38 protein-coding genes and 1 pseudogene (1 of these 39 running past the window's edge) are annotated in these 57,671 nt (G+C 45.9%); 9 read left to right on the forward strand and 30 right to left on the reverse strand.

What is annotated here, in order from left to right; all coding sequences use genetic code 11:
• Nucleotides 1-79: 79 nt before the first annotated feature.
• The 8 genes from P3T48_RS07215 to P3T48_RS07250 form a co-directional block, all read right to left on the reverse strand.
• Nucleotides 80-1,105 (reverse strand): leucine-rich repeat domain-containing protein, encoded by a 1,026-nt coding sequence (locus P3T48_RS07215; protein WP_276506199.1) that lies wholly within the window; start codon nt 1,103-1,105, stop codon nt 80-82.
• A 471-nt stretch (nt 1,106-1,576) separates the two neighbouring features.
• Nucleotides 1,577-3,877 (reverse strand): DUF5121 domain-containing protein, encoded by a 2,301-nt coding sequence (locus P3T48_RS07220; RefSeq protein WP_276506200.1) that lies wholly within the window; start codon nt 3,875-3,877, stop codon nt 1,577-1,579.
• Nucleotides 3,878-3,972: 95 nt separating this feature from the next.
• The gene (locus P3T48_RS07225; protein ID WP_276506201.1) at nt 3,973-5,826 is read right to left on the reverse strand and encodes a glycoside hydrolase family 64 protein; all 1,854 of its coding nucleotides are present in this window, start codon (nt 5,824-5,826) and stop codon (nt 3,973-3,975) included.
• A gap of 265 nt (nt 5,827-6,091) precedes the next feature.
• Nucleotides 6,092-8,926, reverse strand: a complete 2,835-nt coding sequence (locus P3T48_RS07230) for a C10 family peptidase (RefSeq protein ID WP_346429598.1) — start codon at nt 8,924-8,926, stop codon at nt 6,092-6,094.
• Nucleotides 8,927-8,973: 47 nt separating this feature from the next.
• Nucleotides 8,974-11,511 carry an RICIN domain-containing protein gene (locus P3T48_RS07235; RefSeq protein ID WP_276506203.1) on the reverse strand — a complete coding sequence of 846 codons (2,538 nt, stop codon included), beginning with the start codon at nt 11,509-11,511 and terminating at the stop codon, nt 8,974-8,976.
• 36 nt (nt 11,512-11,547) lie between these two features.
• On the reverse strand, nt 11,548-11,739 hold the full coding sequence (locus P3T48_RS07240; RefSeq protein ID WP_276506204.1) for a hypothetical protein: 192 nt from the start codon (nt 11,737-11,739) through the stop codon (nt 11,548-11,550).
• A 12-nt stretch (nt 11,740-11,751) separates the two neighbouring features.
• Nucleotides 11,752-14,172, reverse strand: a complete 2,421-nt coding sequence (locus P3T48_RS07245; protein WP_276506205.1) for a leucine-rich repeat domain-containing protein — start codon at nt 14,170-14,172, stop codon at nt 11,752-11,754.
• 1,022 nt (nt 14,173-15,194) lie between these two features.
• Nucleotides 15,195-17,576: a glycoside hydrolase family 16 protein gene (locus P3T48_RS07250; protein ID WP_276506206.1), complete on the reverse strand. Its 2,382-nt coding sequence runs from the start codon at nt 17,574-17,576 to the stop codon at nt 15,195-15,197.
• Nucleotides 17,577-18,095: 519 nt separating this feature from the next.
• Between P3T48_RS07250 and P3T48_RS07255 the strand changes: the two genes are divergently transcribed.
• The 5 genes from P3T48_RS07255 to susR all read left to right on the forward strand — a co-directional run bounded on the left by P3T48_RS07255 (nt 18,096) and on the right by susR (nt 27,840).
• A complete protein-coding gene (locus P3T48_RS07255; protein WP_276506207.1) occupies nt 18,096-21,227 on the forward strand; it encodes a SusC/RagA family TonB-linked outer membrane protein in 3,132 nt (1,043 codons plus the stop codon).
• A 21-nt stretch (nt 21,228-21,248) separates the two neighbouring features.
• Nucleotides 21,249-22,784 (forward strand): RagB/SusD family nutrient uptake outer membrane protein, encoded by a 1,536-nt coding sequence (locus tag P3T48_RS07260; protein WP_276506208.1) that lies wholly within the window; start codon nt 21,249-21,251, stop codon nt 22,782-22,784.
• 19 nt (nt 22,785-22,803) lie between these two features.
• On the forward strand, nt 22,804-24,687 hold the full coding sequence (locus P3T48_RS07265) for a hypothetical protein (protein ID WP_276506209.1): 1,884 nt from the start codon (nt 22,804-22,806) through the stop codon (nt 24,685-24,687).
• A 90-nt stretch (nt 24,688-24,777) separates the two neighbouring features.
• Nucleotides 24,778-25,842, forward strand: a complete 1,065-nt coding sequence (locus P3T48_RS07270; RefSeq protein ID WP_276506210.1) for a family 16 glycosylhydrolase — start codon at nt 24,778-24,780, stop codon at nt 25,840-25,842.
• A gap of 303 nt (nt 25,843-26,145) precedes the next feature.
• Nucleotides 26,146-27,840 carry a SusR family glycan utilization regulator gene (gene susR / locus P3T48_RS07275; RefSeq protein ID WP_276506211.1) on the forward strand — a complete coding sequence of 565 codons (1,695 nt, stop codon included), beginning with the start codon at nt 26,146-26,148 and terminating at the stop codon, nt 27,838-27,840.
• Between the two features lie 202 nt (nt 27,841-28,042).
• Here susR and bglX read toward each other — a convergent pair whose 3' ends face one another.
• On the reverse strand, nt 28,043-30,448 hold the full coding sequence (gene bglX, locus P3T48_RS07280; protein WP_276506212.1) for a beta-glucosidase BglX: 2,406 nt from the start codon (nt 30,446-30,448) through the stop codon (nt 28,043-28,045).
• Nucleotides 30,449-30,519: 71 nt separating this feature from the next.
• On the reverse strand, nt 30,520-32,772 hold the full coding sequence (locus P3T48_RS07285) for a beta-glucosidase (RefSeq protein ID WP_276506213.1): 2,253 nt from the start codon (nt 32,770-32,772) through the stop codon (nt 30,520-30,522).
• A gap of 347 nt (nt 32,773-33,119) precedes the next feature.
• On the opposite strand from P3T48_RS07285, the pseudogene P3T48_RS07290 reads away from it, so the two are divergent.
• Nucleotides 33,120-33,275 (forward strand): annotated as a pseudogene (locus tag P3T48_RS07290) (tRNA dihydrouridine synthase DusB); the annotation flags it as partial.
• Nucleotides 33,276-33,330: 55 nt separating this feature from the next.
• Here P3T48_RS07290 and P3T48_RS07295 read toward each other — a convergent pair.
• The 7 genes from P3T48_RS07295 to ruvB form a co-directional block, all read right to left on the reverse strand.
• Nucleotides 33,331-33,723, reverse strand: a complete 393-nt coding sequence (locus P3T48_RS07295; protein ID WP_276506214.1) for a hypothetical protein — start codon at nt 33,721-33,723, stop codon at nt 33,331-33,333.
• Nucleotides 33,723-34,175, reverse strand: a complete 453-nt coding sequence (locus P3T48_RS07300; RefSeq protein ID WP_276506215.1) for a hypothetical protein — start codon at nt 34,173-34,175, stop codon at nt 33,723-33,725. Before P3T48_RS07300 ends, P3T48_RS07295 begins: the two co-directional genes overlap by 1 nt.
• 30 nt (nt 34,176-34,205) lie before the next feature.
• Nucleotides 34,206-34,802 (reverse strand): GNAT family N-acetyltransferase, encoded by a 597-nt coding sequence (locus P3T48_RS07305; protein ID WP_276506216.1) that lies wholly within the window; start codon nt 34,800-34,802, stop codon nt 34,206-34,208.
• A gap of 12 nt (nt 34,803-34,814) precedes the next feature.
• Entirely contained in the window at nt 34,815-34,982 is a 168-nt protein-coding gene (locus P3T48_RS07310) for a hypothetical protein (RefSeq protein WP_022253280.1), read from the reverse strand.
• Nucleotides 34,983-35,048: 66 nt separating this feature from the next.
• A complete protein-coding gene (ybeY, locus tag P3T48_RS07315; RefSeq protein ID WP_276506217.1) occupies nt 35,049-35,483 on the reverse strand; it encodes an rRNA maturation RNase YbeY in 435 nt (144 codons plus the stop codon).
• Between the two features lie 137 nt (nt 35,484-35,620).
• A complete protein-coding gene (coaD, locus tag P3T48_RS07320; protein ID WP_276506218.1) occupies nt 35,621-36,103 on the reverse strand; it encodes a pantetheine-phosphate adenylyltransferase in 483 nt (160 codons plus the stop codon).
• A 27-nt stretch (nt 36,104-36,130) separates the two neighbouring features.
• The gene (gene ruvB / locus P3T48_RS07325; RefSeq protein ID WP_022253277.1) at nt 36,131-37,165 is read right to left on the reverse strand and encodes a Holliday junction branch migration DNA helicase RuvB; all 1,035 of its coding nucleotides are present in this window, start codon (nt 37,163-37,165) and stop codon (nt 36,131-36,133) included.
• Between the two features lie 176 nt (nt 37,166-37,341).
• On the opposite strand from ruvB, the gene P3T48_RS07330 reads away from it, so the two are divergent.
• Entirely contained in the window at nt 37,342-38,313 is a 972-nt protein-coding gene (locus P3T48_RS07330) for a bile acid:sodium symporter family protein (protein WP_276506219.1), read from the forward strand.
• Between the two features lie 82 nt (nt 38,314-38,395).
• Here the strand turns inward: P3T48_RS07330 and P3T48_RS07335 are convergent, their stop codons facing one another.
• The 13 genes from P3T48_RS07335 to P3T48_RS07395 all read right to left on the reverse strand — a co-directional run bounded on the left by P3T48_RS07335 (nt 38,396) and on the right by P3T48_RS07395 (nt 55,013).
• Complete coding sequence (locus P3T48_RS07335) at nt 38,396-39,979, reverse strand: S41 family peptidase (protein ID WP_276506220.1); 1,584 nt, start codon at nt 39,977-39,979, stop codon at nt 38,396-38,398.
• Nucleotides 39,980-40,105: 126 nt separating this feature from the next.
• Nucleotides 40,106-42,058 carry a DNA topoisomerase IV subunit B gene (locus P3T48_RS07340; RefSeq protein WP_276506221.1) on the reverse strand — a complete coding sequence of 651 codons (1,953 nt, stop codon included), beginning with the start codon at nt 42,056-42,058 and terminating at the stop codon, nt 40,106-40,108.
• A gap of 120 nt (nt 42,059-42,178) precedes the next feature.
• Nucleotides 42,179-43,330, reverse strand: coding sequence for an N-acetyltransferase (locus P3T48_RS07345; RefSeq protein ID WP_276506222.1), 1,152 nt, complete (start codon nt 43,328-43,330; stop codon nt 42,179-42,181).
• Nucleotides 43,331-43,552: 222 nt separating this feature from the next.
• Nucleotides 43,553-44,842, reverse strand: a complete 1,290-nt coding sequence (locus P3T48_RS07350; RefSeq protein WP_276506292.1) for an acetylxylan esterase — start codon at nt 44,840-44,842, stop codon at nt 43,553-43,555.
• 181 nt (nt 44,843-45,023) lie between these two features.
• The gene (locus P3T48_RS07355; protein WP_276506224.1) at nt 45,024-46,448 is read right to left on the reverse strand and encodes a class I SAM-dependent methyltransferase; all 1,425 of its coding nucleotides are present in this window, start codon (nt 46,446-46,448) and stop codon (nt 45,024-45,026) included.
• A 29-nt stretch (nt 46,449-46,477) separates the two neighbouring features.
• Nucleotides 46,478-46,789: a helix-turn-helix transcriptional regulator gene (locus P3T48_RS07360; RefSeq protein ID WP_276506225.1), complete on the reverse strand. Its 312-nt coding sequence runs from the start codon at nt 46,787-46,789 to the stop codon at nt 46,478-46,480.
• Between the two features lie 776 nt (nt 46,790-47,565).
• Nucleotides 47,566-49,230 (reverse strand): Ig-like domain-containing protein, encoded by a 1,665-nt coding sequence (locus tag P3T48_RS07365; protein WP_276506226.1) that lies wholly within the window; start codon nt 49,228-49,230, stop codon nt 47,566-47,568.
• A 17-nt stretch (nt 49,231-49,247) separates the two neighbouring features.
• Entirely contained in the window at nt 49,248-50,039 is a 792-nt protein-coding gene (locus P3T48_RS07370; RefSeq protein ID WP_276506227.1) for a hypothetical protein, read from the reverse strand.
• Between the two features lie 590 nt (nt 50,040-50,629).
• Nucleotides 50,630-51,037 carry a DUF2442 domain-containing protein gene (locus P3T48_RS07375; protein WP_276506228.1) on the reverse strand — a complete coding sequence of 136 codons (408 nt, stop codon included), beginning with the start codon at nt 51,035-51,037 and terminating at the stop codon, nt 50,630-50,632.
• Nucleotides 51,027-51,296 carry a DUF4160 domain-containing protein gene (locus P3T48_RS07380; RefSeq protein WP_276506229.1) on the reverse strand — a complete coding sequence of 90 codons (270 nt, stop codon included), beginning with the start codon at nt 51,294-51,296 and terminating at the stop codon, nt 51,027-51,029. The genes P3T48_RS07375 and P3T48_RS07380 overlap by 11 nt, the downstream gene beginning before the upstream one ends.
• Before the next feature lie 238 nt (nt 51,297-51,534).
• The gene (locus P3T48_RS07385) at nt 51,535-52,293 is read right to left on the reverse strand and encodes a succinate dehydrogenase/fumarate reductase iron-sulfur subunit (RefSeq protein WP_022120108.1); all 759 of its coding nucleotides are present in this window, start codon (nt 52,291-52,293) and stop codon (nt 51,535-51,537) included.
• Nucleotides 52,294-52,308: 15 nt separating this feature from the next.
• A complete protein-coding gene (locus P3T48_RS07390) occupies nt 52,309-54,291 on the reverse strand; it encodes a fumarate reductase/succinate dehydrogenase flavoprotein subunit (protein WP_276506230.1) in 1,983 nt (660 codons plus the stop codon).
• A 32-nt stretch (nt 54,292-54,323) separates the two neighbouring features.
• The gene (locus P3T48_RS07395) at nt 54,324-55,013 is read right to left on the reverse strand and encodes a succinate dehydrogenase/fumarate reductase cytochrome b subunit (RefSeq protein ID WP_235391465.1); all 690 of its coding nucleotides are present in this window, start codon (nt 55,011-55,013) and stop codon (nt 54,324-54,326) included.
• A gap of 224 nt (nt 55,014-55,237) precedes the next feature.
• Between P3T48_RS07395 and mnmG the strand changes: the two genes are divergently transcribed.
• Both mnmG and P3T48_RS07405 read left to right on the forward strand, forming a co-directional pair.
• Nucleotides 55,238-57,109, forward strand: coding sequence for a tRNA uridine-5-carboxymethylaminomethyl(34) synthesis enzyme MnmG (mnmG, locus tag P3T48_RS07400; protein WP_276506231.1), 1,872 nt, complete (start codon nt 55,238-55,240; stop codon nt 57,107-57,109).
• A gap of 228 nt (nt 57,110-57,337) precedes the next feature.
• On the forward strand, nt 57,338-57,671 hold the 5' portion of the coding sequence (locus tag P3T48_RS07405) for an adenine phosphoribosyltransferase (protein ID WP_276506232.1). It continues 197 nt past the right edge of the window; 334 of the gene's 531 nt are visible here — the first part of the coding sequence; it begins with the start codon at nt 57,338-57,340; its stop codon lies off the right edge, out of view.

Below are 57,671 nucleotides of genomic sequence, written 5' to 3' on the forward strand. Positions count from 1 at the left end.
ATTCTTTACAAAGATACAAAATATTTTTGGTATAAGCAAATATAAATAGTTAATATTCAATAAGATACAACATTAATATCTATATGTTAAAAGGTAAAAAGTTTGATGCGTTTGCCCTGCCCTCACCTATGGTTTTCAAGTTGTTAAAGTTCTTGCCTGCAAAGACTCCTGTCAGATTCTGGTTGTTGGCGAATGCGCACATCTGTATCTCTGTTATCTTGGTAGCATCGGCAAAAGTGACGTTCTGCAGGTTGCAGTCCTGAAACACCACCTCGTTGATTACCGTCACGTTGGCAGGAATGGTGAGGTCGGTAAGTTTGCGACAGCCGAAGAAGACACCGTAGCCTAAAGCTCCCATATTATCAGTCTGCACACCGTTGAACTCGAGCTTGCGGCTGACTCCAGTCAGTTTGTCGTTCTGAGGCAGGGTGAGCTTGGTGATTCCACATTCCTGAAAGGTTCTGGCCGCTATGCTGATGATGCGTGAGGGCAAGACTCCATTGTTAGCGAGATCCATGTTGCCGCAACCAAAGAAAGCCTCCGTCTCGAGCACCAGTTCCTTTTCTGGAGTGCCTGCCACGAACTCCAAGGTCTTCAAGGCACTACAATACCTAAAAGCATGTGCACAGATTTTAGTGACAGAGGCAGGGATAGAAATATCGGTAAGAGCGCTGTTTTCGAACGCCCCCTTTCCTATCTCGGTCATGTTGCTGAGGTCTACATGCTGCAGATTCTTACAGTTCTGGAAGATGCTTTCGGGCACTATCTTGCCTGTCTCCGTAAAAGTGGCTTCAGAAAGATTGAGCGATATCAGACTGCCTGGTACATTACTGTCTGTTCCCTCACTGTATCCCGCCATCTTCTGCAGCAGACGGATGTCTGCATCATTAAGATAGCCTTTCACGCTAAGTTGCGTAACTTTCAGGGCTTTGTCTTCGTCTCCAAGAAGTGTGGCAAGATTGCCTTCAGTACTGACTCCAGAAGTGACGGTTTCTGTGGCGTCACCAATCTGATAGATTACTTGCAGCGTATTGGCAGCATGCACAAAAACAGAAAGCATGCTAACCATACAGAAAAGTAACAATTTGTAAATTCTCCTATTCATAAGCATAGTTCTTTTAATTACACAATTAAGTTTTCGCTTGCAAATTTACTCTTTTTATCGTTACGTTTTTCGGCTGTGAGAAAAAAAGGGGATTCATGAAGCAACAGAAAGAGCACAAGTAACTGATTATCTATTGTTTACCGATTTTCTTCGTTTTGAAAAATATAAAGACAACAGGGGCATTCCATCTTGATGAAACGCCCCCTTGTACCAGATTTATTGAACTTTCTCAGTGCGGAAGTTAGAGAAGTTATCTTAACTTCCCCATTTGAGAAAGTTGTTTTTACTTTTTTACCCTTTTACTTTTTTACCTTTAAATATTACTTTTTTACCTTAAAGTTTCCCTTGTTGGTTCGTACGATGTAAATGCCACCAGCATTCATATCACTGTGTGTAGGATTTTTGAGAAATTATCATTTCTGAAAAATCAGTTACCATAAACATTAAATGAACTATTCAGTTCTCAGATATTTATAAGATCCTGATTTTTTTCCCATTACATAAATAAACACCAGCTTTATGTGGCCGTTCGATCTTTATACCTGAAAGTGTGAACCACTCGTGGGAAAGACCATCAGCAGATACTTCAGGATGTTTTATGCCCGTAGATATATCATCAACAGACATTACTGGCTGCGAGGGAACCGACATGTCAACGATAAAACGAAAGGTTCTTCCTTCTTGTAGCGTCACACCGTCAGCCACATACACATTGCCATCACTATGCCCATTCACTGCCTTATGCCCTATGAGAAACACATCACTCCTGGAAGAGATGCGGTATTCACCTGTAGGATTCAATTCAACACCCCATCCTGCCTGTCCGAAAAATTTAAAGTCAACATTATTTACATTCAGTTGACGACCTGCAGTAAGTGTCAGTTGGTATCTCTTGTTGCCCACGGGTGCCATACATGTAGCATGGTCGGTATCAGTCCACCAGCTCTGATTGCTTATGATACTATAATACGGTTTATGCAATCCATCACTGCCAATAGCCCATAAGGCACCGGTGCCATCTGCATTAAGACTCAATGGATTCCCATTCTCATGAGAGGCGTATATACGAAAACTCTTCGTTGCGGGGACAAACTTGATGTTATAATAACCACTGAGAGCCGTAAACTTGAAACGACCATTTCCTAACTTAATGAAAAAATCAGGATCTTCATAGAAGTCAGGTGAACTGAAGGCATCATCGCCTACAGCAGTGTATGTTTTGCCCTTTTCAAGATAGGTATTGATAGAAAAACTATTTCGGTTATCTGACGGAATCATCTCCATACCACCAAAGGTCACGGCATTTTGTTCTGTATCTCCCAAAAGGACAGAAACAACACTTTTGGCAGGTATATCTACGTTCACATATTCGCTATTCGAAGCAAGGTTGATATGCTTTTCGACCGATGTCTTATTACTAATGACAAAAGCTGTGGTGCCATCCGAGTTTCTTAGTGCGACATAATTGAAGTTCCAGTCATCTCTTGGTACACCATTCTCTATATAGTCACATCTTACCGCACCAGGTCGGATGACAGAAGAAAGATGACAAATGATATAATAATCGCGATTGTAGCGTACCGTAGAGAGCGCATAACTACTTGCATCTATTTCCATATTGCCATACACAGTACTATTAGATAAGGTGGTAGGATGACCATTATAGTCGAGAAGCAGGTTCCATGCTATAAATGCACTACTCTGGTTTTGCAACGCACGCAAACCCGACCAGTTGAATTCTCCGCATAGCTTGCCATTTAGATTACGTCCATCGTTCCACGAGCCTATACTTGACTCAGTATAGATTGACTTCAGACCCGTGTTATTATAAAACGTAGCCATGGCTGTAGGGTCACCCCCATAGTTATGAAAAGCGGCACCTTCCACAAGATCGTCACCAAGAAACGATGATGACCGCAAGGACTTTGCTACCTGTTCGGCATATTGTTCGTTATTAAAATTGTGGTCAAAAAGATATATCTTGGTACTCAGTCCTGCATTGTGAAAGGCTGTGGCAAGAACCTTAACAAAAGCTATTTCCTCTTCAACATCCATGAGCATAGCTCCTCCTTCGTTGTTTCCGTTTCCAGGTTCATTTTGTGGAGTCACCGCATGGATTGTTATTCCGTTGTTTTTCATCGCTTTCAGAAACCTTACGAAATAGTCCGCATAGTCCGAATAACAAGTTTTATTCAGATGTCCGCCTACATAGTTATCATACGGAACATCCCCATTTTTCTGACTCACCTTCATCCATTTAGGAGCAGTCCATGGTGCGGCAATGATTTTCAGCTTGGGGTTGATGGCTTGCACTTCTTTTAGAATGGGAATCACATACGCAATTTCTTCACTTTGAAGGGCAAAATTTTCTATGCCTTTTACATCGCAAAGAGTATAGCGTGAAAGAGAAAAGTCACTACATCCTATGCTTATGCGCACATAACTCGCACCATAACCCTGGCGCTCTGAAAATATTTTCTTAAGAAGTGCATCACGTTCTCCTACACTCATTCGCATAAGATTGTAACACGTCCCTCCGGTAAGAGCGAAGCCAAAACCATCTACCGTCTGATATTGACGGTCTGTATTGATACGCACATAGTTGGATGCAGGTCTACCTTTTGTGGTTTTCAGTATTGTCTCTGACAAGAGTTTACTGTTGTTTTCCGTAGTGATCATCACACGGGCTTTTTGCGCTATGACTTGTAAAGAAGTTAATAGCAATAAACCTACAAGGAAAAAGTTTTTTGCAAAAAGAATTCGTCTCTTCATATTTTTAATTATTTGACCACATACTGGACTCATGTCACTGATCTGGTTATCACTCATGCGGAAGAATCTTCCGCATGAGTTTTTATTATTTTATGTTATTTCACAAAAATCTTCTTTCCGTTATGTATGTACACTCCCTTTGGCAATGAGCCTGCACCATCGTTCATACGCTGACCTTGCAAGTTGTACCACGCATGATTATCCTGTGTGTGGGTCTCTATGCTACTTATTCCGCTAGAAGAACCATTCTTGTAGAAATACAGATTGTCGAGATAGAAGGTCTCTCCTTTACCGTTATCAAACTTGAACTGGAAGATCCTGGAAGCGTTGAGTCCAACAAAATCACTCATAGGGATATCTATGCTATTCCATTGATTAGCTATGAGATTAATAGGTTTTTTCAATTGGTCGTTGACACTCCCATCGTTGTTACGACATATTGGGTATACATTGATCGTAAAAGAAGATAGAGGATAGATATCCAAATGGAGATATTCCATATCTGTTGCGTCTATCTCAGGACCGCCAAACTCAATTCCGACATAATTAAAGTTGGAACACTTGAGTGTATTGTTGCCGTCAAGGCTGACACTCTGTGTAGCTGTCTTTTGTTGCCAAGAGCCAATAAACATATGCGGAACAAGCGAAGTGTAAGTATCACTATAAACCGATTTCACATTGTCAGTTGTGTGATGAGGGATAGGAGCAGCAGTAACTTCTGGTATAGGATGATCTGTCCCAGACTGTCCTTTAAATCCACCAATAGTTACCACGGCACGTTCTGGATGATTGGTGGCACATGTTGAACTTTGGTCAAATGTGTCATCGTATGCGAAGGCATAGGTATAACCGTCGTAACTGATGTCTTTCTGATGGAAGAATTTCACATAAGGGTTATATACATCGGTGTTGAAGAAGCTTCCTGTATCTCCCCAATCCTGCAGTTCGCCATTTGCAAGATTTGTTTTTATCACTCCACGATTCATCGCTCCACAGAACATGGCTTGTACTGGAAGATCTGCACTGTTGCCATTGAATTTTGCAAACTCTCCTGCACCTTCTATCACATCAATGGAGGTAGGCTTGCCTACAATGGCCGTCTGCCCTTGACGAGGTCCTGACTCACTTTTTAAGACGAAGTTGTTGCCATTCACACGTCCACGCCAAACACCTAATTGGTTGCCCATGTTTACGTGTATGTCTTTATTGCGAAACTCGCTCCAGATACGGTTGATGTAGCCATCGAAATATCCAGTATTCTTCACCTCTGCCACTTTAGATGGTTGCATAATAATACCTCCCAAATGATCCTGAGTTATATTGTTCTTCAGACAGTTAGAGAAGATATTACCTTCGTTTTGTGTCTTCCAGCGATTGATAATCTCCTCATAGGTATTCACCTCTCCACGCTTGGTGTATGGATTATTGGCACCTGCCGAAGCATTTCCATATAGTTCCAATCCCATGGGATATTGGAATGCATCAACACGTGAGGTATTGATAAACATCACACCATACCTATCATAAGTAAATTCAATAAGTTCCCATCGCAGATCGATATTCGGGTCGGAAGGGTTTTGCATGTCAGCTCCTGCATACCCACCATTATTATCGTTTACGTGTAGGTAAAGCGGTGAATTGAAACCAAAAAACATACGGCAAGCATGGGTTTTATCTACGTAAATGGTTTTGTTTTTTATCTGATTCAGCGGCGTAAACACATTGGCATAACCTCTATCTCCGTTGAACTTATGCAGAGTGTTTGTATTGACAGTAAGGGTCCTGAGTGCAGCATCACTTGCATTGTTGGCTATGAGGTCATAATAAATAGGAGCATCATCACTCACTTTCTTACCAATGATAGCCACATATACCTTGTCGTCAGGAAAAACAGAATTGTTCACTATCTCAATAGGAATTTTTTGTGCATGGACTTTCAGAATTGCCACGCAGAATAACGTTAAAAACAATAAAATACGATTTTTTTTCATAATAGTTAATTTTGAATTATTAGTACTCAACTTTCACAAATGGAGAAGTTAAAGAATTTAAAGAAGTTAGAGAAGTTAAAGCCAAATGCTTTACAGCTAAATTTTCAACCAAAAAGGCTGTTGGCTATAACTTCTAACGACCGAAGGGAGTGATAACTTCTTTAAATTCTTTAACTTCCGAACTTGCTAAAGTTCAATTATTAGATTATAGAATATAGCAATGTTACAGCTCGACCCGTATCTTTTTAGCAATGGAATCTATTTTCATGATGTAGATACCTGCCTTCATTTTATCCAAAGACATGGAATATTTGGCAGAATCTATTGTCTCGCAACGTATCAGTCTTCCGCTTACATCATAGATAGTCAATTCTTTGCCTTTTGCACCTGTCACGATGATGGTATTGCCCTCTTTTCTGAGGTTCATCCCAGAGAGACTTTCGGTGTTTGCGATGCCAGAATAGACTGACGGACTAACGAATTTCCACTGTTGCGTATTGGTGCCATTGTTGTCATATAGCTTTATCCACTCGCCATTGTCCTTGCTCGAGCTCGGTATCTCTATCACTTTACCACTAAGACGTGAAACAAATTGATAATAACCATCACCCTTTTCGACAACGATGAACTGTTGATTCCTGTTGCCGATATATTCATAGAGTTGCACCTGGGCGCCATTGTCTTTCGACCAATCGGCTACATCCATACCTTGCCTTTTGTTGACTGAAGTACATATAGAATAAACACCTTTTTCACCACCAATCTCTGTCAATGTCCATATCTGCGTTGCATCTATGTACTCATCATCATATTGAACGATGGCTGTTTTATTGTCTGTGTTGTTGTTGTCCAAATCAAGAAACTTACCACTGTTGCGGTTTTGCAACTTATAGTCACCTGACAGTCCACTCTTTCCGTATGCCTCAACCTTCAACGAAGACATCTTATCATTCCATTCTTCACCAACGAAACTCTCAGAGGCTGTGTATGACTTACTTTTGCCATTGAAATTGTCATCCTCATAGATTGTAACCTTGAAACCAGGAGTGACCTTCAAAGAACTCATATCATTGTCCTTCAGATTGTAAAGCCCCATTCGACTGAGGTTATATTGGCCTTCAGAAAGGGTCACAGCTTTACCCTTATAGCTTGCATCGGTATACAATGTAACTGCAGAAGCCTCGTCGTATCGGTTCTCAACCACGGCCCACTGTTGTGTGTGGGAGCCATTGTTGTCGTAGATTTTTATCCATTCACCATTTCCTTTGCTTGATTGTGGAATCTCTACCACTTTACCACTGTTACGAGCTACAAGTTGATAATAGCCTTCACCACAGTCGTAGAGAATAAACTGTTGATGAGGATTACCCAAATAGTCGTATAGTTGCACCTGAGCTCCGTTTTCCTTAGAAAAATCAGCGACATCCATACCTCGGTTCTTATTACCATAGGAGCAGATGGAGTAGACACCCTTACCATTCATCACCTCTGTAAATGTCCACGTCTGAGAGGCATCTACACCCTCGTCATCAAACTGGACGATTGCGGTATTGTTATCAGTCTTGTTATTATCCAAGTCAAGATACTTACCACTGTTGCGGTTCATGATTTTGAAGTTACCCGATAGACCGCTCTTACCATTTGGTTCGATCTTTATTGATGATACTTGCTTGTTCCACTCAGAACCCATATTAGCAGTAGAAGCTGTGTAAGATTTGCTCTTCCCGCCGAATCCATCATTCTCATAGACAACGACTTTGAAACCACTCTTCACCTTCAACGACGATATATCATCGTTTGTTATCCCATATGACTGTAATGAGGACAGCAAAAACTCTCCTTCTGGTAAGTCCACAGCCTTACCTTTGTAGTCGATATCAGAATAAAATGTTGCCACAGGATTATCGGCGTGTTTCGATGGAGGTTGTATCCCAATGAGCACATCTTGATTCATGGAATAGCCGTCTTTTGAACTACTTGCACCCATGCCACTATTGTCGTTAGGGTTCAAAACGGATAGTTTGAAGTAGCCGTTGCACATTCCTCCCCATCCCCAATTGATATGAAAAAGACCGTTTCCATCATATCCATCACATACAAATGCATGTGCTCCACCACTTGATGTGCCTGCATAGAGGACCGGCCGGCGCTCTGCCAATTCTCGATATATCAAACTTTCCCATGCTTCGTTACTATAATTGTTACGAAAAAGATGTTGAATATTTCCATCGTAACCGAAGTTGTTCTTTAAGGCATTCTCCACTTCTGTAAAACTTGATCCAGTTCCATCAGGTCCATAGCCAGACTTAATGGCCTGCCCTACATATTGCATGAGTACAGCGACAGCAGTTGCCGAATGATCTGATTGACCATCACGATAACTGTTATTCATGCTTTTCCAATCGAAGACAACAGGTGTTAGTTCGTTTTCCGTGTATCTCCTATTATTATATGTAAACGAATGCTCTGAAATATTAGTGGTAGCAGATTTAGGCCATTGATGATAATACATCACTTGTGCAGCAGCTGTACATACGCAACCTGTGTAGCATCTGCGCCCTTCAACTAACGGACAGCGATCATAATAAGGACTACCTTGATTCCAGGTGCAAGATAGAAGGGGAGAGATAGCGCTATTGGCTTCACGTAGTCCATTATCATATAATGTGGTACTTGACGCTTTGACAGACGATGTGGATTCCAACGTACCTATCACATGGGCATAATAACGAAGCCATGCGCGCATATTATCTGGTATTTCATCTGCATTAAAACGACCTTTATCCGAGTAAGCAAGGATCTCCGCTGTTCGGTCATCTCCCGAAACAATAACAAAACCGTTATCATCATTGGTATTAAATACATAATACGGCATTGCTTGTGCTTTAGTCTTGCCTCTCACTTTAAAAAGGTTTTTTACATCTTCAGCTATAGTCTTACCATGCTTACTTGCAAAGTTTACTGCTTTCTTTCGCGCAGTACTCTGTGTTATAGGCTCAGCCCAAAGCAATGTAGCAACGAAGAGTAATAAAATGGTTAATAAGTTTTTAAATCTCATAAGTCTTTAGTTTTTGTATTAAACAATTATAAGTGTCTTTATTAGCATCAAAATCTAATTTTGAATATTTCTTGAGCTACCTTTATCACATAAATTCCTGAAGGTTGGCCATAGATGGATATTGAGTCTACGTTCGATAGAACCCTCTCGCAACGTATCAGTCTTCCGCTTACATCATAGATAGTCAATTCTTTGCCTTTTGCACCTGTCACGATGATGGTATTGCCCTCTTTTCTGAGGTTCATCCCAGAGAGACTTTCGGTGTTTACGATGCCAGAATAGACTGACGGACTAACGAATTTCCACTGTTGCGTATTGGTGCCATTGTTGTCATATAGCTTTATCCACTCGCCATTGTCCTTGCTCGAGTTCGGTATCTCTATCACTTTACCACTAAGACGTGAAACAAATTGATAATAACCATCACCCTTTTCGACAACGATGAACTGTTGATTCCTGTGGCCGCTATATTCATAGAGTTGCACCTGGGCGCCATCGTTTTTCGACCAATCGGCTACATCCATACCTTGCCTTTTGTTGACTGAAGTACAAATAGAATAAACACCTTTTTCACCACCAATCTCTGTCAATGTCCATATCTGCGTTGCATCTATGTACTCATCATCATATTGAACGATGGCTGTTTTATTGTCTGTGGTGTTGTTGTCCAAATCAAGAAACTTACCACTGTTGCGGTTTTGCAACTTATAGTCACCTGACAGTCCACTCTTTCCGTATGCCTCAACCTTCAACGAAGACATCTTATCATTCCATTCTTCACCAACGAAACTCTCAGAGGCTGTGTATGACTTACTTTTGCCATTGAAATTGTCATCCTCATAGATTGTAACCTTGAAACCAGAAGTGACCTTCAAAGAACTCATATCATTGTCCTTCAGATTGTAAAGCCCCATTCGACTGAGGTTATATTGGCCTTCAGAAAGGGTCACAGCTTTACCCTTATAGTCTGCATCGGTATACAATGTAACTGCAGAAGCCTCGTCGTATCGGTTCTCAACCACGGCCCACTGTTGTGTGTGGGAGCCATTGTTGTCGTAGATTTTTATCCATTCACCATTTCCTTTGCTTGATTGTGGAATCTCTACCACTTTACCACTGTTACGAGCTACAAGTTGATAATAGCCTTCACCACAGTCGTAGAGAATAAACTGTTGATGAGGATTACCCAAATAGTCGTATAGTTGCACCTGAGCTCCGTTATCCTTAGAAAAATCAACGACATCCATACCTCGGTTCTTATTACCATAGGAGCAGATGGAGTAGACACCCTTACCTTTCATCACCTCTGTAAATGTCCACGTCTGAGAGGCATCTACACCCTCGTCATCAAACTGGACGATTGCGGTATTGTTATCAGTCTTGTTATTATCCAAGTCAAGATACTTACCACTGTTGCGGTTCATGATTTTGAAGTTACCCGACAGACCGCTCTTGCCATTTGGTTCGATTCGCACCGAACAAGCCTTATCGTTCCAATCCCCACCAACAAAAGAAGCGTCTGTTGTCCAACTCTTTGAATTACCAGTGAAATCAGCATTCTCATAGAGTGTAATCTTGAAGCCTTTTGTGACCTTCAACGATGATATATCCTTAGCACTAATGCCATACATGGCGAGATCTGCCTGAGTGTAGCTACCCTCGCCCAATGATTTTGAATAACCACGATAGTCGGAATCTGCATAAAGAATTGCTATATTGTCATCGCACTTTTTTGTACCAAACACACGTAGCATCCTCGTTGCCCACTGATTAAGATTCCATGTTTCATCGTTATAAAGCCAAATAAAACCTCCGCTCACTCCATTATTTTTCTTCCATGACTCCATCTGAGCTACGCATGCATCTACACCACCTCCTTGGTAATTCATTCTTCCTGCATGGACAGCTCTGTTACCTAAATGCCAGTCGGATGGATTGTTTCCTGCTCCGCCATCATAACACTGTATAAGTACCCTATCACATCTATCGCCCAACTGAGAAACAAGATTTTCCCAAAAACTACGGTTCGTATATGGCGCGATAGTTGTTTTATACCCCAATTCATACATCATCTGGTGGAATTTAACAGCCGTTGCGACATCGTAGCAATGCTCATCATCGTTGTTTACAGCATCAATCTCTGGAATGGCATTTTTAAGCGCTTTAAAATTCTTATACAAGATGGTACCACTTCCTACACCATGTCTATTAATAAGTTCCTTGATGCGACGAAAAGACTCGTTACCCCAACCACCTATACATATTTCTATTCTACTTATGGTTGTTGGTGCCTGTTTTAGTTTTTTTATGTCAGAGACATAGTTGGGTTGCGTGTTACCAAACACATACTTTCCATCTTTGCATACCGTCTCGCCATCTGTAGTCAGTGTACCATCGGGCTCAACGTTGATATTGAAGAGAATGATGTATGTGAAACCAGAATTGCGTAATTTCTCGATGGTACCGGGACGTTCACGTCGGATATGTCCACCTACATACACGCCAGTGGATTGGGCAATAGTTTTGCTCACTCCCGAAAATACGAGAATGAGCAATAAAAAAAGAGTTTGTTTAAATGTATTCATGCTTTGTACTTTTTGGAAAAACGTGAAATAAAGTTGTTAGTCATTCCAAATGAATCCACCTTCGCCGGTGTCCGGTTCGCCACCTTCGCCACCTTCGCCACCTTCGCCGGCAATATTTTCAATAGGCTTGTCATTGCCGATATCATAAAGCGATACTGTTTGTAATAAAGCATCATCATTACATGTTTTTATAATAATGATTTTCGGTTTTATATATTCCTTTTTCATTGTTGCTTTTTTTTATTTGACTACATATTTTTTTCCATTCACGACATAAATGCCCTTTGGCAGATTATTCAGATCGGCGGCATTGTTTTTCATAAGCACTCCGCTGATGCTATAAACTTTGCCAGAAGTGTCTCTATTCAAGTCATCTACCTTTACTGTTTCTATAGGAGTGGTACAACTATCATCAAACAAACTTAAAGAAAGTTCATGAGCATTCGAGTTACTATTATTACGATGAAACCACCCACTGAACCCACGGATACCGTATGTTTTACCAGCTGGATAGGGATAGAGTTTCATCGTGCCGTTTTGGGACTGCTGAAAGAAATAATCATCGGTTGTTATTCCAACTTTTGAATCCCCCACAGTGCCCGTGCACTGAACAAGAGAACCTCTAAGCACATAATCAACATAGGTTGCCTTACCTGCAAATGGTTTCTCAGCAGTATTCACTTCACCATTAAAATCCTTTACCTGACCTAACATTTCCTCAGCAGAATATGTTTTTACAAGCGTCCAATTCCCATCATTTCCACTTTCTCCATCTGCAGACCAGCGGTAGTTCAAATCAACATTTCTAAACGTATAAATACCATCTTCTGCAATATCTTGTTTTCTCATCTTAACAAGGAATGTCTCACCTAAATCAAGCGGATAAGCATCAAAATCGGTGTAATGGAGAAACATGAAAGTCTTACCATCTCGCCAATAGCCGCGGTATACACCCATTTTGAAATTATTACCATTAGCCTTGCTATCATTATTGGTAAGCCCATTCACTATGATGCGTGCATTGTGAGCCTGTTTGGTTTTATAAGCTTCACCCCACAAACTACCATATCTGTTATTCACTCCAAAAGGCAGACAAATGGTGTTCCAACCCTCCTTAAGTGTTCTGTGCAATTTTACTATCGCATGTTGCTGCGGCACATTCTTATATTCTGTATGATCACTATATAGGTCTTTTGTGAGAAGACGCTGAAACTCAGACCCATCATTCATATAGGTCAAAAAACCAGTTGTCTCAGTTTCCTCCCAGTTTTGTGCTTTATCAGCAAAGATTACAGTTGTCATATTTGGATCCAGCCCTGCAAACACGCTTTTATTTTTAATATTTGCATATTCGTCCGTTTCCCCTTGTAGGCACGTAGGAGCCTTCTCACTGTTCACTGTGATAGTTTTCAACTTTATTTTAGCATCACCAGTAGAAGCAAATGCACCATCTCCTATTTCAGTAAACTGTGCAGGAATATTCAAATCGGTAAAAGAACAAACATTTTTATTCTTATCCGGATCCAATCCATCATGTCCATCTTGTCCGTTGCAGCCAAAAAACAGATAAGCAGGAATCTTCTTTCCCCCATTGGCTGCATAATTCGTTAACACACCATTAACAAATTCGTTGGTCATGGATCGACAGTCACCAAATACACCAGTTCCAAGATAGGTTATCTTAGCATTATCCAAGTTTAAGGTATGCAACTGTTCGCAGCGTCTGAATGCTTGAGAACCAATCTCCAAGCTGCCACCATTTCCGTGAATAATCAGTCCGGTAACTTTCACTCGATTATAAAAAGCCTGACTTCCTATTTTCGTTACTGAGCTGGGTATCTCAATAGCCATATTATGGCCTGCTACTTTGTCAGAGAAATAACCACGATGTTCGTCATTTGCGTAAAAAGCATTGTCTTTTATCTCTGTAACATTCTTTATCAAACGGTTTATATATTTGGTACTCAAGCTACAACAATTGGAAAACATAAATTTTCCAACTCTATTCAGCAAGGGTTTATCCGTTACCGCATCATCTGTTATATCTACGGCGATACCCTTCTTATCACATATAGTTATTTTTTTCAGATTCCCAGCATTAGCGAAATACATAATACCATCATTATCCTCACTTCCTACATTCATACCATCTTTAGGCAATTCCAACTCTTCAACATTATCCATATACATGAAATAGCTATTATCATTATATGAATCACGTATATAATCGCGCAATCTGAGATATTTGATGCGCCCACGTATCTCCTTCCACGCTTCATATTCATCTCCCTCCATTATGTTTTGTTGTGTACTATTACCTTTTCCTTTCCCATTGACAAATGCAATACCATAAATTCTATCCAGATTTACCTCATTATTGCCATTTTTGGGCAATGTATAGGTTTTCTCTTGATTTTCATTATCCTCTACAGTTACAGTCCCTCCATTAAGAAGTGTTCTCAGTCCGTTAGGATATTTATATTTCGTTTTACCATTGTCGTCTGTCCCATCTGCAACAGCATCTACCTTAATATAATTAGACCATGCTCCCGGCGTACCATCCGCATTGGAAAGCTGGATTTTGAAGTAATAAGTGTCCGCTGAAGCCTGTATCAAGCACAAAGCGAGCAAGATCATTGATAAAAGTAATTTTTTTTTCATATCCATAATTCCGCAACACTATTATTAATTAAACTTTTAAAAGACCTTAGCAACAAAAAATTGCCCAGGATTATGTCATGTCAGAAGTTTCACTTATCTTAGTGTTGCATTTAAAAAACAAATAAAACTCTGAATGACATTGCAAAAATTCAAATAAAATCTGAGAAACTCACTCCTTTCTTTTTAGTTATTATTTATTGAAGTTTCGCAAGTTTTGCCCCACACGCCCTGAAGGGGCAGAAGCTCTTAGCCCAGGGCAGCGCCCTGGGTTATTTTGGACGCAAACCTGTCGCCCTGTAAGGGCAAAAGCTTTAAAACTCCAGGCAATTTACAAAGCTTTTGCCCTTACAGGGCGCCTTGCCGATTGCCATTATACCCAGGGCGCTGCCCTGGGCTAAGAGCTTCTGCCCTTTCAGGGCGTGCTGCTTCTGGAGCTTTTGGGCCTTCAGCCCGTACTTAAACCACTTGCGAAACTTGAGTTATTTAAATTTGTACGCAAAGTTATAATGCTTGTATGTGTTGTTATTCCTAATCTGTGCCAACGATGTTCTGAAAGAACTAAAAGCTACGATATATTTTTACGCGTTCATCTTTTATAACGACGGCCATAGACGTCAGCACTGTATTTTTGCGTCCGATGCGGTTCATCATCAGGCCAAAAGAAAGGTAACAATTTGTAAATTCTCCTATTCATAAGCATAGTTCTTTAATTATACAATTAAGTTATTAAGTTTTCGCTTGCAAAATTACACTTTTTATCGTTTCGCTATTCGGCTGTGGGTAAAAAAGTGGCTTCACGAAGCAACAAAAAGAGCACAAGTAACTGATTATCTATTGTTTATCTTTTTCTTCGTTTTGAAAAATATTAAGATAAAAGGGGGTATTTCATCTTGAAGAAACGCCCCCTTGTACCTGATTTATTGAACTTTCTCATGTGCGGAAGTTAGAGAAGTTATCTTAACTTCCCCATTTGAGAAAGTTGTTTTTACTTTTTTACCCTTTTACTTTTTTACCTTTAAATATTACTTTTTCACCTTAAAGTTTCCTTGGTTGGTTCGTACGATGTAAATGCCACCAGCATTCATATCACTGACACGGCGGCCAGTGAGGTCGTAGATGCCGAGCACCTTGGCTTGCTGTTGCTTGTCGGCAGTAGAAGCCTGGATACCAGTAGTAATCTTCTTGTAGAAGAAGACACCGTCGAGATTCACCTCTACACCGTTGGTTCCGCCAGCAAGGACACTCAGGATGTTATTTTTGTAAGAACTGTTACCCCAGAAGGCAGGAGTGCCATATTTCTTGATTTCTGTCATTGGGATGTCGAAGCTGTACCATTCGCCATTGCGATAGAAATCGCCAAGAATTGCATATTTCTGACCTCCAGCTTCGAAAGGAGCAGCGCCAATGGTGAAGTGAGCATTCTCGCCAATGACGATGGCATAAGGAGCGCTCTTGCTGATCTCATTGGTTGTCTTCATTGAGAAGTGGAGCCAGTAACTGTCGTCTATCATGCTCATATCGGTGGCTGCTGCAGGAGCATAGCCGGCGCCCGACCATCCTTTTCCGCCAACAACCTTCACGCAGGAGTATTCCTCGTTGTAGCCGAAGCTGTTGGTGCCTGTGGGTGTAGCGCCTGTCATGGTGCCATCCCAGAGGTTGAAGTTATAGCGACTATTGTCGACATTGTAGTCGGCCTTTACCTTGCCTGCGTCCTTTACTTGATTGGCAAAGGTGCTGCCAGTGGCGATGAGCACGTAGTCGGAACCCGATGCAATGTCGAAAGTCGACTGGTTTTCGGCGTTGAGCGACTTGGATCCAAATTCTCCGAGCGTAGCGTCGACATCAGGAGTCTCGCTGCCACCCTGCTTCTTATAGAAGAACACATTGTCGAAGGTAAGTTTTGTGCCAGCATTTCCACCACTGAGCGCGCTGATAGCATTCTCTCTATAGGCAGCAGCACCACCGTCCTTGTCGGGGAACACAGTTCCTGCCATCTTCTTGAGCTTGCTGAAAGGAATGTCGAAACTGTACCATTCGCCATCGCGTTTGTAGTCGCCCAAAATCATGCCCTCCACAGGGTTGTTGCCAATAGTGAAGCTGGCCTCACCTACACGAATCGCATGAGAAGCATGCAAGAGAGCATCGTCGCCCTTCATCGAGAAATGGAGATAGTAGCTGTCGTCGAGCATGGAGAGGTCTTTCAATCCGTGAAAGCCCAATCCTGACCATCCTTTTTGGGTAACGGTAAAAACAGAGTAATCCTCGTTGAGTCCGAAGGAATTGACACCTGTTCCAATGCTTGGCGCATAGGTGTTCTCCCAGATATAGAGGTGCTGCTTGGTGTTGTCTACCGAATAGTCGGCTTTGATTTTCTCACCCATCTGCTGCATTACACCGGTGGAAGCACTGATAATGACGTAGTCTGAACCTTTAGAGAAGTCGAAAACCGACTTACCTGTAGCATCGAGCGACTTGTAGCCATATTCTCCTAACTTGGTGGTTGTGTCCTCGAAATGTGTGTCTTCGTTCATATTATCGACGGTTTTTCCGTTGACGGTGTAGCACTCCTGTCCCTCCTTCTGGTAAAGGCGAATATAGTCTACATACATCTTCTTCTCGCCAGAATTGAGGGCTGTAACGGCTGCTCTATCGTGCACGCCTGTGAAGTTGCCGCCTATCGCCAAGTTGACGAGCAGATAGAACTGCTTGTTGAAATAGTTGCCTGGCGATGTATTCTGACTTCTGTCGCTGATGTCCATGCTATAATAAGGTTTAGCAGCGTCGTCGAGATACATGTTGATGACATCGGGCGTCCACTCCAATACAAACTTGTGGAACTTGCCGTCCTGCAGGCTCGTAGGCGAGGTACTGAACTTGACATAGTTGGGATAGCCTCCATTCTGATAAACACCCCAGTGGCAGGCGCCGCTATAGTATTTCTCCTGAGTGCCGTTCTTGATTCCGTCAGCATGTCCCATCTCCAAAACGTCGATTTCACCGCACGAAGGCCATGTTCCCGTGTTGCCAAGCAGCCAGAAGGCTGGCCACAAACCATTGGCAGTCTTAGGGATCATGATGCGTGTTTCCAACTTACCATATTTGAACGACACCTTGTCCTTGGTGAAGAGTCGTGCCGAAGTAAGATCAGGCTTAGCAGAGATGATGAGTGCCTTGGTGGTTCCGTCGGGTGCGAGACCTACGGTGGCGTTGGCCTTCGAATAGTTTTCCAACTCCCAGTTGCCAAATCCCTGGTTATAGTTTCCAGTCTCAAAGTTCCAGGTTCTTTCGTCTACTGAACCTACGTTGTTGAACTCGTCCGCCCATACCTGTTTATAGCCCTGACCATAAGCAGGCGCCACGAACATCATGGAAGATGCAAACAGAAGTATATTCAAATGTTTCATACGCGTTTAAGTTTTTAAAGTTATTAAAAAAATCAGATTGTTGCCGCAAAATTAAGCAAAAAATCCACCCATTTTTCGGCATAAAATGGAAAAGTGGAACAACAGAAGCGCCATAAGATTCACAAGCCACTAATAATCAACTGTTTAAAAGACAATCAAAGATAAGAAGAAAGTGGACAACATACGAACAGAAGCAAAATCGCACAAAAACACAATTCTACTTTTTGTCAACACACAAGAAGGATGAAAGCGCCCTTTTCTCGAAGTTCAGCTTTATAAAGCGTCCACTGATTTCGATTTTCAAGTTTCTCGCACAGTACTGATAATCAGAAACATAAGAAAAACTTTCTACTTTACAAATCCACTTTTATTTATCACTGGGTTGTTACCGACTATTTTTTTTAGTACATTTGCAAGCGGAAAAACGAATGCTTCGGTAGAAGACGAAAAAGTCGTCCACCTACATCATACCTAATAATAACGAGACACAATAATAATAAAAATCTAAACATTAAGCTTATGAAACCAACAAGGTTATTAATGGTGATGCTGACATTGTTTGTGGCAACCATCATGCAGGCGCAACAGATTACCTGTAAGGGTAACATCGCCGACGTGAGTGGCGAACCCATCATCGGTGCATCAGTAGTAGTAAAAGGTACCTCGCAAGGTACAGTTTCCGACTTGGACGGTAACTTCACGATTCAAGCCAACCCCAACACAACATTGGTCGTATCTTATATAGGATATGTGACTCAAGAGGTGAAGGCTTCCGACAAGCTGAAAATCACGCTGAAGGAAGACTCACGCACCCTCGAAGACGTAGTGGTAGTGGGTTATGGTGTTCAGAAGAAGAGCGTCGTAACAGCCTCTATCGCCAAGGTGAGCGCCGACGACCTCGACGGCAAGGCGGCAGTACGTGTCGACAACGCACTGAAGGGTTTGGCCTCAGGTGTTACCGTCACTTCCTCATCAGGTCAGCCTGGTGCAGCCTCTCAGGTTCGTATCCGTGGTATCGGAACCATCAACAACAGCAACCCTCTCTACATCGTTGACGGAATGCCTATCGAGGGCGGTATCGACTATCTGAACCCCAGCGACATCGAGAGCATCGAGGTGCTGAAGGACGCTGCCTCTGGCGCCATCTACGGTACACGTGCTGCCAACGGTGTCATCCTCGTCACCACCAAGGGCGGCGAGAAGGGCAGAGTACACGTGAACTACAACTTCTCTTACGGCTGGCAGAACCCATGGAAGCACCGCGATGTGCTTAACGCCACCGAGTATGCAGTGATGATGAACGAAGGTCTTGTCAACGCAGGACAGGCTCCTATCTATGCCGATCCTTATCAGTACGGCAAGGGCACCGACTGGCAGGACGAGGTGTTCAACGACAACGCCGGTGTTGTCAACCATGAGGTGAACGTCAGCGGCGCTTCCGACAAGATCAATTATTACCTCTCTATGGGTTACTATCATCAGGACGGTATCGTAGGCGGCAACTACGACCGAAGCAACTACAGCCGTCTGTCGCTTCGCAGCAATACCAGCTACACGCTCTTCGACGACACCAAGGACCGCGACTGGCTCAACAAACTGCAGATCAGCGCCAACATCTCTTACTCTCGTGTCAAGAGCAAGGCCATCGACGCCAACTCTCAGTATGGTTCTCCATTGGGTTCGGCCCTCTACCTCTCTCCTATCCTCACTCCTACCGTGAGCGGTGCAGCAGCCGAAGCTCAGAGCAATCTCTATGGCGAGAAGTACATGCTCTACGATGGAGCCGGACGTATGTACACAGTTCCTGGAAGCAGCTATCAGGAAATGAACAACCCATTGGCCATGCTCTCGCTGCCTGGCGACTTGGGCTGGAGCCATAAGTTTGTAGCCAACTTCTCTGCCGACCTCAACATCGGTTACGGCGTGAAATACCGCATCTCTTACGGAGCCGACCTCTCATTCTGGGGAAGCGACGGCTACACACCTCTCTATTATCTCTCAGGAAACAATAAGGCCACTATCACCAACGCCCACCAGTCGAGCAACCGCGGCACTGTATGGCAGTTGGAGAACGTGCTGACTTGGGACAAGACCTTCAACAAGCACACCATCAACCTGGTGGCAGGTCAGAGTGCGATGCAGAATACAGGCATGAACCTCTATGGTGCATTGCAGAACCTCAAGGACATAAACAAGCCTTTCATGAACAATACGAGTGCCGACCAGAGCCGTGGCGAGATGTCTGCCAGTGGAGGACCTGCTTACGAACACACACTGAGTTCTTACTTCTTCCGTGCCAGCTACAACTACGACGAGCGCTACATGGCACAGTTTACTGTACGTCGCGACGGTAGCTCACGCTTCGGTGCCAACAACCGCTACGCCACCTTCCCTTCCTTCTCTTTGGGATGGAACGTCATCAACGAGCCTTACTTCCATGCTCCTGACTGGTTGAGCAACTTGAAGATTCGCGGTAGCTGGGGTAAGAACGGTAACGACAACATCGGCGACTTCACCTATGCAGCCTGGACAGCTTCGCCTTATAACACCATCCTGGGCAAGGGCGAGACCGTTGTCAATGGTGTACAGGCAGGCTCACTTGCCAACCCCGACCTGAAGTGGGAGGAGAGCGAGCAGACCGACTTAGGTATCGACTTGGGATTCTTTAAGAACGCCCTGACATTCAGCCTCGATTATTACATCAAGAAGACCAACGGCATGATCATCAGTATGCCTATTCCTAACTACGTGGGTGCCGGCGCACCTCTTGGCAACGTGGGCGACATGGAGAACAGAGGTTTGGAAATGGAAGCCAGCTACAAGTGGAACATCGGTAAGGCTAAATTCCATGCCAAGGCTAACGCCTCTTATCTGAAGAACAAACTGAAGAACCTCGGCAACACCTCAGGCTTCTTGGAACTCGGTTCTATGCAGAACACCGGAACCATCACCCGCGGTTCTAACAACGAACCATTCCCATACTTCTACGGCTACAAGACAGCCGGTATCTTCCAGACCATGGACGAGGTGAAGGCATGGGTCAACAAGGACGGCGAGTTGCTGCAGCCTAAGGCTGTGCCTGGCGACGTGCGTTTCGTCGATGTTGACGGCAACGGAGCCATCGATGCTGCCGACCGCACCAAGATAGGTAAGGGAATGCCCGACTGGACCTTCGGTTTCACCCTCAATGCCGAGTACAAGGGCTTCGACTTCATGATGATGTGGCAGGGCACTGCCGGCAACGACATCTTCGATGCCACACGCCGTACCGACGTGCAACCCGCCAACCTTCCTTCTTATCTGCTCAACCGCTGGACAGGTCCAGGCACTTCCAACAAGTACCCACGCTTCGTCATCAACGACGGAACCAACTGGCAGAGCAGCGACCTCTACATCACCGACGGTTCTTACATCAGACTCAAGAACATCCAGCTGGGCTACACCCTGCCACAGTTCATCACCAAGAAGTTCTTCGTCAACAAGCTGCGCCTCTTCGTAGCAGCCGAGAACCTCCTCACCCTTACCAAGTATGCAGGCTTCGACCCCGAAATCTCATCGGGCAACAGCACAGGAGCCACTTCGCTGGGTGTCGACTATGGTGTCTATCCTCAGAGCCGCACCATCACCGTGGGCTTCAACCTTGGATTCTAAACCTCTAAAAAACTTATCATTATGAAAACAAAGAAAATATATAAATATGTATTGATGGCAGCGCTCATCGCTCCCCTTACATTGACCAGCTGCTCGGACGACTTCTTGGACGTAACCCCTCCCGACAAGGCCACCCTGCAGGAATATTACAGCAACAAGGAGCACATCATGGAAGCTGTGGCTTCCACCTACAACCCCATGCGCCAGTACGACTGGAACAACGTGCAGTATGCTCCGCTACAGCTCTGCAGCGACATCATGGCAGACGATGTGTGGGTAGGCGGCGGAACCAGTTCCGACAACCTCTTCCTACAGAAGATGTCCAACTATGCCAGCACCCAGAACCCAGGCGATGCCCTCACAGGCATCTGGGATCAGAGCTATAAGGGCATACGCAATGCCAACGACGTGCTCACCTATATAGAGTGGGCCAAGGCTGCCCTCACACAGGCAGACTACAACACCTTCATGGCTGAAGCCAAGGTGCTGCGCGCCTTCTACTACATGCAGGTATGGAAGTTCTATGGCAACATACCTTTCTATTTCGAAAACCTCAAGTCGCCTTACATCGGTGAGCAGAAGAGCGCCGACGAGGTGTACGAGGCTGTCATCAGCGACCTCGAGAGCGCCATCGGCCTCAACGCCCTGCCTATGAAGTGGGACGACAAGAACCTGGGACGCATGAGCCAGGCTGCCGCCTACATGATTTATGCCGAGATGGTGATGTACCAGAACGACGAGAGCCGCTATGCCAAGGCATTAGGCTATATGCAAGAGATTATCAAAGACAAGCAGAACTATGACCTCAACCCCGACTACGCCAATATCTTCCTCGAGAGTGGCGAGTGGACCAAAGAGAGTATCTTCGAGATAGGCTACATGGACGACGGAGCCGTGCGTGCCTGGGGCGGTGGAGTCATCAATGCGGGCGGAACCGTCTATCCACGCTTCATCTCTCCACGCGACTACAAGGAGAGCGACGGAGTGGACAATGGATGGGGATTTGAGCCTGTAAGACTCGAGACCTTAGACCTCTTCGACGAGGGCGACGTACGCAAGGACGCCACCATCTTCGACGGACGTGGCAAGAACTGCGACACCAAGAGTTGGCAATACACCGGACTCTGGCTCAAGAAGTATATCGCTTATAAAGAAAATAACAAGGATCAGAAAGCCGACGGTGACCTCAACTTCAACAACAACCTGCGCATCTACCGCTTCGCCGAGACCCTGCTCAATGCAGCCGAGCTCATCGTGCGCACAGGCGGCAACATGGCAGATGCCGAGGAATACCTCAACAAGGTACACCACCGTGCCGGACTCACCGACAACAAGGCTGCCACCATCGACAACATCATCGACGAGCGCCACAAGGAGTTTGTAGGCGAGGGCAAACGCTACTGGGACCTCATCCGTACAGGAAAGGCTGCCACCACACTCGTACCCGATGCCTACGGCTACCGCACCAACACATGGACAGAGAAGAAGAAATATCTTCCTATTCCTTTGAGTGAAATTGACGCATCTCACGGCACACTGACACAAAACGACTATTAATATAAAGACTCAAGCAATTATGAAACATAACATATTCAGCAAGGCACTCCTCATCGCTGCCACAGCAGGGTTGGCACTCAGCGCGTGCAGCCCAGAGGACTTCGACGGCGTATCAGAGGCAGGACTGCCACTGGCAGAGAACGCAAAAGTGACTGCCAGCGTCGACGACGAGACCAACACAGTAACCTTCAATATGGAGGGCGACGGCATCTACCCCATGTGGTACATTCCTGTTGACGGCAAGGAAGTAACCAAGAACCCCGTCTACTCCACCGTCAACCCACTGCAGAAGATATGGGTCAATTCGGGCGACTATAAGGTTTACTACCGTGTGGGCAACCGCAACGGTATGTCGCAGGGCATGGGCGAGACCACATTCCACGTCACCAACACCCTCGTCGACTTCAGCGAGATCGTAGGCAAGCTGTCGGGCAAGGAGTGGCGCATCGCTGCCACCGAACCCGCCCACTTAGCGTGCGGACCTTCAGGAACCGACGGCACTGAGTGGTGGAAGGCAGGAGCCAACGAGAAGGCAGAATTCGGTGTGTACGACGACCGACTCACCTTTGGCTCCGACTACAGCTATACCTACAACCCAGGCGCTGGCGGAACCATGTATGTCAACACCGGCTGCTCTATCTTCCCCGACTATCATCAGGACACCGACTACATGGTGCCTGTCAGCGAACAGCACAGCTCTTACCAGCTCAGTGCCGAGGGCGACGACCTCTACCTCGTCATGCCTGCCAACACCTGCTTCCCCTACATCCCAGCCGACGCAGCCTATAACGGCGAGCTCCGTCTGCGTGTAGAGAGCATTACCGGCAGCACCATGGTGCTCGTATGGGACGATGGCAACATAGCATGGCACTACATCCTCACCTGCGCCAGCGAAGGCTTCCAGGGCTTCAACTCCAACAGCGACTGCAACATGTGGAAGAACTGCCAGTTCACCAACGAGTTCTACTATGCACCGGGATGGACACCGATAGACAATCCAACCGTCACCGAGAAGAACGGTGCCTACACCATTGAGCTGCCTACAGCAACCACCGAACAGTGGCAGGCACAGGTCAAGTTCCTCACCGACATGACCACTAACGCGGTTACCAAGTACGACTTCTCTTGCAAGCTCGTTTCTACCACCGATCATCCGGGTGTAACACTCAAACTGGTGAAAACGGGCGACGACAACAGCTTCTACTTTGCAGAGCGCATCGACTTGAAGGCCAACCAGGAAGTTCTCTTCTACCGTAGCGACATGGATGGCATCGACATGGACAACATCACCTTAGTCGTCGACGGCGGAGGCAATGCCGACAACACCAAGCTCACCATCAGCAACATCGACTTGCAGGAACACAAGTGCGACGGTGTGGAAGCACCTGCCGAGGAAGAAGATAAGACCGTGTACAACTACAACAGCGCTTCCAATATCTGGAAGAGCCATGTAGACGACAAGGGCGACGCAGGCTTCACCACCTTCTTCTTCTACGCTCCAGGATGGACCGAGATAGACGCTCCCGATTTCACTGCCGACAAGGGCCATTACACCGTACAGCTGCCTACAGCGACCTTCGCACAGTGGCAGGCACAGGTTCACCTCATCACCGACATTCCTGGCGAGGCTGACACGCCTTACGACTTCTCGTGCAAGTTCTTGGCTAAGAAAGACATCAAGGGCGTAACCGTGAAGATAACAGACACGAGCAGCGATGAAAACTTCTTCTTCATGAACACCTACGACCTCAAGGCAGGCGAGGAATATCAGGTTAAGGTTCCTGCCACCGTCCTCAAGGTCGGTGCGGCCGATGCCCTCAAGCTGGTATTCGACTTTGGAGGAAATCCAGAAGGCGAGAAGGTAGAAATCTACGATATCATCTTCCAGAAAACTGCTCAGTAATTTCATCAAAACTCAAGTTTCTCAGGTGAGGAATTCATGGGAATTCCCCCTGAAAACTTGAACAATAAACATACTAACATGAAAAAGATAATGATTTTTAGCGCAATATTCGCTGTTGCTATAAGCCTCAGCGCTTGCAGCAACAACGAAACCGACATCAGCTACGCTTCGGCCGAGACCATTACCCTCTCTTCCACCACGCTGAACTTCGAGAAGGAAGGAGGAACACAGACCGCCGAGGTGGAGAGCACACACGAGTTTGCCGCCTATTCCAACGACAGTTGGATCAAGGTGACACCCACCAATCCCGTAGGCAAGAAAGCCACCATCACCGTCACCGTGGGCGAGAACCTGGGCGCTGAGCGCACTGGCAACATCACCATCTGGTCGGGTGGCTCACGCCAGAACATCACCGTCACCCAGGCCAAGGGCGGACAGAACATCACTTGCCCTATCGAGGGCTACAACCTCGTATGGAACGACGAGTTCAGCGACAACGAATTGGGACCAGACTGGACTTACGAGATCAAGCCAGCCGGATGGGTGAACAACGAGTTGCAGAACTACGTGCGCGAGGACAAGGTGGCACAGGTTTCCAACGGAACACTGAAGATCAACCTCCTCGACGATGGCGGCACCATCAAGAGCGCTCGTCTCTACGCTCGTGAGTCCACAGGTTGGAAGTACGGATACATCGAGGCAAGCATCAAGCTCCCTAAGGGCAAGGGCACATGGCCCGCATTCTGGATGATGCCTGTCAATTGGCAGAACTGGCCTGGTGATGGCGAGATCGACATCATGGAGTCTGTGGGCTACGACCCCGACGTGGTTGTTTCCACCATCCACTGCACTAAGTACAACAACGGTGGCACTGCCATCGAGTCTGCACGCCGCAAGATCAGCAACTCACAGACCGAGTTCCACACCTACGGTATGGAGTGGACTGCAGAATACATGACCTTCTATGTGGATGGCGAGGAACTCCTCACCTATCGCAACGACGGCAGCGGCAAGGAGGCATGGCCTTTCGATGCAGCCTTCTACCCCATCCTCAACCTCGCCTGGGGCGGTGCCTGGGGCGGCGGCCAGGGCTTAGACCCATCTTGCTTACCTGCCACCATGGAGGTGGACTACGTTCGCGTATTCCAGAAGTAATTTTCCCCTGCATCTCATTAAGGAGTTAAGGAGTTAAAGAAGTTAAGGAGTTAAGACATATGCTTTGTTGTTTAAAAACAACGCCAAAATACGGTTGTCTTAACTCCTTTAATTAAACCCTCAAGACATTTGTCTTAACTCCTTTAACTCCTTAACTCCTTTAACTCCTGAAAAACCCCTTAACTCCTTTAACTCCTCAAGAAACTCCTGAAAAACACCTCAACTATCATTATTTTTTGCTTTGTTCTTGCGTATTTTAAAAAAAATTCATATTTTTGCAGGCTAACAGCAAAATACCTGAAAATGAAGAAAGCCAAACAAAGCCTAAAAATCATCCTTACTACGCAACTTTTCCTTGCGCTGTCAGTTCTCATAGGTCATGCACAGACCCCAAAGAGTGTCGACTCTCTGCTCCACTGCATCGACGAGACAATAGACAACTCTGCCCAATACGTCAGCCGCAAAGAGCAGCGCATCCGACAGCTGCAGCAACAGCTCTCGCAAGCCAAAAACCTACATGCCGAATACCAACTCTCTTATCGACTATACGAAGAGTACACACCCTTCGTCAACGACTCTGCCATCATCTACCTCAAACGCTGCATCGAGATTGCCCGGAAGACGGGCAAGCAATCAGAAGTAGGTAAGTGCCAGGCACTCATCGCCATCCGCTGCTCCAGCACAGGCAAGTTTATCGAGGCGCTCAACACCCTCAGCGCCATCGACACCACCCAGCTTGACAACATTGCCAAGGGCACGTATTATATGGCTTACAACCAGGTATACGGCGAAATCATATACTACCGCAACCCCATCACCCCCGAGGCGCAATACGGCGCCATGGCAGCCGAATACCGGCAACGAATGTATGCTGCGCTTCCCCCCACCAGCAATTCGGTATTTCAGTATCGTGAGCTCGACGCCCTCAATGCCCATGACAATCGGGAAGCTATGCGCATCAACGACCAGTGGCTCAGCCACGTAGAGAAAGGGTCGCATCCCTATGCCCTCGTCACCCTCTACCGCTATCTGGCATACAAGGCAGAGAACGACAGCACCCGCATGATGTACTGGCTGGCAGAATCAGTCCTCACCGACATCAAGAATGGCGTCATGGACCAAGGCTCCATGTGGGAAATGGCCAACCAGCTCATGGGCCTCAACGATGTCGACAGAGCCTACAAGTACATCAGTTTCAACAGTATCTGCGCTAACCGATTCGGCTCACGACAGCGACTGGCCCAGATATCGCCCCTGCTGTCGGTCATCGCCAAGATGTACAAAGACGAGAACGACCAGTACAACAGGCGACAGAACTATACCCTCTGCATCATCAGCATCCTGGCGTTGATGCTCCTCATCAGCGTGTTCTACGTCAGCCGACAGAGACATAAACTCGCCATCGCAAGAGACGACCTCGCCAAGACCAACCACCAACAGCACGAACTCAATGCACAGCTCAAGTCGCTTAACGAGCAGCTCTCCTGCACCAACAGCCAGCTCTCTGTGGTCAACCATGAACTCACCGACGCCAACCGTGTCAAGGAAGAGTATGTGGGCAGATTTATGCGCCTCTGCTCCATCTATATCAACAAGATAGAGGATTTGCGCAAGAGAGTGCACAAGAAGCTGAAGACACGCCAGTATGACGAATTGTACGAAATGACACGTCCACAGAACTTCAAGGAAGAAGAGTTAGAGGAATTCTACACCAACTTCGACTCCGCCTTTCTCCAGCTCTTCCCCCATTTCCTCGATTCCTTCAATGCCCTGCTGCGCCCCGAAGAGCGCATAGAACAGCCAAAGAAGGAACAACTCTCCACCCCTATCCGCATCTTCGCCCTTATCCGATTGGGCATCACCGACAGCAGCAAAATAGCGGAGTTCCTGCATTACAGTGTCAACACCATCTACAACTACAGAGCACATATCAAGAAAGGTGCCATCAACGACAAAGACTCCTTCGAGGAGGATGTAAGGAAGATCGGAACGTTCTAACATCTCTAATCTAACTTTCATAAAACTCAAACAGTGATGCTGTTGGCTTTGAGTTCTTAGTGACAGAAAGGAATGACAACTTCCATGACTTCACAAAATAACTTCTGAATACAATCATAAAAATCCCCTGAAAGGTTGCCTATATGCTAAGGCTTCCTTTCAGGGGATTCTCTTTAGCGCTTATACGAAGCGCTCAAAGGCTTTATTCTACTGTGAACATAACATTCTTCGTTTCTCTACTATTAGGGCCTACCATGACGTCGAAATCGCCAGATTCGAGAACATACTGTAGGTTGGCATTATAGAACTTCAGCATATCAGGAGTTATGTGGAAAATTACCTCCTTACTCTCGCCTGCAGCAAGATGAATGCGCTGAAAGCCTTTCAACTCTTTAACAGGACGGGAAATGCTTGCCACTTTATCTCGAATGTAAAGCTGTACGATTTCATCGGCTGCACAACGACCTGTGTTCGTAACACGAATGGTGGCAGTGATGTCGGCATGGTCGTTCCACGTATCGCTGTCGGCAGAGGCTACACTCGCTTTATGGGAACTCAACTGCAATGAACCATACTCAAAGGTGGTATAACTCAAGCCATATCCAAAAGGATAGAGGGCGCCATTGCGTACATCCAAGAAGTTGCTGGCATATTTGGCAAATCGAGGATTGTCATCGGGTACAGGACGTCCTGTATTTTGGTGATTGTAATAAAGAGGTTCCTGACCTGTAGCCTTGGGCAAAGAGGTGGTAAGCTTGCCACAGGGCACTTTGTCGCCAAAGACCACATCACAGATGGCATCGCCAGTCTCAGAACCGCCAAACCATACATTCATGATGGCAGGGATATGATTTTTCTCCCAAGTAAGCACGGTAGGACGACCAGAGAAATTGAGTAGCACGATGGGCTTACCTAATTGGGCAAGTTTTTCGAGCAAGTCACGCTGTGTGTCGGGCATACGCAAGTCGGTACGACTGGCACACTCACCGCTCATATCGGCAGTCTCGCCCATGGCACAAACGATAACATCAGCTTGACGTGCTATCTGCAAAGCCTCAGCCTTCAGCTTAGCATCATCCCCACGAGTTATAGTCTTGCCAAACTCACCATCTTTCTGTTCTTGCTCGTCGTAAACCACGTTGCAACCTTGAGCATAAAGCAAAGTAGCTTTTCCTGCAAGAGCCTTCTCCATACTCTCTTTGAGTGAGGAATAGCGGTCGTGAGTAGCTGCAACGCTCCAAGTACCACTCATATTGTTGCGCGTGTCGGCAAGCGGTCCGATGAGAGCTATCTTTCCCTTCTTGCTGAGTGGTAAAAGCTGTTGGTCGTTCTTGAGAAGTACAAAGGTTTCGGCAGCTATGTCACGTGCGGTCTGGCGATGGGCAGCGGTAAAGATGTCGGTCTTATGTCGCTTGCTGTCGCAGTAACGGTAAGGATCCTCGAAGAGTCCCAGCTTGTATTTAGCCTCTAAGATGCGACGGCAGGCGATGTCGATGTCAGCCTCGCTCACCTTGCCTTCCTTGACGCTCTGTTCCAGGAATCTCACGAAGCCCTGCGAGCACATGTCCATATCGGTTCCGGCCAGGAGCGTCTGCTCTGAAGCTTCCTTTAAGTCCTTAGCCGTTCCATGCTGTAGGATTTCACCTATAGAGCCATAATCGGTCACTACAAATCCTCTGAAATTCCATTGATTGCGCAGTACATCGGTCATCATCCAATGACTCGCTGTAGCGGGAACATAGTCGATGAGATTGAAGGAAGACATGACGCTTCCTACACCAGCCTCGACAACCATCTTGTAAGGAGGAAGATATTGATTGTACATACGCACCTTACTCATATCGGTCGTATTATAATCCTTACCTGATTCCACAGCACCATAGAGAGCAAAATGCTTGAGGCAAGCCATGATATGGTCTTTGGGAACAATATGTTCCTGACTCATGTCGACCGACTGATAACCACGGGTCATGGCAACACCCAAAACTCCACTCAGATAAGGGTCCTCGCCGAAGCCTTCACTGATACGTCCCCAGCGGGCATCGAGAGCCACGTCGACCATAGGCGAGAAGGTCCAGTTGATGCCGTCGGCGCTTGCCTCACGGGCAGAAACGGCTCCCACTTGCTTCAAAGCTTCTTCGCTCCACGTGCATGAGAGGGCAATGGGAATAGGGAAGATGGTCTCGTAACCATGAATAACGTCCATACCTACAAGGAGGGGAATACCAAGACGACTATTCCGAATGGCTACATCCTGTAAAGCTTTAATCTTGTCGAAACCCTTGATGTTGAACACGCCTCCCATTCTTCCAGCCGTAATATCGCCTGCCACCTGAGTGTCCATAGCATTTCCTGTAGTAATATCGCCTGCCACCATGAGGTTGAGCTGACCTATCTTCTCTTGAAGCGTCATCTTGGCCATCAATTGGTCGATATATTCCTTCATGGGAAGAATCTTCTTGCTGTCAACAGCTTTCTTAGACTGACGCTTAGCTTTCTGTTTTACTTGCACCGTCTTCCATGATGCTGATGGTGAGGCAGCTATCCCCATTAAAGGAAAAGCTGCCCCCAAAAGAATGAATGATGATAACAATAATTCTTTTTTCATGCTGATAATTTAGGGTTTAAGATATAATTCTGATAATTTACATGGATTATTCTTAGGAGAAACTAAGACATTTACTTCAGCTCAAAGGTTTTCTTAAGCTTCAAATTGTCGGAAGCATTACCTACCCATGCTTCAAACTGTCCTGCCTCAGCCTTCCAGCTTGCTGTAGTCTCGTCGTAGAAGCTGAGGGCGTCCTTGCCAAGGGTGATGCTGACGTCCTTGCTCTCGCCAGGCTTCAGACTCACCTTGCAGAAGCCTTTCAGCTCCTTGAGCGGACGGTCGACCGAGGCCTTGGCATCGTGCACATAGAGCTGTACGGTCTCAGATCCGGCACGCTGACCGATGTTCTTTACCTGTACGGTGAAGGTGATGGAGTCGGCAGCTGTCATCGATGCCTTGTCGGCACGCAGATTGCTGATGGCGAACTGGGTGTAGCTCAAACCGTGTCCGAAGGCGAACACAGGACGCTGCTTCTTGCGGTCGGCCCAACGATAACCGACATAAATACCTTCCTTATATTCCTCGTCAATGATATTTCCTTTGGTCTGAGCACCACCTTCCAGGCGCCATGTGCCGGGATAGGTATTGAGGGCATGGGCGCCCACATTCTGCAAAGACTTCACCCAGGTGAAGGGCAGCTTGCCCGATGGGTTGGCGTCGCCCGTGAGGACAGAAGCCAAAGCCTCGCCCGCCTCAGAGCCTAAATACCAGCCCTGCACGATGGCGGGAACCTTCTCGCGCCAAGGCATGGCCACAGCGTTGCCCGAGATGTTGACATAGACGAAGTTCTTGTTGGCAGCAGCCAGAGCTGTGATAAGCTTGTCCTGCGCATAGGGCAACTCATACTGCTGTCGGTCGTGGCCCTCGCAGTCCTGATAGTCGCTCTTGTTGAGTCCGCCGAAGAGGATGACACAGTCGGCCGCTTTCGCCTTCTCTACAGCCTCAGCGATGAGTTCTGCCTCGCTACGCTTGTCTTCCAGATTCTGACCTGTGGTGACGCCATTGTAAGCGCCAGTCACATCACCCACATAGCCTCGGGCAAAGTCAACCTCCACGCCGTCTTTGACCAGTCGTGCCTGCAGGCCCTGCAGAGGGGAAATCTCCCGCTGTACCTTGAGCGAGGAGCTGCCTCCACCCACGGTCATCATCTTGATGGCGTTCTCGCCCACCACGAGCACATGGCGCACCTTCTGAGTGTTGATGGGCAGCACGCGGTTGCGGTTCTGCAACAGCACGATGCCTTCCTCGGCTATCTGTCGGGCTGTGGCGTAATGTCCGTCGGAACAGAGGAAGCCGTGAGGACGATGGCGGTTCATCGTGGTGCGATAGAAGAGTCGCAGCACGCGACGCACCTTCTCGTCGAGCTCACGTGTGGTGTATTTGCCTTCCTGTATGGCCTTCAGATAGGGACGGGCGAGATAATAGCTGTCGTAGGCGTTGGAGGCGCCCCAGCTCAATCCGTTGGTCCAGGAGCCGAACTCCATGTCGAGTCCGTTCCTCACAGCCTGGTCGGTGTCGTGGGCTCCACCCCAGTCGCTCACCACCACTCCGTCGAACTGCCAGTCGTTCTTCAGAATCTTGTTCAGGGTGTACTGGTTATGGCAGTTGTGCTCGTTGCGATACAGGTTGTATGCGCCCATGATGGCCCATGCCTTGCCTTGCTCAACGGCAGTCTTGAAGGCAGGCAGATAGATTTCGTGCAGGGCACGGTCGCTCACCTTCACGTTCACCTGATGGCGATATTCCTCGTCGTTGTTCAGACAATAGTGCTTCACGCATGCCGACACGCCCTTCGACTGCAGTCCCTGTACGTAGGGCACTACCATGACAGAGGCGAGATAAGGGTCTTCGCCCATGTACTCGAAGTTACGTCCGTTGAGGGGAGTGCGGTAGATGTTGACGCCGGGTCCCAAGATCATGTCCTTGCCACGATAGAGAGCCTCCTCGCCCAATGCCTCGCCGTAGATACGGCTCATCTGAGGGTTCCAGGAGGCTGCAAGACAGGTAAGGGCAGGGAAAGCCACACACGAGTCGTTGGTCTGTCCTGCCTGATCCCATTCGTCCCACAGCACGTCGGGGCGCACACCGTGTGGACCATCGTCAGTCCAGAAGTCAGGAAATCCCAATCGTGGAACTCCAGCCGATGAAAACTTGCTCTGGGCGTGAATAACTCTTATTTTCTCCTGCAAGGTCATGCGGGAGAGGGCGTCCTCGATGCGTTGCTCTACGGGCTTGGTGTCGTCCAAATAGACGGGCATCTGCTGCGCCTGAACTGAGAAAACGGTTGTCAGCGACAACACGCAGGATAATGCTAAATGTTTCATAAGTTATATTGTTATTATTTTTTGCCGAGTGCAGCTAATCTTTTCTTCTGCAAAGATTTTGCAAATCGAATGCAGAATATCAAGCTTGCTTGAATATTATGCTGAGATGCAGCTAATCTTCTGCAAAGATAGCTAAAAAATCAAACAAAAGCTATTTCACTTAGTAAAATAGTGGATTCGTGTACATAATGCAAAACTGCAACCTTCTATAAACAAGCTGTTTACGCAAAAACAGCCTTTCGATTTAAGTGGAAGTTAATGAAAAGTCGGTTAGTCGAAAAAGGGGTAAATAATGGGGCGATTTTTAAGTGTCAGGATTGGCTGGAGAGCACATAGCAGTACAGAGAATGTTGCACACCCGTCGCCACCTTGCCGCCTCCCCTGTCTTCAAGGGCATTCCCGATTTCCGCCAGACGAGAATCGCCATGCTGAGAGCCACTACCGTGAAGGAACTGAAAGAGATTTTGAAAGAATGCCGAGAGAGAATCAAGGCGATAGAATAATACAAGTATCTAAGTAAAGGGAGACTCCAACGATGTTGATTGGAATCTCCTCATACTATTTAAAATAATTTTGTATATAAGCTATCAATTGTTTATTCTTGTATATAGGTCTTTGTAAAGATCTACCTCCATTAAAACCATGTCTTTTTAGGTTTTCCTCCTTCAAAAGGTTATTATTACTTTCACCTATAAGTTTCAAACGAGAAGTTAAATCCCTTGGAGCTTTCTCTACCCAAAATTCAGAATCTTCTCTAGGAATACCACAAGCCTCTACTATTGTTTTAAAACGTATATTTCGGCTATTTGACATAAACAAATAAACGACATCTCCAACTTCAAATCCATAAGAATCCACCCAACTAACAAAACCTTTTGTCAACAAACATCTTGTGTGATTACATTTACGTTCATTAGCAAAAACCACCCAAACTCTACACTCTTTTCCCATTATTGTTCCATAAAATATTTTATCATATCATCTATTGTTGCTTTATATAGTCTACCAAAATCAGAGCTAATACCGTTTGGTTCCCATACCTTAAAGCATTTCTGTCCTAAAGTCGTACTATAGGCCAAACTATAAGTCTGTCCCATTACTTCAAAATCAAAATGCTCACCTTTTTTAGCATTTTTCAGTGCTTCAGAGAAATCTTGAAGATTTTTTATCGTAGTCTCTTTATCACCCAATAAAAAGATAACAGGGTCATGAAACTTCGAATTATTGCGTAAAATAACTGAGTAAGTATCCCCTTTTTCAGTCATAGTTTTAGTCAACGTAACCGAACCATTAGTAAAGCTCTTGAGCTTTTCTATAGTTGCAGTTTTCTTTAACTGAGCAAAGCTTGCCATAGGTACAACACACAACAGCCATGCCATGATTATATTTCTTATCTGTTTCATTTGTTTAAGCATTCAAAATTACTAAATTATTTATTGTCTCATCCACAACAGATCAAAATACATGAGCCTTGTAGCCATTTTAATAGGTTGTCCTTTCTTTCCTCCTGTATAAAGGAATTCTTGTTCTTCAGAAGAAAACAAAGGTTGGAACCCATTCTTCTGATAAAAAGAGATAACCTCTGGAGCGTTGATAGCATCTACGATAACAAAGCGACAACCAGATTTATTGTCATGTGACATGAACCAACCCTTAATAAAGTCTATAACCTCGCTTCCGATTCCTTTTCCACAAAAATCTTTATTCACTCCCAATCGACCAATCAAAACACCCGGATAACGGCGAAGAGGTTTCTCATGATGAGTAAGACTTTTCATATAATCTTTACGGCTTCTTGGTAGATCGTAAATACGAATACTATCATTAGAAACAGTAAAAGTACAAACTATCTTGGTAGGGTCATCTGTTTTGCGAAAGCAATAAGATTTTCCCATCAAATAATAAGCATATCGTGTGGCATCATTCCTGAAGAAATCATCTAAATCTTCATTGCCACACGAAAAGGGTTGACAGATAGATAATAGATCATCTGTCAATTCACCGAAAAAGCATTGTGAATTCAGAAACATAATACCCCTTTCTTACTTCATTCCTGCCTTTTCTAAAATACTACGCGCCATTACGCAATAAGGATGTTCTTCTATATTATTGAAACCCTTAAAATTGCGCTCGGCCTCTTCTGCATGACGCAAAAACTCTTTAGCTTCTTTGCCATGTAACGTTGGTATAGCTTTAATTGCTGTTGCCATAATTTTAATCTCCTGTAATTTTGCCAAATGCCAACCTATCACAACACAAATAGGTTGCTGTTTATTTTACTGTTTCAATATCGAAGCACCTTCGAGCATGGCGAGAGCCTTGTTCTCGTTCTCCTCCATGATCTCGCGCTCGCCCGGGCCCTTGTCGTTGATGCCGCACAAGTGCAGGATGCCGTGAATGATGACACGATGCAACTCGTCGTCGTAGGTCTTGCCGAACTGCTCGGCATTGGTGCGCACAGTATCGAGCGAGATGACAATATCGCCGTTGATGACATCGCCCTCATCGTAATCGAAGGTGATGACATCGGTGTAATAATCATGGCCCAAATACTCGTTGTTGACCTCGAGAATCTTCTCGTCGTCTACAAACATGTAGCCCACCTCGCCCACTTTGCGTCCGTGTGAAGCAGCCACTTTGCGAATCCATGCGCTGGTTTCGCGCTTCTTGATTTTAGGCATTTTCACGCCTTCTACACTATATGTTATCATACTTCTTATGGAGTTAAGGAGTTAAGGAGTTAAAGGAGTCAAGACAACACCTTTTCGTTCCTATTCTCCATTTATACTATATATTTTTTTATTATCTTTTTAAGCTCTTGAATTCTTCACTCTTCGTTCTTCACTCTTCACTTCTTAGGCAGAAATTCATCCACTTCTCTTCCGAAGAATCTCAACTCCCTGACGAGCGTAGAACTGATGCTGCTGTAGCGGGGATCGGAGAAAAGGAGAATGGTCTCCACACCACCCAACTGCTTGTTGATGTCGGCCTGCTCACGCTCGTACTCAAAGTCTTTTGCGCTCCTCACGCCTCTCACCAGAAACTTGGCTCCAAGACGATGCGCCAGGTCGATGGTAAGGTCGTCGTAGGCTACTACCTCCATGCGATAACCCTTCGAAGCATCTTGCACATCTATCAGCTCTGTACACTCCTTCGGAAAAACAGCCTTGATGTCCTCCACACGCTGAGAAATCTCTTCCGTGGCATGTTTGAGCTTACTCATCGCTACAGCTATCACCAATTTATCAAACATGGGGAGCGCACGTTCTGCTATATTTTGATGCCCGATTGTAAATGGGTCGAAAGTTCCCGTAAATATTCCTATCTTCATGTAGTTAAAGTTCTTCTATCAAATTCTTCACTCAAACAAGTCTCCCTGCATGATGTTGCTGCCATAGGGATTGCGTCCCAGATGGTCGTAGGCAAGCTTAGTGGCCATGCGTCCGCGCGAGGTTCGCTTGATGAATCCCTCCATGATGAGGTAAGGCTCGTACACCTCCTCGATGGTTCCAGCATCCTCGCCGATGGCTGTGGCAATCGTTCCCACGCCCACCGGTCCGCCATGAAACTTGTCGATGATGGTGGTGAGAATCTTGTTGTCGATCTCGTCCAGACCATACTGGTCGATGTTGAGCGCACGGAGCGAGAACTCAGCAATGTCGTAGGTAATGGTGCCGTTGCCTTTCACCTGGGCGAAGTCGCGCACACGGCGCAACAGCGAGTTGGCGATACGGGGCGTACCGCGTGAGCGGCGCGAAATCTCAGCCGCAGCCTCTTCCTCGATAGGCACTTTCAGGAGCATGGCGCTGCGCTTCACGATCTTTTGCAACGTTGGCGGATTGTAGTACTCCAAGTGCAGGTTGATGCCGAAACGGGCACGCAGAGGCGCTGTGAGCGAACCGCTGCGGGTAGTGGCTCCTACAAGGGTAAAGGGATTGAGGTCGATCTGAATGCTGCGGGCCGACGGACCCTTGTCGATCATGATGTCGATGCGATAGTCCTCCATGGCCGAGTAGAGATATTCTTCCACTACGGGCGACAAACGGTGAATCTCGTCGATGAAGAGCACGTCGTTGGGTTCCAGCGAGGTAAGAATGCCTGCCAGATCGCCCGGCTTGTCGAGCACAGGGCCCGATGTAATCTTCAGTCCCACGCCCAGCTCGTTGGCGATGATGTTGCTCAGCGTCGTCTTGCCCAGTCCTGGTGGACCGTGCAGCAGTGTATGATCGAGCGGTTCGCCGCGATACTTGGCTGCCTCGACAAACACCTGCAGGTTGTCCACCACGCCCGTCTGTCCGCTGAAGTCAGAGAACTTCAAGGGTCGCAGCGCCTTCTCGAATTCCTTTTCGGCAGGCGAAACCGACTCATTTCTTATGTCAAAATCTTCGTTCATTCCGTAATATCTTATATTTTGTGCAAAGTTACACAATTGTATCAGAAATAAAAAGGAATTCACGAAAAAATCGACAAAAACCTTTGCTCACAACAAATATAATCACTACTTTTGCACCCACATTCCGAACAGAACGTATATAAGAGGGCGACAAACATTCTAAAAATATATAGGTTATGTTACATTTATTTCAGGCGCTCAGCCGTTTGCTGGCCAATTACACCTCCATCTTCGTGATAGGAGTAGCTGTATTCACATTCTTCTTCCCACATACCTTCGACTGGGTACGCGGAATCACCCAGACCGTCATTCTCGGCATCATCATGCTCACCATGGGACTGACTCTCACCACCAACGATTTCAAGATTTTGGCGCAACGCCCCCTTGATGTCTTCATCGGTGCCTGCGCCCAGTTCATCATCATGCCGGGCGTGGCCTACCTCCTTGTCCACGTATGGCACCTCGACCCTGCCCTTGCCCTCGGCATTCTGCTCGTGGGCTGTTGTCCTGGCGGTGTGTCGAGCAACATCATGAGCTATCTCTGTCATGGCGACGTGGCTTTCTCGGTGGGAATGACCTGTGCCTCCACCATCCTCGCTCCTGTCATGACGCCGCTGCTGATGAAGATTACAGCTGGCGAAATCATCCATATCGACGCCATCGGCATGTTCCAGGGCATTCTGCTCGTCACCATCATCCCTGTAGCCATCGGCTGCACACTCAACTACATTTACGGCAAGAGGGAGTGTTTCCCTACCATTCAGAGCCTGATGCCCGGCATCAGCGTCACCTGCCTGGCAATCATCGTGGGCGGCGTTATCTCTACCGTTCACGACGACCTCGTGGCACGCGGCATGATGCTCTTCCTCTGGACCTTTGCCGTCGTCTTCTGCCACAACACCCTGGGCTATTGCCTCGGCTGGCTGGCCGGTAAGTTGGCAGGCTTCAACACAGCCAAGAAGCGCACCATCAGCATCGAGGTGGGAATGCAGAACGCCGGTCTTGCCACCGTCCTGGCCGGAAACTTCTTTGCCGCCCAGCCCCTTGCCGTACTTCCTTGTGCCATTAGTTGCGCCTGGCACAGCATTTCGGGCACAATTCTTGCAGGAATCTACCTGAAATGGGACAAAATGCACGGGAAAGGTTAATAACTGAACTATCCAATAAACACCCCATAAAAAAATCGGCTCTTTCCTCATCTTTGTGAAGAAAGAGCCGATTTCATATCTGCTATTTGCCATACGTAAGCAACTGCACCGCACGCATCACAATCTCGTTCGTCTCGTTCCAAACCTGGAAATACTGGCTCATATCCCAAATATCTCGCGCTACAAGGGCTTTGAGCTGTATGGACAGGTATTTCTTCGTCTGAGCCAATTCGGCGGCGTCACGGGGCTCTATTTTCTCTTTCTTGCCATCGGCGATGATTTCCTCTACAAGGCTCTGAGGAACCTCATAGCTTGCCAGGAACTTACCAAAATCCTTGTACTGGCTCTTCAGCTCTTGGCGATGGGTGTCGATGAACTTCAGGCTGTGGTTGATGACGATGCTCTTGGCTGTAAGCAAGCGGTGCATCTTGGTGTACTTGGTCGTATCGAGCGGCACGAAATAATCGGGCATGATGCCTCCGCCGCCATAAACCACACGATGCTTGCGCAGGGTGTAATACTTCAGAGAGTCGGACAGATGGATGCTGTCCTGGTTGGTGAACTCGCCGTGCTTGTAGCGGTTGTCGAGATCCATGGCATAATCCTCGCGCTCGCCCTTCTTGTAAGGCTTTTGGATGCATCGGCCGCTCGGCGTATAGTAATGAGCTATGGTGAGACGTATCTCGCTGCCATCCTCAAAGGTAAGAGGACGCTGCACCAATCCCTTGCCAAAAGTGCGACGACCTACGACAACGCCTCGGTCCTGGTCTTGTATGGCACCCGAAACGATCTCGGCTGCCGAAGCCGAGAACTCGTTGGTGAGAACCACGAGCTTGCCCTTGCGCCAGCGCCCGTTGGCCTCAGCACGGAACTCCTGTCGAGGCGCTGTACGGCCATTGGTGTAGACGATGAGGTCGCCTTTCTCCAAGAACTCGTTGGCTATCTTGGCTGCCGTCTGAAGATAGCCTCCACCATTGTCCTGAAGGTCGAAGATGAGGTCTTTCATGCCTTTCTTCTTGAGCGAGTCCATAGCGACAGAAACCTCCTTGTGGCTGGTCATTCCGAAGCTGCCCAGACGGATGTATCCGATTCCGGGGCGAATCATATAGGCTGCATCCATCGTGGTGACTGGTATCTTGTCGCGCTTAACACGGAAGGAAAGCTTGTCCTTGATGCCACGGCGCACAACAGTGAGGTTGACTATGGTTCCCTTGGGTCCGCGAAGGCGCTTCATGATTTCTTCCTTGCTCATCTTGACGCCTGCGATGGCTGTGTCGTTGACTGCCACAATGCGGTCGCCGGCTATGATGCCCACTTTCTCGGAAGGCCCGTTGACAACGGGCTGAATGACGAGGAGTGAGTCGTCGACCATGTTAAACTGCACACCGATGCCATCAAAAGAGCCGTTGAGCGACTCATTCATCGCCTGTGTCTCCTTGGCTGTGGTGTAAGAGGAATGAGGGTCGAGCTTCTCCAACATGCCACGAATGGCATCCTCGACAAGCTTGTTCTCGTCGACGCTGTCGACATAGAGATTGGCAATGGCTATCTCTGCCCTGCCCAACTTCTCTATCGGGCTGTTCTTGCCCATTCTGATGCGCATCTGGGCACTGGCAGAAGTTACTGCCAGAAATGCTACCAGTGCAAACAATAGATATTTCTTCATAAATTCATATTTTACTTGAGTTTCGCAAGCTCAGAAGTTAAAGGAGTTAAAGGAGTTATCGCTCCCTATGGTCGCTGAGGAGTTAAGACAAATCCATGCCTTTTTGTTAATCCGTGACTATCAATTCTAATCCAACGGATCAGAGTCTTCATCTGGAATATCTTCCTCGATCACCAAGTTGTCGATAATGAAGTTCTGGCGCTCCATGGTGTTCTTGCCCATGTAGTACTCTAAGAGTTTCTGCACCTGGTCGGTTTTGTGCAGAGTGACTTGTTCCAGTCGCATGTCTGGACCGATGAAATGGGCAAACTCTTCGGGAGAAATCTCGCCGAGACCCTTGAATCGGGTGATTTCAGGATCAGGTCCCAAGTCGCGGATGGACTGCTGGCGCTCCTCATCGCTATAGCAATAGTGCGTGATGAAGTCGCTCTTCTTCTCCTTCGGTCCCAACTTAGCGTCGGCATCGGCTATGGCCTGCTTGTTCTTTATCTTGGTTCGCTTGTTGCGCACACGGAACAAAGGCGTCTGCAGCACGTAGACATGGCCTTTCTTGATGAGGTCGGGGAAGAACTGCAGGAAGAAGGTGATGATAAGCAGACGAATGTGCATTCCGTCGACATCGGCATCGGTAGCCACGACAACCTTGTTGTAACGCAGCGAGTCGAGACCGTCCTCTATGTCGAGGGCTGCCTGGAGAAGATTAAATTCCTCGTTCTCGTACACCACTTTCTTGGTAAGACCAAAGCTGTTGAGCGGCTTACCGCGCAGGGAGAACACAGCCTGGGTGTTCACGTCGCGGCTCTTGGTGATGCTTCCGCTGGCAGAATCGCCCTCTGTAATGAAGATGGAGCTTTCCTCCTTGCGTTCGTTCTTGGCGTCGCTGAAATGGATGCGGCAGTCGCGCAACTTGCGGTTGTGCAGATTGGCCTTCTTGGCACGCTCGCGCGCCAGCTTGGTGACGCCAGCCATCGCCTTTCGCTCGCGCTCACTCTCCTTGATTTTGCTCTCCAGCACCTCGGCCACGTCTTTATGGATGTGAAGATAGTTGTCCACCTCTTTCTTCAGAAAATCGCCCACATACTTGTTGATGGTCTCGCCGCCATTGGGAGTCATCGTGGTACTGCCGAGCTTGATCTTCGTCTGACTCTCGAAGACGGGTTCCTCGACATTGATGGCTATAGCTGCCACCAGGCCGTTGCGAATGTCGCCATACTCGTACTTACCGAAGAATTCCTTGATGGTCTTGGCAATGTGCTCCTTGAAGGCGCTCTGATGAGTTCCGCCCTGCGTGGTGTGCTGACCGTTGACAAAGGAATAATACTCCTCGCCATACTGGTTGGTGTGGGTGAAAGCCACCTCGATGTCCTCGCCCTTCATGTGGATGATGTCGTAGAGACCGTCATTGGTCATGTTGTCGGTAAGAAGATCCTGCAAACCGTGGCGGCTCAGGATGCGACGACCATTGTGCATGATGGTAAGGCCCGTATTGAGATAGGTGTAGTTGCGAAGCATCGTCTCCACGATGTCATCGTGGAAGCTGTAGTTCTTGAAGAGAGTGTTGTCGGGCTCGAAAAAGATGTAGGTTCCGTTCTCATCCTCGGTCTTTGAGGTCTTGTCGCTCTTCAGAACGCCCCGTTCGAAGACAAGATGGCGCACCTTTCCCTCGCGGAAAGACTTCACCTCGAAATGAGAGCTGAGGGCATTGACCGCCTTCACACCCACACCATTCAGGCCCACACTCTTCTTGAAGGCCTTGCTGTCGTACTTGCCACCAGTATTGAGCACGCTGACAGCCTCGACAAGCTTGCCCTGCGGAATGCCTCGGCCATAATCGCGCACGCTGACACGAAGATTGTCCTCGATGTCGATTTCGAGTCGAGCTCCGGCGCCCATCTTGAACTCGTCGATGGAGTTGTCCACCACCTCTTTCAAGAGCACATAGATACCGTCTTCGGGCAGATTGCCATCGCCCAAACGTCCGATGTACATACCTGGACGGGTACGTACATGCTCCATATCACTCAAGTGCCGGATGTTGTCATCAGTATATTGTACTGTATTGCTGTTTTCCTCTGCCATATTTTCCTCCTATATTTTTTCAAGATTGTTATGTTGTTGTACTCTCAAGATTCACTGGCTCTGAGAATCTGCAAAGTATGTAAGCTTCCTGGGAAAAAGAAAGCTTGGTTGAATTTTCCTTTACTTGATAATCTTCTTGTAACAATTGCGACGCTTGTGCAAGATGGGGTTCAAAACTCCCCACTGACCTTGCACACCGGCATTGGCTTCCATCTCCACCTGGGTCTCACCCCACTCGATGCCATAAGCCTGGTAACGGGGAATGAGGTCGGCAAAGAGAAGCGCATTGGCTCCCTTGGCACGATACTCGGGAAGGACGCCTACGAGCAGCAGGTCGACAATCTTGGTCTTGTGCATCTTGATGGCGCGCAGCACGTGCCACCAGCCAAAGGGGAACAGACGGCCGCGACGACACTTCTGCAGAGCCTTTGCCAATGAAGGTATGGTGATGCCGATGCCCACCATCTTGTGCTCGGCCTCGCTCCAGTCCTCGATGCAGGTAATGAGATTGAAGTCGAGGAAACTCAGATAAGAATGAATCAACTGGTCTATCTGCTTCTGCGAGAGCTCGGAGTAGCCATAGAGGTCTTTGTAAGTGGCATTGATCAGTTCGAATATCTTCTGACCATAACCGCCCTGGAAAACATCTTTCTTGGTAAGCTTGCGCACATGCAGATTGTATCTTTTCTCTATCATGGCAGCAATCTTGGCGTATTTCTCGGGCACGGTATCAGGCACGATGAGCTTGTACTCTACGTACTTGTTGTCGACCTCGTAGCCATCGAGAGCCTCTATATGCTCGGGGTAATAGGAATAGTTGTAGATGGTGGGCATGGTGCCCAACTGGTCGAATCCCCAGGTAAGCATGCCTTCAGGATCCATATCAGTAAAGCCAAGCGGACCTACCACATTGTCCATTCCCTTAGACTTGCCATAGTCTTCTACAGCCTGCAGAAGAGCCTTGGACACTTCACGGTCGTCGATGAAGTCGATCCAGCCAAAGCGCACCGACTTGCAGTTCCAGCGCTCGTTGGCCTTGTGGTTGATGATAGCAGCGACACGACCCGCCAACTTTCCGTCCTTATAGGCAAGAAAATATTCGGACTCGCAAAACTCAAAAGCGGCATTGCGGTCCTTGCTGAGGGTATTCATTTCGTCGCTGAACAGGTTGGGCACATCATACTCGTTGCCCTCGTATAGGTCGTAATGGAAGTCGATGAACGTCTTCAAGTCCTTCTTGTTTTCGACCTTTCGAATCTCTATTAATGACATTATCTCAAACTAGTTTGTTACTTTAAAGCATGCAAAAATAGCAATATTTGGTCAAACAGCCAAATATTGCTATTTTTTTTGCAGTTTTTTATGAGGTTGACAAGTATATTGGTGGTTTATTTTGCCTCAATATTGGTTTTATCAACTGATTCCGCCTGTCAGATTACTGAACTTTCGCAAATAGGACAGTTCCGTCATTTTCAGCCAATTTTGCTTAGCTGCTTATTTCAGAAGATGTGCTTTTATCCACTCCATCTGTCCGCGGTTGGTTTCTGTTGTCGTCCAATGCTCGTTGATCGGGGTAAGCAGACTCTCCTTAGTACATTTCAGCGTGTTCCAGACAGCATAGCTGGTTGTTGGAGGACAGGTCACATCGTTGTAGCCCCATGTAAGATAAGTAGGAGCCTTGACGTAACGGGCAAAATTGACTACATCGAAGTAAGCCAGGGTGTTGAGACAGTCCTTATTGCTCAATATCTGAGGCTGACGGCAGAAGTGTGGATAACCGCCCGTTCCGCCCTTAGCCGCATAACCCGCCATGTCGCTAAGGGCAGGATGATTGGCAACACATTGGGTGACACGACTGTCGAGTCCTGCTGCGATAATGGCCAAGGCTCCGCCCTGACTGCCGCCCTGCACAGCAACATTCTTGCCATCCCACTCGGGAAGCGAAGTCAGGAAATCGATACAACGAACCAAGCCTACATAGACATGCTTCATATAATAAATGTCCTTGTTCTCCAAACCATTGGCCAAATAACCGCCATTACGGTCGTTGAAAGCACGACTGATCTCGCCAAAAGTCTCTGACGGAATGCGTGGGTCGAGGCCATGAATCTCCACCTCAAATCGAACAAAGCCATTCTCGGCATAATACTTGTTGCGCATAGGATCCTTGATGGTCTTGATGCCTGCTCCTGGAGGACAGAGCACTACGGGATGCTTGCCTGGTTGGGCATTCTTGGGATAGAACAGGAAGCCATACATGGAATGGCCCATTTTGTCGATCTGGAGCTTGACGAGATAACAGTCTATCTTGTCGGTACAATAGTCCTTGTACAACTCCTTGGTATAAGACATCGGCACCTGTTTCAGTTCCTCCACGTTCTTCTGCCAGAAGCTTCTGAAATCCTGGGGCTCCTGTGTATAGGGTTTTATCTTGTCGACCGAGAATCCCACCTTGATATGATGCTCATAGGTCTTTCCGTCGAGACTGACAGAGAGTTTCATGTCGCGGAATCCTGGAGTCTTCTTCGTTCCCATATTGATGACGGCACGTCCGTTCTTCAGCTTCACGCTTCCATGCTTGTCGGGCTGGAGCATGTCGTTGCCTATGGAATATTTCAGTTCGCCATCACGGGGAATGCCATACTTGCAGAAACTCACCTCCACCTTGGCATTCTCGCCGGTCTGATAAAGCCAGTCGGCATGGTCGGGCACAGTGAGCCAAAGATAGTCGCTCTTATAAGGATAGTTCTCCGCTTTGATGTTTTGTACACCACTCATGTTCATCGCCAAGATAAACGCGAGCAATAAAAAGATTGTTTTTAATTTGTTCATAAATGGTAGCTTATTTTTTTGTTACTCAACTTTCGCTGGGTTCAGTTTGTTATTTGTATCGGCTTCATGTCTTCTGCAAAATTAAGAAAATTAAGGATAAATTCCAAACATTCAGAAAGAATTTCCTAACTTTTCATGCGTTTTCTAAAATTTTATCCGTTATCAGCAGCACATGACTGTCGTCAGACAAGGTAGTGGCGAAGATATAGGTTTCGCCTCCATCCTTCAACTTCAGTCGTTTGCGCAATTCTGCTACAGAGAGAGGAAAGTTGCGGGTGGCAATATTAGCCTTCACAATGCCTTGCAAATGGCGCTTGAGTTCTTTCTTGTTGAAGGAAGAAACGGCACGGATACGGAAAGAACGGCCTGGAAAATCGGCTACAGAAAACTGGCTCACGAAAAGGTGACTGTTCTTGGAGAGCATCGAGACAGAATAACGCTCGGAAAGAACTCCGAAACAGCCTGCTTTCATCAGCGAGGCATTCGGCTCATAGAGATATTGAGCCGAATCTAAGTCGGCTGCTGCTATGCGGGTTACAGAAGAAGCCATTTCGGCATCATCGCAGACAAACGACTGAGTATCGTTGACACAACAAATGCGAAGGCGACTGTTATCGTCCATATTTCGCGCTGAGAGCACCAACAAGAGCTCCTTGCACTCATTGTTCACAGAAACAACATGAACCTCTCTCACACACCTTAATTCGCTTACAGCACGATGCCAGTCGAGCATCGGAGACAGTTTGATGACTACAAAATCGGCTTTCTGGAGCATTTCCTCTTGAAGCCTGGTTACATCGGGGGTGCAGTCTTGAAGACTTACCACCTTGTTGCCGGCATCATCACGACGGGCTGGATCAATATAGATTACCCGAAGACCAGAATGATTCGGAATCGCATGAAGCACCTCTACTCCATCTCCATTCTTCACGACGACATGCTTTAATCCCAATCGTTCAAAATTCTCCTTCGCCGCTTCACAAAGATGCTTTTGCCGTTCTACATACATCGACTTAGCGCCCAATCGGGCTGCCATATAAGAGAAGTCGACTCCAAAACCTCCAGTAAGGTCAACAAACTCAATTTCTGCAACAGAATCTCCTGAGCAAGCATCGCTTTTGGCTTTGTTAACACAACCACCTGTTTCTGTTAATATCTGTTGCTTTTCACAAGTACCTTCATTTTGAGCGAATTCTGAATCAACTGTGCTCTTGGTCGCAAATTCGCAAATTTTGGAATTATCGCCTTGGGGCACGATTTCTCCTCGAAAAGAGGAAAAAGAAGAATTTCCCAACAATCGTGCAGCCAATTCGGCTTTATAGAGCGCAGTCTGCTCTGACGAACATTGCTCCATCGAGATGTGAGGCGGATAAATGATGCCGTCGATACTGGCCCAGCGAGGCAACTTGATACGAGCCATCTGTCGACCACGTATCTGGTCGAGAGCAAAAGGCATATTGACCTCAGGATTCTTGCTTCCGAGGAAAGCCAGCTTGCGGACGTCGTCGTCCTGATGTTGGCGAATAAAGTCTTGAGTAGCTTGGTTCATCGTTGTCATCTCCCTTTATCTTGTCTATGACGATGCATTTATCCGACTACCAGCGAGAATTGCAGCCCTAAAGCATTTGCTATTCTCAAGAAAGTGGAGAGTTGCATATCCGTTTGGCCCTTTTCCAGAGCAGAGACATACTCTCTCTTCTTGCCGATTTTCTCGGCAAGAGCCTTCTGCGTCATCTTCTGTTTCTTACGCTTGTCTTTTAACAACTCTGCATAATACCAAGCCTTGGCCCTGGCATCAAAATCCTTGCGAGCCTCACTGCCAGGTTCACCAATCTCTTCTCGAAGATGATCTTCGAATGTTCTCAACTTAGACAGTTTTTCTTCATTAAACTTTAACATAAGCCCTGCCGTATATTTTCTTCTTCCATGCTGCAAAAATAAGAAAAATATTAGTTATTTCCAAATGTTTAGGAAGGAATTTATTACTTTTCCGTTTTTCTTTCGAAAAGGGTATTACACTATTAGTTATAAGGTCGCGAATTGCGACCTTAATCCATCAAGTTGATTCTGGAGGCACAAAGCGATAAGACTCCCATTATCGACATATTGTTTTTTGAAATAGAATTAGCACAAAACCCTTCACCCTTCATCTATCGTTTGGAATCCCCAGGGTTTATCGGGGTTTCAAGCATTGAAGGGGGCTAAATAACCCTTCATCTCCCTTCATATGGTCATAATAGACGCCCCGAACTGGTCATAATAGATGCCTCGGACTGGTCATAATAGAAGACAAATAATGGCCTTAAATAGAAGCATGGACCAAACTCTGTCTATCAGTCGAAATCTGAAAATGGCAAAAAGATGAAGGGTGATGAAGGGTAATGAAGGGGTAAAATAAGCCTATCAGCCTTGGCCCCCCGTGTTTATCGGCATTCCGTGCGAATAGATGAAGGGAGAAGGGTTTTTGCGTAATCCATTTTTATAAATACTGATGCTATAAAAATGCCTACTTATGGCACAAAAGTGCCCTCCCAGGAGCAATGATACAGAATAACCTTTTAGACTCACTAATCCTTATTCCAGACCGAGGCAATTCTTTCCAATGTTTGCCAAATTGGAAAGAAACGAAAAGGAGACAAATCTCTTAAAAATAAGACTTGCCTCCTTAATATTCTTTACTTCACGATTTCTTTTCTCACGCTGCCGTCGCTATACTTCACGATGTTAACACCCTTAGTTGGTGCTGTCAATCGCTGACCTTGTGATGAGAAGCGAGATACTTCTTTAACTTCAGAAGACACCGTTGTATTATCAATACCTGTCTCTTCGGATACGGTTACAATGCAAGTTCCTACATAATTACCATCTTCTGTCGTTGCCAAAACTACGGTTTTACCATAACCTGTAGTTAGCAATTCACCGCTATTTGATACCATGCAGACACTTTCATTACTACTCTTCCATGTCACATTTTTGTTGGTTGCATCCTCGGGCTGTATTTTTGCTGTCAGTTGTGCGGTTTTGCCTAATTCTGTCAGTTCAACCTCGGCAGGCTCAATAGAAACTCCTGTTACTGGCTTTGCTACTACAATTTCGCAAGAGTTCGATACACTGCCATCGTATGTTGTTACAGTAATAATTGCAGTACCACTTTTATGAGCGTAAACTTCTCCATTATCATCTACAGTAGCGACCTCTTCATTATCACTACTCCACTTTAAACGTTTGTCAAATGCATCGGATGGCTGGATTTCAAATAGTAGGTTTGTATGCTCATTTGGTACCATTTGGTGAGGAGAGGCCCAACGAAGAGCAATATTGGAAACTTTTTTCATCTCTACAATATTACCTATATTATCATAGGCACCATATTCTTTTGTATATGCTTCTAAACTTCCTTCTGGTACATACAAAGTCTCTATAATATTTTGTGAATACCTATCATGATCACGTACCGGTGGATTCTTTGCATAGAAAAAAACATATTTAGCCTCTAATCGAGCAAATAAAGAATCACATTTTTCACTAACAGTTATCGTGTCAGATTTAAAAATATCTCCTGTATAATAATGCATAATGCCCGAAATTGAAGACCTATATATTTGGCTATAATAGCACTTTAAACTGTCAGGGAAATCAAAACGACTTTTAGATATTGGCACTATATACTCCCTGTTATGATAACCATCAGGAGACCAAAAAGACTGACCATGTTCTTCTTCCAATTTTATTCCCCCTATTTTTTTAAGTGATTTTGGAAACACTAAAGGCTCATGAAAAGATAGTTCCTTTCCATAAAAAGCTTCGTTCCCAATAAATTTCAATGTATTCGGAAAGGCAGAAATAGAACAAGCCTCTGAAGTCCGAAAAAACTCAGAAGGGATACTATCACTCCCCTCCATTAATATCAAGTGATTTATCTTAGAATCAGTTCCTACTTTAGTATCACTATTACAAATCAAAAACAGAGAATCTATCTTTGTATTAAAGTGTACTCCCCCTTTAAACACTTTAGGAAGTATTAGTTTTTGTAGAGTTTTACCTGCTTTTATGAAGTTAGCCCACAACACATAATCATTATAATCTTTATCAATCGTCACTACATTATAAAGATTCAGTACTTTTAGATTTCTTTTACCAATTAAACCATTGATAAACTCCATATCCGTAGGATTAATGTATCCTGTAACTGTCAAATCCTCCACTGCGACTTGCTGAGCATAAGTCATCTTGCTTGATAGCCAACCAGGAGTTTGATTGTCTACCGTCATCACCTTGTCTTGTGCATTCATACTAATGGATGCAAACAAGCACACTAAGAAAATGTAAATCTGTTTCATATCACAATCTGTTTATGTTATTTAGTCAATTGTTCCTCTACAACTTTATCCATACCACTATCAGTATAGCATTTATGGAAAGAACTATCTATATGCGAATATTGCTTTATAAACCAAAGTTCTTCTATTGCCATTTGGGATGCAATGTACCTAAGAAATGTTCTTGTTTTAAGTTTCTTAGGAATATCCATTCTCACAAATTCCAATATTTCTTGCAAACTTCTAATATAATGTTCATAGCAAATATTTCTCTCATTTAAAAATATCCGAAAAGCATATTCACCTTTATTACTAAGCGTTTTAGCTTTATTATAATCATTTTCAGAAATGTGGTAAGTTTTGATATAAAACTTGTATTTACAATCATTCCTTGCTATATGTTCCATCTTAATTGCTTTCAGTCGATTTTCTTCATTATCAGAGTATTCATCTTGTCGTATTTGCCATTGATTGATACTTTCTATATCAGTATCCTTCAGTTCGCCTAAATACTTTTTTTGAGACAATGCTTCTATAATTGACCGAACTTCATTATTAGCAAATAAAAAACATTGCCTACCTAAGAAAGTTCTATAGAAAGATTCCATATCCTGGGAAATCAAGTTGGCATTTACTTTTAAAGCATCAGCTAACTTCCTATGAAAATTTTGCGTCTGATAAAATGCAGATTTAAATTGTTCTTCCTTAAAAGTCCTTCGCTGATGCAAAAAGGTTAAATATGCTAAGATTGCAGTAATTATAGGGATTACAACTGCAACAACTTGCTCTATTATAGATTTGGATTCTAATATACAAACATTAATGTCCATACAAAACCATTTTGCCACGAATCCCTAAATAGCGATAAAACAATCAGATTACGGCAAAAATAAAAAAACGTGGGATTCTACCTGTTACCCGTCCCACGAATCGAGGCCTTCGCATTGCCCAGTGTTGTTGAACGAGCAACGTCGAAGCCCACGCCGATATGTATACACTTCTCCCTATACCAATATTTGGCATATTGCAAGATGCAATACACCCATACCAGTAAAGGGATGTGATTATTACACATCCCGAGGGCATCTACCGTTGCAATGCTCAAGACAACACCTGAAAGTTGCGAAGTTTCGATTCGTCAAGAACAAAGCGTCAAGTAAACGCTTTTATATTATGTCGTGACACCACTATATTCCACTTACCTTGTTTCTCCCCATCTCGGCATGAGAAAGAGCCTCACAGAGCCTCTAAATGCCTCGACACGGCGTGAGCGAGAGTGGTATCGGTTGCAAAGATAATGAAAATAATGATTACTTACATGTTTTTCGTGGATTATTTTTCATGTAGAGCCAAGAAAAGAGAATGTTCGGGCACACAAATGGACAAAATAAAAACTGCCACAAGATGTAGCAGTTTCTATTCACACACAAACTAACTGTAATTCATTAGCGGATTTTTTTATTTCTTGCAAGATTTCACGCTCACATTCAGCAGATGGTTTCTTAGTGCCATTCACATACTGTGTCATCAAACCTTGGCTAATTCCCAAACGTTTACCAATCTCTACAGCATTCAGTTCTGGATGAGATAAAAAAATCAAGGAAATGCCTGTAGGTTCTGGATCTTCGTATTCAAAACTCTCAAAGGAAACATCCTCGTCCAACAAGGGCCAATAAATGCCCTCGTCATCTATCTCATAATCTTCACGTTGCTCATGAGTAGCATTCTTCAAACGCTTATAATAAAGCAAGGACTGCCACAGCACTCTTCCATCGTCTGTCTCGCCGTAAATACGGTCATCGGCAAACCAAATTCTTTTAATTTTCATTTTCACCTCCTTCTTCTACGCTACTGCCAAAATACTCTTTCCATTTTGCAATGGCTAAGTCGTGATTCTCTTCAAGAACCATTTCAGCCGCTTTAATATCCTTGTTCTTCAATCCTTTATTATAAACAAGAACCACCGCATCGTCTGTTATCTCGAACTTTGCTCTTCCATCTGCATTTTTCACATGGACATGAATTGGTTCATGCTCACGAGAATAGAAGTAAAAGCGCATTCCGAACATTCTTAATATTTCTGGCATAAGCTGTTATTTAGTTATTCTCGGTTGCAAAGATAATGAAAATAATGATTACTTACATGTTTTCCGTGGATTATTTTTCGTAACATTCCAAAAAAGTGAATGTTTGGGTGCACAAAAGAAACAATTAGACCTCAGCACTTTACGCAAAGAGCATATAGTGTGAGGTCTAATATTTCATTTGATTTTCCTCTGATGGAAATCATCCGTCAGAGGAAAAAAGAATCTCGATAAGAGAAGATTAGTCAGCCAACTTTGCCTTCAAGAACTCACGGTTCAGGCGGGCGATGTTGGCGATAGACTCGTTCTTAGGACAAACAGCCTCGCAAGCACGAGTGTTTGTACAGTTACCGAAGCCGAGCTCATCCATGCGTGCAATCATCTTCTTAGCACGGGCAGCAGCCTCTACACGACCCTGTGGGAGAAGTGCCAACTGGCTAACCTTTGAGCTGACGAAGAGCATGGCAGAACCATTCTTACATGCAGCAACACAAGCACCGCAACCGATACATGTAGCGCAATCCATTGCCTCGTCTGCATTCTCCTTAGGAATCAGGATAGCATTGGCATCCTGAGCCTGACCTGTACGGATGCTGGTGTAACCACCTGCCTGGATGATCTTGTCGAATGCTGAACGGTCTACCATACAGTCCTTGATGATAGGGAAACCTGCAGAACGCCAAGGCTCAACGGTGATAACATCGCCATCGTTGAAACGACGCATGTAGAGCTGACAGGTTGTAGCACCACGCTCTGTCTTACCATGAGGTGTACCATTAATATAGAGAGAGCACATACCGCAGATACCCTCGCGGCAGTCGTGGTCGAAGACGAAAGGCTCCTGACCTGACTCGATGAGCTCCTCGTTCAAGATGTCGAGCATCTCGAGGAATGAAGTATCATCTGGGATGTTCTTCATCTCGTGTGTATCGAAGTGACCCTGTGCTGTAGGACCGTCCTGCTTCCAATACTTAACTGTGAAACTTATATTTCTTGCCATTGTCTTGTTCGCTTTTTAGTTCTTGTAATTTCTTGTCTGTACCTTAATTGCCTCATACTCGAGAGGTTCCTTGTTGAGTACTGGAGCAGTTGTGTCGTTGCCCTGATACTCCCAGCAACCTACGTAGAAGAAGTTCTCGTCATCACGCTTAGCCTCGCCTTCCTCTGTCTGGTACTCCTCACGGAAGTGACCACCACAGCTCTCGTTGCGGTGCAATGCATCGTAAGCGATCAACTCACCCATCAAGATGAAGTCACGCAAGTGGATAGCCTTATCCAACTCTACGTTCAAGCCTTCCTTCTTGCCAGGGATGAAGAGGTTCTTGTTGAATTCCTCGCGCAGAGCCTTCATCTTCTTCAAACCTTCCTCAAGACCTTCCTTGGTACGACCCATACCTACGTGCTCCCAAAGGATGTGACCCAACTCCTTGTGGATAGAATCTACAGAGCGCTTGCCCTGGATACCCATCAGGCGGTCTATTTCCTTCTGAACACCAGCCTCTGCCTCTGCGAACTCTGGAAGATCGGTAGAGAGCTTAGGCCACAATGCCTGGTCGGCCAAGTAGTTCTGGATAGTGTATGGCAATACGAAGTAACCGTCAGCCAAACCCTGCATCAAAGCAGATGCACCAAGACGGTTAGCACCGTGGTCAGAGAAGTTACACTCACCAATAGCGAAGAGACCTGGGATAGTGGTCATCAACTCGTAGTCAACCCAAATACCACCCATTGTATAGTGGATAGCAGGGAAGATCATCATTGGGTTGTAGTACTTCACGCCGTTGATCTCGTTAGCCAACTCACCTGGGTTAACGTCGGTAATCTCCTCATACATATCGAAGAGGTTGCCATAACGCTGCAGGATAACGTCGATACCGAGACGGTTGATAGACTCAGAGAAGTCGAGGAATACGGCAAGACCTGTGTTGTTGACACCGAAGCCCTTGTCGCAACGCTCCTTAGCAGCACGAGAAGCCACGTCACGAGGAACCAAGTTACCGAATGCTGGGTAACGGCGCTCCAAGTAGTAGTCGCGGTCTTCCTCAGGAATATCAGAACCCTTCTTTGTACCTGCCTGCAATGCCTTAGCATCCTCAAGCTTCTTAGGAACCCAGATACGACCATCGTTACGGAGTGACTCTGACATCAAAGTCAACTTACTCTGGTTTGTACCGTGAACAGGGATACATGTTGGGTGAATCTGAACGTAAGATGGGTTAGCGAAGTCAGCACCCTTGCGGTAGCACTGGATAGCTGCTGTACAGTTACAACCCATAGCGTTTGTAGAGAGGAAGTAAGCGTTGCCATAACCACCAGTAGCGATAACTACAGCATTGGCAGAGAAACGCTCCAACTCACCTGTAATCAGATTCTTGGCGATGATACCACGAGCGTGACCGTCAACGATCACAATATCCTCCATCTCGTAACGGGTGAAGAGCTTTACCTTGCCTGCCTCAACCATGCGGCTCAAAGAAGAGTAAGCGCCGAGGAGGAGCTGCTGACCTGTCTGACCCTTAGCATAGAAAGTACGAGATACCTGAGCACCACCGAAAGAACGGTTAGCCAACATACCACCGTACTCACGAGCGAAAGGAACGCCCTGAGCTACGCACTGGTCGATGATGTCGTTGCTCACCTCAGCCAAACGGTAAACGTTAGCCTCACGGGCACGGTAGTCACCACCCTTTACTGTATCGTAGAACAGACGGTAAACAGAGTCGCCGTCATTCTGATAATTCTTAGCTGCATTGATACCACCCTGTGCTGCAATAGAGTGAGCACGACGAGGAGAGTCCTGGATGCAGAAGTTAAGGATATTGAAGCCCATCTCGCCGAGAGAAGCAGCAGCAGAAGCACCTGCCAAACCTGTTCCTACAACGATGATGTCGAGCTTTAACTTATTCTTTGGGTTAACCAAACGCTGATGAGCCTTATAGTTGGTCCATTTCTCAGCTACTGGTCCTTCTGGTATTCTTGAATTTAATGTCTTAGCCATAATCTTTTTATATACTTAAATGATTACATGAATTAAGCTGCACAGCACAAAGATGGAGCGCAACCGAAAGCGAATGCCAATACAACTACGATGAAGAGGAGAAGCAAGATGGTAGAGTAAATCATACCGATCATCTTCCAACGGCAGAACCATGTCTTACCGCTCCAACCGAGTGTCTGAATGGCACTCCAGAAACCATGAGTGAGGTGGAACCACAAAGCTACCAACCAGATGATGTAGAGAACTACGAATACTGGATTAGCGAAGGTGTCCTGAATGAAAGCGAAACCTTCTGCTGGTTCGTGACCACCGAAGCTTGTACCCAAGAGTTCTGCAAACATCATGTTGTACCAGAAGTTGAAAAGGTGAAGCAAAAGACCGAGAACGATGATGATACCGAGTACCAACATGTTCTGACTTGCCCACTCTACCTTCTCTGGCTTTGCTGTTACCTCGTAACGCTGGTTACCACGAGCACGACGGTTCTGTGCTGTCAGGATGAAAGCGTAAACGATGTGACAAACTGCCAAAGCTGCCAAACCTAAGGTTGCAACTACGGCGTACCAATTTGCACCCAAAGCTCCACAAATCATGTCATAAGCCTTTCCTGAGAAAAGCGCAACCACATTCATGCAACCATGGAATGTCAAGAATAGAATAAGTGCAATACCAGTTACTGACATCACTACCTTTCTACCAATAGATGAATTGATTAACCACATAAATGATTGATTTTTAAATATTTAACTGTTTGAAACTAATTTATATTCTTCTTTAAATATCACCGTACAAGATGTTTGCTTGCACCGCCCAAAATACCTATTTTTAGGTACATGGCCGCAAGTTTGCTGCAAAATTACTATAAATTCATGATTTATCAAAGTGTTTTTGCTAAAAATTCAATTAAAATTCTTACTTTTGCCGAAAATTAGAAATAGTATAGATTATGAATTTCAAGTACGACGTCCTCGTTATAGGCGGAGGCCATGCCGGAAGTGAAGCCGCTGCAGCTGCTGCGAACATGGGAGCCAAGACATGCCTCATCACAATGGACATGAACAAGATTGGACAGATGAGCTGCAACCCTGCCGTGGGTGGAATCGCCAAAGGACAAATTGTAAGAGAGATTGATGCATTAGGCGGACAGATGGGTATAGTCACCGACAAGACCGCCATCCAGTTCCGTATGTTAAATATAGGTAAAGGACCTGCCGTATGGAGCCCTCGAGCTCAATGCGACAGAGGAAAGTTCATATGGGAATGGAGAACCATTCTCGACCATACCGACAATCTGGACATCTGGCAAGACCAGGCTGAAGAACTGTTAGTGGAAAACGGAGAAGCTGTTGGAGTACGCACCATTTGGGGCGCTGAGTTCTTCGCTAAAAGCATTATCATTACTGCTGGAACTTTCCTCAACGGACTGATGCATGTAGGAAGGAAAATGGTAGAAGGAGGCAGATGCGCAGAACCTGCAGTACATCACTTCACAGAAAGCATCACACGATGGGGAATCACAACCGCAAGAATGAAAACAGGAACTCCTGTTCGCATCGACAAGCGAAGCGTGCATTTCGAAGATATGGAAATTCAGCCTGGCGACAGCGACTTTCATCAATTCTCGTATATGGGCGAACACAGAGTGCTGAAACAGTTGCCTTGCTGGACTTGCTATACTAATAATAAAGTACACGAGACACTAAAAAGCGGACTTGCCGACTCTCCTCTTTACAACGGACAGATTCAAAGCACAGGTCCTCGCTATTGTCCAAGTATAGAAACCAAACTCGTCACGTTCCCCGACAAAGATCAGCATCCTCTCTTCCTGGAACCAGAAGGAGAAGACACCAACGAGATGTACCTGAACGGATTTTCTTCCAGTATGCCTATGGACATACAGCTCAAAGCTCTTCACGAGATACCTGCGCTGAGAGATGCGAAAATCTATCGCCCCGGTTACGCCATAGAGTACGACTACTTCGACCCCACCCAACTGAAACACTCATTGGAGTCAAAAATCATCAAGGGCTTGTTCTTCGCCGGACAGGTGAACGGAACAACAGGATACGAAGAAGCTGGCGGACAAGGAACCGTTGCAGGAATCAATGCCGCACTTTATTGCACTGGCAACAAGACTTTCGAAATGCAAAGAGACGAATCTTACATCGGTGTGCTCATCGACGACTTGACAACAAAGGGAGTGGACGAACCTTACCGTATGTTTACCTCTCGTGCCGAATATCGCATTCTTCTCAGACAGGACGATGCTGATGCCCGACTCACAGAAAAAGCATACGAATTGGGAATTGCCAAAAGAGACAGATTTGAATGGTGGATGCAAAAGAAAGAGCAAATCGATAGAATCATCGAATTCTGCGCCAACTACCCGATCAAGAAAGAAATGGTCAATTCCAAACTGGAAGCTTTAGGCACTACTCCACTCAGAGCTGGCTGCAAACTGATAGACCTGGTGGTACGACCTCATCTGAATTTGCAAAACTTAGCGGAAATTATCCCTGATTTGAAGGAAGTGATAAATGCTCCCGCCAATCGCAAAGAAGAAATCACAGAGGCTGCAGAAATCAGAATGAAGTACAAAGGATACATTGACCGGGAAAGAATCATCGCCGACAAGATGCACAGACTCGAGAATATCAAAATTAAGGGAAGATTCAACTACGAAGAACTTCACGAGATATCTACCGAAGGACGCCAGAAACTCTCGAAGATAAACCCCGAAACTCTGGCACAAGCAAGCCGAATCCCGGGCGTTTCTCCAAGCGACATCAACGTCATGCTTGTACTGCTCGGCAGATAGGAACCACACCCAGCTCCTACCCTTGCGAAACTATAAAACAAGCAAATGTTTCACGTGAAACCACAACAAAGCTAAAATATTGATAATAACACCTTTAACACCGGTTACATCAAGAAAAATAGAGTTAAAGCGTCACTTTAAGCATAAGCTAAAGTACATGCTGTACAGGGATAGAAATAAAGAGCAAGAACAACAAGAAAGAAGTAACAAATTAAACATATAAAAGAAATGAACAACAAGTTATTATTAGACAATCTGAGAAGCATTCCCGATTGGCCAATCAAGGGAGTGAACTTCCGCGATGTCACCACTCTTTTCAAGAGTCCGGAAGCCCTCAAAGAGATCAACGACGAAATGTATGAACTCTACAAAGACAAAGGCATCACAAAGATCGTAGGCATCGAATCTCGCGGTTTTGTCATGTCTTCTGCCTTAGCCATACGACTGGGAGCTGGAGTCGTACTTTGCAGAAAACCCGGAAAACTCCCCTGCGAAACCGTACAGGAGAGTTATGCTAAAGAATATGGAATCGACACTATCGAAATCCACAAAGACGCCATCA

The sequence above is a fragment of the Segatella intestinalis genome (assembly GCF_029348455.1).
Taxonomy (GTDB): domain Bacteria; phylum Bacteroidota; class Bacteroidia; order Bacteroidales; family Bacteroidaceae; genus Prevotella.

Bases quoted from the DNA above. Each gene is read 5' to 3' on its own strand.
- P3T48_RS07215 (WP_276506199.1), bottom strand. From the start codon at position 1,105: ATGAATAGGAGAATTTACAAATTGTTACTTTTCTGTATGGTTAGCATG.
- P3T48_RS07220 (WP_276506200.1), bottom strand. From the start codon at position 3,877: ATGAAGAGACGAATTCTTTTTGCAAAAAACTTTTTCCTTGTAGGTTTA.
- P3T48_RS07230 (WP_346429598.1), bottom strand. From the start codon at position 8,926: ATGAGATTTAAAAACTTATTAACCATTTTATTACTCTTCGTTGCTACA.
- P3T48_RS07235 (WP_276506203.1), bottom strand. From the start codon at position 11,511: ATGAATACATTTAAACAAACTCTTTTTTTATTGCTCATTCTCGTATTT.
- P3T48_RS07240 (WP_276506204.1), bottom strand. From the start codon at position 11,739: ATGAAAAAGGAATATATAAAACCGAAAATCATTATTATAAAAACATGT.
- P3T48_RS07245 (WP_276506205.1), bottom strand. From the start codon at position 14,172: ATGAAAAAAAAATTACTTTTATCAATGATCTTGCTCGCTTTGTGCTTG.
- P3T48_RS07250 (WP_276506206.1), bottom strand. From the start codon at position 17,576: ATGAAACATTTGAATATACTTCTGTTTGCATCTTCCATGATGTTCGTG.
- P3T48_RS07255 (WP_276506207.1), top strand. From the start codon at position 18,096: ATGAAACCAACAAGGTTATTAATGGTGATGCTGACATTGTTTGTGGCA.
- P3T48_RS07260 (WP_276506208.1), top strand. From the start codon at position 21,249: ATGAAAACAAAGAAAATATATAAATATGTATTGATGGCAGCGCTCATC.
- P3T48_RS07265 (WP_276506209.1), top strand. From the start codon at position 22,804: ATGAAACATAACATATTCAGCAAGGCACTCCTCATCGCTGCCACAGCA.
- P3T48_RS07270 (WP_276506210.1), top strand. From the start codon at position 24,778: ATGATTTTTAGCGCAATATTCGCTGTTGCTATAAGCCTCAGCGCTTGC.
- susR (WP_276506211.1), top strand. From the start codon at position 26,146: ATGAAGAAAGCCAAACAAAGCCTAAAAATCATCCTTACTACGCAACTT.
- bglX (WP_276506212.1), bottom strand. From the start codon at position 30,448: ATGAAAAAAGAATTATTGTTATCATCATTCATTCTTTTGGGGGCAGCT.
- P3T48_RS07285 (WP_276506213.1), bottom strand. From the start codon at position 32,772: ATGAAACATTTAGCATTATCCTGCGTGTTGTCGCTGACAACCGTTTTC.
- P3T48_RS07295 (WP_276506214.1), bottom strand. From the start codon at position 33,723: ATGGGAAAAGAGTGTAGAGTTTGGGTGGTTTTTGCTAATGAACGTAAA.
- P3T48_RS07300 (WP_276506215.1), bottom strand. From the start codon at position 34,175: ATGAAACAGATAAGAAATATAATCATGGCATGGCTGTTGTGTGTTGTA.
- P3T48_RS07305 (WP_276506216.1), bottom strand. From the start codon at position 34,802: ATGTTTCTGAATTCACAATGCTTTTTCGGTGAATTGACAGATGATCTA.
- P3T48_RS07310 (WP_022253280.1), bottom strand. From the start codon at position 34,982: ATGGCAACAGCAATTAAAGCTATACCAACGTTACATGGCAAAGAAGCT.
- ybeY (WP_276506217.1), bottom strand. From the start codon at position 35,483: ATGATAACATATAGTGTAGAAGGCGTGAAAATGCCTAAAATCAAGAAG.
- coaD (WP_276506218.1), bottom strand. From the start codon at position 36,103: ATGAAGATAGGAATATTTACGGGAACTTTCGACCCATTTACAATCGGG.
- ruvB (WP_022253277.1), bottom strand. From the start codon at position 37,165: ATGAACGAAGATTTTGACATAAGAAATGAGTCGGTTTCGCCTGCCGAA.
- P3T48_RS07330 (WP_276506219.1), top strand. From the start codon at position 37,342: ATGTTACATTTATTTCAGGCGCTCAGCCGTTTGCTGGCCAATTACACC.
- P3T48_RS07335 (WP_276506220.1), bottom strand. From the start codon at position 39,979: ATGAAGAAATATCTATTGTTTGCACTGGTAGCATTTCTGGCAGTAACT.
- P3T48_RS07340 (WP_276506221.1), bottom strand. From the start codon at position 42,058: ATGGCAGAGGAAAACAGCAATACAGTACAATATACTGATGACAACATC.
- P3T48_RS07345 (WP_276506222.1), bottom strand. From the start codon at position 43,330: ATGTCATTAATAGAGATTCGAAAGGTCGAAAACAAGAAGGACTTGAAG.
- P3T48_RS07350 (WP_276506292.1), bottom strand. From the start codon at position 44,842: ATGAACATGAGTGGTGTACAAAACATCAAAGCGGAGAACTATCCTTAT.
- P3T48_RS07355 (WP_276506224.1), bottom strand. From the start codon at position 46,448: ATGACAACGATGAACCAAGCTACTCAAGACTTTATTCGCCAACATCAG.
- P3T48_RS07360 (WP_276506225.1), bottom strand. From the start codon at position 46,789: ATGTTAAAGTTTAATGAAGAAAAACTGTCTAAGTTGAGAACATTCGAA.
- P3T48_RS07365 (WP_276506226.1), bottom strand. From the start codon at position 49,230: ATGAAACAGATTTACATTTTCTTAGTGTGCTTGTTTGCATCCATTAGT.
- P3T48_RS07370 (WP_276506227.1), bottom strand. From the start codon at position 50,039: ATGGACATTAATGTTTGTATATTAGAATCCAAATCTATAATAGAGCAA.
- P3T48_RS07375 (WP_276506228.1), bottom strand. From the start codon at position 51,037: ATGAAAATTAAAAGAATTTGGTTTGCCGATGACCGTATTTACGGCGAG.
- P3T48_RS07380 (WP_276506229.1), bottom strand. From the start codon at position 51,296: ATGCCAGAAATATTAAGAATGTTCGGAATGCGCTTTTACTTCTATTCT.
- P3T48_RS07385 (WP_022120108.1), bottom strand. From the start codon at position 52,293: ATGGCAAGAAATATAAGTTTCACAGTTAAGTATTGGAAGCAGGACGGT.
- P3T48_RS07390 (WP_276506230.1), bottom strand. From the start codon at position 54,291: ATGGCTAAGACATTAAATTCAAGAATACCAGAAGGACCAGTAGCTGAG.
- P3T48_RS07395 (WP_235391465.1), bottom strand. From the start codon at position 55,013: ATGTGGTTAATCAATTCATCTATTGGTAGAAAGGTAGTGATGTCAGTA.
- mnmG (WP_276506231.1), top strand. From the start codon at position 55,238: ATGAATTTCAAGTACGACGTCCTCGTTATAGGCGGAGGCCATGCCGGA.